Below are 57,671 nucleotides of genomic sequence, written 5' to 3'. Positions count from 1 at the left end.
GATCGGAAGACCGACGACCAGCGACACCGCGACGGCGATCAGACCGGTCCACAGCGAGACCCTGGCCCCGGCGAGCACGCGGGAGAAGATGTCGCGGCCGAAGTTGTCGGTGCCGAACAGATGCTCCCCCGACGGCGGTGACAGCAGCGGCCCGACGCCGGTCTGGTTGGGGTCGTAGGGCGACGCGAACAGCGCGACAAGGCCGCCGAGCGTCCAGAACAGGATGATCACGAGCCCGACCATCGCGGACGGGTTCCGCAGCAGGAGCGAGAGCGCGCCGGTGGCCGTACGGCGCGGGCGGATCCGAGTCTCAAGCATTGCGCACCTTCGGGTCGAAGATCGCCTGCGACAGGTCGACGATCAGGTTCACGACGAGGTAGATGATCGCGGCGATCAGGGTCATCGCCTGCACGGGGGCGTAGTCGTTGGCCTTGATCGACTCGGTCACGTAGCCGCCGACCCCTGGCCAGCTGAAGATCGTCTCGGTGATGACCGCCCCGCCGAGGAGCTGCCCGAGCTCGAGGCCGACGATCGTGACGATCGACGGGGCCGCGTTCTTCAGCGCGTGCCCGCCGATGACGCGGGCCGGGCCCATGCCCTTCGCCTCGGCCGTGCGGATGTAGTCCTGGCCCATCACCTCGAGCATCGCCGAGCGGGTCATCCGGGAGATGATCGCGATCCCGCCGACCGACAGGACCATGGCGGGCCAGATGAGGTGCGAGAACGAGCTGGCGAACGCGACGCCGTCGCCGGTGAGGAGGCTGTCCACGAGATACAGCCCTGTCACGTGCGTGGGCGGGTTGACGTCGTCGGCGATGCGTCCGATCGGGGCGGGCGCCCAGCCGAGCGTCCCGTAGAAGAAGGAGATGACGAGCAGGCCCAGCCAGAACAGCGGCATGGAGACACCGAGCAGCGAGACCACACGGGTGAGGTGATCGGCGAGGCGTCCGCGCTGCATCGCGCTGACGATGCCGAGGGGCACCCCGATCAGGACTCCGATGATGAGTGCCGCGAGCGCCAGCTCCACCGTCGCGGGGAACCGCGTGGCGAAGTCCTGGGCCACCGGATGCCCGGTGTGCCAGGCGTAGCCGAGGTTGCCCTGGAGCAGGCCGACGACGTAATCGCCGAACTGCTGCCAGATCGGCTGATCCAGGCCCATCTGCTCGCGGAGCTTGTCGACCACGCTCTGATCGGCGTTCTCGCCGGCCAGGGTCCGTGCCGGATCCCCGGGCAGCACCCGGGTGATCAGGAAGATGCAGACGACGACGCCGAGCAGCGTGGGAATCATCGCGAGCACACGGCGGACGACAGTCGACATGGCTCTCCTCACTTCGCTGTTTGGGGGGGATGTTCCGCGTCCGAGCGGCGCGTAGCGACAACTATCTGCGATGTGAGATGGTTGTGCAACTCGATCTCACTATTTGATCCGGCAGGTGCACGCGGGGGAACTCGTCAGGCAGAATGCCGAGGAAACCTCGCGCAGAACGGCTCAGAAGGAGCACTCCATGGACAAGGGATCGGGCTCCCGCCCCCCGCTGCAGACGGTGGATCGCGCACTGTCGGTGCTGCTGTCGTTCACCGGGCGGCGCGCCGAGTGGGGCGTGATGGAACTGGCCGAGGAGTTCGACCTCGACAAGTCCACCGCGCAGCGCCTGCTCGCGACGCTCGCCGCGCGCGGCTTCCTGTCGACCGACGCCTACACCCGCCGATACCGGCTGGGTCCTGCCCTGTGGCGGATCGCCTCCGCCTGGGAACGACAGGGCGGGATGGCCGCACTCGTCGAGCCGGTGCTCGCGGAGCTCGCGGAGGAGGCCTCGCGCACGGCCGTGTTCGCGATCGCGGATGGCGCCCATGTGCGCGCCGTGGCCGCGGTCGAGGGCGGCGGGGTGCCGATGCGCAACCATCCCCTGGTCGGCGAGCTGTACCCGGCGCACGCAGGGGCGACCTCCCGCGCCTACTTCGCGTTCCTCTCGGCAGGGCAGCGCCAGGCGCTGATGTACTCGCTGCCGCTCGCCCGCTTCAACGACCTCACGATCCACGACGCCACGCTCATCGAGCAGGCGATGTCGGAGGCGGCGACGGCCGGCTGGGCCTACTCGGACGGCGAGTACGACTTCGACACCCGCGCCGTCGCCGCGCCCGTGTTCGTCGCGGGGCGGCCGATCGGATCCGTCAGCATCGGCGAGCACAAGAGCGAGCGGCTCGGCGACATCCGCGCGCACAAGGACGCGGTGCTGCGCACGGCGAACGCGATCGCCCAGCTCCTGTCCCCCCGTGCCCCGGCCGCCGTGGCGAGCCCCGCCCCCGAAAGGACCCGATGAACCTGCTGCTGATGTCGAACTCCTCCAACGCCGGATCCGGCTACCTCGCCCATGCGTGGGACGCCGTCCGGGAGGCGCTCGGCGAGGCTGCCCGCCTCGTCTTCGTGCCGTACGCGCTGGCCGATCTCGACGCCTACACGGCGAAGGCCCGCGAGGCGTTCGCCGCTCAAGGGATCGCGGTCGCCGGTGCGCACGAGGAGGGCGACCCCGCGGCGACGATCCGCGGCGCCGAGGCGGTCTTCGTCGGCGGCGGCAACACCTTCCGCCTCCTGAAGCGGGTGCGCGACCTCGGCCTGAGCGAGCCGCTGCGCGCCCACGCGGCGGCAGGTCGGCCGTATCTCGGCGCGAGCGCGGGGACGAATCTCGCCGCCCTCACGATCCGCACCACGAACGACATGCCCATCGTCGAGCCCGGAGGCTTCGACGCGCTCGGCCTCGTGCCGTTCCAGATCAATGCGCACTATCTCGACGCCGACCCGAGCTCGACGCACGCCGGCGAGACCCGCGCCCAACGCCTCGCGGAGTTCCACGAGGAGAACGACACCCCGGTGCTCGCGCTGCGCGAGGGCGCCTGGCTGCGGGTGCTCGGCGAACGCCGGACGATCGGCGGCCAAGCCGTGACGCCCGGGCGGGGCCCCGCGCTGCTGTTCCGCCGGGGAGCCGCCCCGGTCGAGGTCGAGGGCGACGTCACGGCGCTCCTCGCGGGCTGAGCCGACGGCGGGCCTCCCCGTCGACGCCTGAGCGGGCTCAGCCCCCGGTCGACGTCCGCACGATCAGGGCGCCGTGCTCGGGCGGAGGCACGGCGAGCGCGAGGTCCGGTTCGAGCTGGGTCAGCAGGGCGGCCGCGGCCTGGCGCCCCAGCGCCTGCGGCTGCAGGTCGACCGCGGTGATCGCCGGTGCGACGCTCCGCAGGCTGTCCGCATCGGATCCGCACACCACGCGCACGTCCTCCGGCACCCGCACCCCGCGCTCGACGAGTCGGTCCACGAGCGCCCTGGCGTGATCGCTGGTCAGGCAGTACACCCCGTCGGGCGGCTCGGGGAGGGCGAGCAGCTCATCGGCGGCGACCGCCCCCTCCTCGTGCTCCGAGCGCTCCGGCACATGCCGCACGTGCTGGGCGGCGGGCGGCGTCCGCTCCCGATACCGCCGCACCGTCGCCTCGTTCCACTCGATCGCATCCGTGCCCACGACCAGCGCGATGCGCGTCGCCCCCGACGCCGCGAGGTGGTCGAGCACCCGATCCGTGATGAGCGCGGTGGCGATGTCGATGACGTGCGGGTCGTCGGGGTCCGCCGGATCCGCGCCGACCAGCGTGTACGGCATGCCTCCTGCGCGCAGCGCGGCGATGAGCGGGTCCCGATCGACCGGATCGGTCACGATGATGCCGTCGCACGCCCAGGCCGTGGTCGGGGCGTGCGGCACGGCCGGATCCGCGACGAGCATGAGCGCGTACCCCTGGCCGAGGGACGTGAGCGCCGCGGCGCCGGCGAAGCGGGGGAAGTAGTCCACGTCCTGGATGTGCTGCGGCTCCACGCCGACGGCGGGACGCAGCACCAGCCCGATCACTCCGAGCCGACTGCGGCGCAGCCCGCTCGCGACGACGTCGGGGTGGTACCCCAGCGCGGTCGCGGCCGCGCGCACGCGCGCCTGGGTCGCCGGGTTGACCACGCCGTTCCCGGAGAATGTGTGCGACACGGTGGTCACCGACACGCCCGCCCGGCGGGCCACATCGCGGATCGTGGATCGCTGTCTGCGCATGCCGCGATGATAATCGCGGAATCCGCTTGTCCAAATCGTTTTGGATCTTTAGCGTTGCGTGTCGAGCGCGAACAAGGATGTCGCGCACCCGACCTTTCGCCCTGGAGGATCCATGTCGCCGACGACACCCCCCGTGACCGATTCCACTCCCGCCCTGACCCACCCCGTGCCCACCGACAGCGCCGTGCGCGTGGAGACCCACGGCATCGACTACATCCCCGACGCCGAGCGCCACGGCCGCGCCCGCGACCTGTTCGCGGTGTGGGCGGCGCCCAATGTGAACTTCCTCGCCGTCGTCATCGGCGTCACCCTGATGCTGCTGGGACTCACCCTGTGGCAGGCGCTGATCGTGATCGTGATCGGCAACCTGTTCTCGATCATCACCGGCATCGTGGCCGCATCCGGCCCTGCCGCCGGCACGCCCAGCGAGGTGATCACGCGCGCCATGTACGGCATCACCGGGAACCGGTTCAACGTCGCGATCGCGGGCTGGCTGATCAGCGTCTGCTACCTCGCGATCAACTGGGCCGCGGCCACGACCGTCGCGGTCGGGCTGCTCGGCCGGCTCGGCGTCCCCTCGAACGGCTGGACGATCGCGATCAGCGCGATCGTGATCGCCGCCGCCACCATGGTGATCAGCGTCTACGGGCACGGCCTGATCATGCGCCTGTACCAGCCGCTCGCGATCCTGCTCGCGGTGATCTTCGCCGTGATGGCCGTGTTCGTCGTGGGTGGCGCGCGCTGGAGCTACACGCCGGCCGAACCGCTGCACGGCCTGGGACTCGTCGCGATGATGGCCGCGGGCGTCGCGCTGGTCGCGTCGGGGCCACTGTCCTACACGAACAGCGCCGACTTCGCGCGCTACCTCCCGGCGAGCACGCGCGTGCGCGACGTCGCCCTGTGGACCACGCTCGGCATGGTCATCCCCGGCGTGCTCGCCACGTTCGTCGGCGCCCTGGCCGCGAGCGCGGTGGACATGTCGGATCCGGAGGCCGGCCTGGAGAAGTTCCTGCCCGGCTGGTTCGCCCCGATCTTCCTCATCTCGGTGATCGTCGGCACGATCGCCAACAACGCCATGACCGCGTACAGCTCAGGCCTCGCCCTGCAGGCCATCGGGATCCGCCTTCCGCGCTCGCGCACCGTGCTGCTGGACGGCACGGTCGGCGTGCTGATGACCCTGTTCGCGCTCCTGGTGTGGAACTTCCTCGACAGCGTCTCGAGCGCCCTGCAGCTCGCGGTCACGATCCTCGCGCCGGTCATGGGCGTCTACCTCGCCGACATGCTGTGGCGGCGCAACCGCTACGACGGGTCCGCGCTCGCGGACGACAGCCGGGGCAGCCGGTTCTGGTTCACCGGGGGCGTGCACGTCGCCGGCGCGGTCGCGGTGCTCGCCGGCATCGGCGCGGCGTTGCTCTGCAGCGCGACGCTCGTCTACGTCGGCCCGGTCGCCGCGCCCCTCGGCGGGATCGACCTGTCGGTCCCCGTCGGACTGATCGTGCCGTTCGTCCTGTACCTCGCCCTGGTGCGGAGCTCCGCCCGCTCCCAGGCCTCGCTGTGACCCACGGATCCGGAAAGAAGGACCAGAACACATGACCTCCCACGACACGCACACCACCCATTACCGCGGCGGCGCGATCTTCACCTCCGACACGGATCCGTGGGCGCAGTCGCTCCTCGTCCGGGATGGACGCCTCGTCTTCGTCGGGGACACGGTCACCGCCGACGCCCTCGCGGCGGACACCGTGATCGAGCTCGACGGCGCGCTGGTGATCCCCGGCATCGTGGATGCCCACACGCACCTGGTCGGTCTCGGCGAATCGCTCGAACAGGTGGATCTGCACGACGCATCCGATCTCGCCGAGATCCAGAAGCGGGTCTCCGCCGCGGCCGCGGCCGATCCCGCCGCCCCGCGCATCCAGGGCCGCAGCTGGCTGTTCTCGAGCCTCGGCGGAAAGGCCCCGCACCGCGAGATGATCGATGCCGCGGTCGCCGACCGACCCGTGTACCTGCACGCGAACGACAACCACTCCGCATGGGTGAACTCCGCCGCCCTCGCAGAACTCGGCATCGACGACGAGACGCCGGATCCCCTCGGCGGCACGATCCAGCGCGACGCCGACGGGCACGCCACCGGCATGCTGCTCGAGAACGCGGTGTTCGCCTTCCTGCGCGAGCGGCTCGACGCCCTCACGAGCGACGACGACAGGGAGGCGCACTTCGAGGCCGCGCTGCGCACCTACCTCGACGCGGGTGTCACCGCCGCGGTCGACATGGCCCTCACCGAACCCGACCTGCGCGCGATACTCGCCGTGCAGGAGCGGCACGGCGGCTGGCTGCCGATGCACGTCGCCGCGCACTGGGCGGTGTACCGCACCGGGACCGCGGAGGGCGATGCGGCCGCCGTGGACCGGGCGATCGCGCTGCACCGCGCGCACACCGGACCCGGATTGCGGATCTCCGGCATCAAGCTCTTCGTCGACGGCGTGATCGACAGCTGCACGGCCGCGATGCACGCCCCCTTCGCCGACGGATCGCAGCCGGAGGCGCTCTGGGATCTGCCCTCGCTCACAGCCGTCGTCACCCGCGCCGATGCGGCGGGGCTGCAGATCGCCATGCACGCGATCGGCGACGCCGCCTCCGCGCTCGCCCTGGACGCGCTCGAGGCCGCGGTCGCCGCGAACGGCCCGCGCGCCGAGCGGCGCCACCGCATCGAGCACCTGGAGACCGTGGACCACGCGACCCCGCTGCGCCTGGCACGGCTCGGGGTCATCGCGTCGATGCAGCCCGTGCACTCCGATCCCGCGATCCAGGACAACTGGCGGGCGATGCTCGGCGACGACCGCGTCGAGCGCGGCTACCCCTGGGCCGAGTTCGCCGAGGCGGGCGCGACGCTCGCGCTCGGAACGGACGCCCCGACCGCGCCGTTCGACCCGCTGCCGAACCTGTTCATCGCCACGACCCGGCGCTCGGCGTTCGATCCTGCCCTGGCGGCGAACGTCCCCGGCAACGCGATGGCGATCGCCGACGCGGTGCGCCGCGCCACCCGCGACGCCGCCTTCGCATGCGGCTGGGAGGGCGAGCTCGGCGTGCTCCGCGCAGGGGCGGCGGCCGACTTCGTGGTCCTGGACGGGGATCCGTTCCGCGACGGACCGGAGGCGTTCCTCACCGCGCGGGTGCGCACGACGGTCGTCCGAGGGGTCGACCACGCCACGGCCTTCGCCTCCCTCCCCCAGGGTCGTTGAGTCTCCCCGGGGGTCGTGAGCGCCCTTCGTCTCGCTTCGCCCGCTCAGGGACCGCTCCGTGGATCGGTCCCTGAGCGAGGAGCGCAGCGACGAGACGAAGGGCGCTCGACCACCAGGGGCGGACCCGCCGATCACCGCTCGTAGAGCAGGATCACGCTCCCCGCACCGTCGACACGGCGGGTCTCGTGGTAGCCGAGCGACTGCAGCTGCCCGAGGCCCCAGGTGTCCTCGACGCCGTCGAACTTCAGCTCGACGACCCAGACGCGGTCGACGCCCTCGAAGCGCCCCATCCCGGACGCACGCGGGATCCCGTAGGTCTGGTCGTACCAGGTGTAGGACTTCTGGAACGGCGTCTTCAGCAGCAGGTCCGTGACGTTGCGGAACGCCGTCGGATCCGTCGCCTTGGCGAGCCGGGTGCGCTGGGACGGCCGGGCGCCGTCGTCGAACACGATGCCGTCCCCCGGGACGGCGTTCGCACTGATGAAGGCGGCGATGTCGTTCCAGTCCGACTGGTTCTTCGCGTACGGCCCGCGCTGCAGCGCCGCCACGGGCACCGCCGCGATCAGGACCGCGGCGACAGAGACAGCCGCGAGCGCCTTGCCCAGCCGCCGGCGCGGGAGCCGGGCGAGCCGGCGCACGCCGAGCGCCATCACGATCGCCACCGCAGGGGCCGAGAACGTGCCGTAGCGGGCGGTGTAGCCGGACACGAACGGGCTCGCGGCGATCAGGATCCCCATCGGCACGACCATCCAGCTCAGCGCGACGGTCTCCAGCCGCAGGCCCAGCCGGGTGCCGGAGCGGCGGACACGCGCCGCTTCCAGGGCGAAGAAGATCACGGCGACGAGGATCAGCGCCCAGGCGATGACGGCGAACCACCACTCCTGGAACCACATGTTGCGCAGCACGACCTCGGGCGTGATCGACTCGCGCACGGCGAGGAACGCGATCTGCCGACGCTGCATGTACCCGAACCAGGCCAGCGGAGAGGCGAGCACGAGCGCCACGGCGGTGCTCACCGCCGCCGCCCGCCAGCGCCTCCGCAGGGGCGGGCAGCACAGCACGATCACGACGATGGCCGGCACCATGAGGGCGACGTAGAGGAAGAGCCAGATCCCGACCGCGAGCACGGCCGTGTACGCGACCCAGCCGCCGAGAGCCCGGGAGTCACGGCGGGCGATCTCGATGAGGATCGCGCACAGCACCGCGGCGAGCGCCGCCGTCATCGCGTAGGAGCGGGCTTCCTCCCCTGCGAAGATCAGCCGCGGCAGGATCGCGGTGAAGACGCCGGCGAGCACCGCGAAGCGCAGTGATCCGAAGCGGCCGCACATCCACACGACCGCGGCGGCGCACACGCCCATCGCGAGGGCAGAGGGGAAGCGGATGGAGAAGGCGCTGGGCCCGAACACGTCGATCCACGCGTGCAGCCCGAAATAGTACAGCCCGTGCACCGCGTCGACGTAGCTCAGCATGTGCACGAGCGACGGCAGCGGCCGCGTCGCGGACATGAGGGTCGCAGCCTCATCGCCCCACAGCGAAGGGATCCAGGATCCGGCCGCGCTCGCGGCGACCGCGAACAGCCCGACGAGCGCCGCCCACAGCCCGAGCCGGCGAGGATCGGCGAGCCGCTCCGCCGCGTCAGGGGTCTCCTGGGCCGCCGCACGGTGCAGGGCCTGACTGGTCACGACGCCCGAGCGTAGCGTGTGCGTCTTGGCATCCCCTCCGAGGCCATCGCCGGGCGAGCCGCACCTCCCGGCGATGGCCGCGCCCGTCACCGGGCCGTCACCCACCGTTCTCCGAGTGTTCGCCCGGCATGCGCCTAATATCCTTGAAGCGTGTCTCTCTCCTCCTCCGCGCGGCGCCTCGGATCCTCCGCGCGGCGCCTCCGCTCCACCGCCCGACGCCTGAAGCGCGCCGTCGACGCGGAGCGCATCGCGTTCTGGCGCTCCCGACCCGTGCGGCCCGATCAGGTCCTCTACGAGTCCTTCGCCGGAAACGGCATGCTGTGCAACCCGGAGGCGATCTTCCGCCACCTGCTGACCGACCCCGCGTACGCCCGTCTGACGCACGTCTGGGCACTGGCCGACGACGACGCGATCGAGCGCTTCCGGGCCGAGTTCGCCGGCGACCGGCGGGTCTCGTTCGTGCGCCGCGGATCCGCCTCCTACCGCCAGGCGCTCGCGGTGAGCGGCTGGCTGATCAACAACGCGACGTTCCCGACCTGGTTCAGCAAGCGGGAGGGCCAGGTGTACCTGAACACCTGGCACGGCACGCCGCTCAAGCTCATGGGCTTCGACATGCCGTCGGGCGCCGTGCAGTCGGCCAACACGCTGCGCAACTTCCTGATGTCGGACTACCTCCTCGCGGCGAACCCGTTCATGGCAGAGACCATGTACGAGGGCGCCTACCGGCTCACCAACGTCTACCCCGGCACGCTCATCGAGGAGGGCTACCCCCGCATCGACCGGCAGCGCCTCGACGCCGCCGCCGAAGCGGCCGTGCGGGCGGAGCTGGAGGGCAGCGGCGTCGTGCTCGGCGACAAGCCGATCGTGCTGTTCGCACCCACCTGGCGCGGCACCTCGTTCGACGACCCTGAGGACAACATCGACGAGCTTGCCGCCCAGCTCGCGGCGCTGCAGGCCGGCGTCGGGGACGACCGCGTCGTCGTGCTGAAGACCCACCAGATCGTGCACGCGCACGCCTCGGCACGGCCGGAGCTCGCACGCACCCTCGCACCGAACTCGATCCCTTCGAACGTGCTGCTGGGAGCCTCGGCGGGCCTCGTCACCGACTACTCGTCGATCTTCTTCGACTACCTGGCGACGGGCCGTCCCATCGCGTTCTTCACTCCCGACGCCGACCTGTACTCGTCGGGCCGCGGAACCTACATGCCGCTCGACACGCTGCCGGGGCCGGTGGCGGACGACCCCGCAGAGACCGGCCGCGCCCTCGGGGCGCTCCTGGACGGCGCGGACCCGCATCCGCAGTACGCCTCCTGGGCCGAGCGTTTCGCCCCGTTCGAGGACGGCGGCGTGACGGCCCGCGTCATCGACATCGTCTTCGGCGGCGCCAGGGAGGGCTACCGCGCCCGCCCCACCGCGCACGACGGCCGCAAGCGCCTGCTCGTCTACCTCGGCGGCATGAAGCCGAACGGCATCACCACGAGCGCGCTCAACCTCCTCGGCGCGATCGATCACACCCGCTACGACGTCACCGCGCTGCTGCCGAGGAGGCGGCTCAGCACCGATCCGCTCACGCAGGCGCGGATCCCCGCCGAGGTGCGGCAGGTGTTCCGGGTCGGCGGAATGAACGGGTCGAAGGCCGTGCACCTGCGCCGGCGCATCGACGAATGGCGCGGCGCCCCGCGCACTCCGGGCGCGGAGCCCTGGCACGAGGAGCTGTGGACGGCGGAATGGATGCGCGTCTTCGGCGACGCCCGTTTCGACTGGGTCGCCGACTTCAGCGGTTACGGTCCCGTCTGGACCACGCTGCTGCTGCACGCCCCCGCCGTGAGCGAGGGCGGGCCGGATCCCGTGCGCGCGATCTGGATGCACAACGAGATGGCGTCCGACCGCGAGCGCACGGTGAACGGCAAGGCCAGCATGAAGCGCGGTCTCGGCGCCGTGTTCTCGATGTACTCCGAATACGACCAGCTGGTCTCCGTGTCGCACCAGCTCACCGAGCTGAACCGCATCGAGCTCGCCGAGTACGCGCCCGCGGACCGCTTCCGCACGGTGCGCAACTTCCCCGACGTGGAGCACGTCGTGCGCGGCGCCCGCCGGCCGCTGAGCGAGTTCTTCTCCGAGTCCGACGCCCAGTACGAGGCCGCCGACAGGGAGATCCCGCCCCGCCCGGCGTGGTACGAGGCGCTCCAGGCCGATGAGGGCGAACTGCGCTGGTTCGTCACGGTGGGCCGTCTCTCCCCCGAGAAGAACCACGCGCGCCTGATCCGGTCGTTCCTCGCCGTGCACCGCGCGCATCCCGAGGCGCGGCTGCTCATCGTCGGCGGAGGTCCGCTGCAGGACGAGCTGCAGCGGCAGATCGACGACGCGGGCCTGGACGACGCGGCGTTCCTCACCGGCCCGCAGCGGAACCCCTACGCGCTGCTCGCCGCCTCCGACTGCTTCGTGCTGTCCAGCCTCTACGAGGGGCAGCCGATGGTGCTCATCGAGGCGGCGATCTGCGGATTGCCGATCGTGTCCACCTCGTTCGGATCCGTCTACGGCGCGCTGCCCCAGGGCGCGATCCGCATCGTGAAGCAGGACGACGACGCGCTCGCGGCGGGGATGAGGGCGGTCCTCGACGGCGAGGTGCCTCCGGCCTCCCTCGACACGGATGCCTATCGCGCCGACGTGAAGGCCGAGTTCGAGGCGCTGCTGACCGACTGAGCGCGCGCTCGATAGGATCCCCGCATGACCGCCGACGCCCGACCGCCCGGTCCGCCGGTGCGCGGTCTGCCGCGCAGTCTCGTGATCGCGCGTGCGTGGGGAAGGCTCGACGGAGTCGGTCCTCTCACGAGTCCCACCGGCGTTCCGCTGGCCCGCACGACCAAGCTCCTGATCGACCCGCTGGTGATCCGGCCGTCCGCACGCCCGCATCTCGCGCATGCCGTGCTCTCGGACGAGTCCGCAGGCGAGCTGGAGGCGCTTCTCCTTGCCGCACGGTCGGATCTCGCGGCGACGGCCGCCTGGTTCACCGCTCTGAAGCGCGCACGCCGCCGTGCCGGGATCACCCGGGGCAACCCCCAGGATCTCTACTTCCAGCGGGCGTTCGAACTGGCCCGCCGCCATGGTTCCCCGGCGCACGACGCCGCAGTCATCGCCGCCGCCACGCTGGCCGAGGTGCACGACGACACCCGCCCCGGCATCGCCGACCTGCGCGCGCATCTGAGCGATCCCGCGGTCGCCGCACGAGTGGGGCAGGAGATCGCGGAAGCATGGGCGCGCAGGACGGTGCCGGAGGACGAGGTCGCGCACGATGCCCTGCGCCGGCTGCTGGACTCCTGCGCGAACGGTTCCGGGGCCGGGGATTTCGCCACCCTCGTCGCGTCCCGCAGCGGGTCCGCCGGCGCACCGCCGGCGGATCGTCCAGGGGCCGCCAGGGTGCTGGGACTGACAGCCAAGGAGCTCCCCCTGCCCCCGGAGCCGGGGACGAGCGCCACGAAGACCGCGATGCCACCGCCGTTCGACAGAACGCTGTTCGAACGGCTGTTCGCGTCGTTCGCGGCCGTCGCGGACAGCGGCGACGTCCTCGACGACGTCGTGCACGACGAGATCCGTCGTACCGCGGGCGCGTGGCAGCTCACCGAGGAGCGGAGCAGAGTCGTGCTGCTCGCCGCGGCCGAAGCGTCCGCCGTGCTCGCGGATCCCGCGTCGGAGACGGGATCCGCGCCCTCCCCCGCCGCACTCGTCGACCCGGGGCCGGCCGGGACGACCGACGCCGCCCGGCGCCTGCACGGACGATGGCGACGCGAGCCGTTCGTCCACCACGCACTGCGCCTCAAGGAGGACCCCGCCGCGGCGCGCGGTGTGCGCGAGGCCGTGCTGCGTCGTCTCTGGGTGCGGCTGCACGGACGCGAGCTGCGCGGCGGCGCGGTGCAGGCGGAGGATGTCTGGGCGCTGCTCGACGGCGCGCTGCGTTCCGTGATCCTGGACCGGCGCGGGATCGTGAAGACGTCGATCGGCCGCGACGCGCTCGAGGAGGCGGCATGATCCTGCACACGACCCGCACGTCGGAGGGTCTGCGGATCGGCCCGGTGCCGCCCGCGCACGCGCAGGCGGCGCTGCTCGAGACGGCGGGCGCGCTCCTGGTCTGGGACGCAGCCGATCCCGCCGGACCACCGACGGCGACCGTGTGGGATCCCGCCCTCGCCCTCGACGTCGCCTGGCAGGTCTACGGTCCCGACGCGGTTCCGGTGCTCCTGGAACGGACGGGATCCTTCGCGCCCGCTCCCGCTCCCGCGCTCGACCACGCTCGGCGCGCGGCGCTGGCGACCTGGGCGGCAGCGTGGTGGCCAGCCTCGTCGCTCGCGGGCATCCCGCCGCTCGATCCGCGGATCCTCGCCGTGGAGCGGGCGGATGCGCTCATCGCGGTGGAGCACGTGCTCGACGGCGATGAGCTGCTGCTCATGGCACTCGCCGACGGCCTGACCGCCGCGCGTGCGCTCCGGCTCGCGCCGGGGATCGACGCCGCCGTGCTTCCCGCGCTGGCCGCGCTCGAGGCCCGGGTCGAGGAGGCGGCCGCGGACCGCGGCATCACCGCGGGCAGCGCCGCGATGCCGGCACGCGAGGACTTCGCTCTCGCCGCCTCCGCGACCGCGCGCTCCGCCGCGGACGTGCTCGCGGAGGGCACGGAGCCGCTGGATCTCTCCGCGTTCGCGCCGGGCACGGTCGACGCCGCGGGATCGGCGCACTGGCAGGTGCGCTCCGCGGAATCCCACGTCGTGCTGGAGATCTCCGTCCCGCGTGCGCCGTCGACCTCCGCCGCGGATCCGGGCCCGCTCGACGCCGTGTTCGCGGGCGTCGCGCTGGCCCTCAGGCCCCAGCCCGGGCATTTCACGGGCAGCGTCGCCGCTCCCGCCACCATCCTGCTCACGCCTCCCGCCGCGCGCACGCTCGCTCTCGCCTCGCGCGGGTATCGCGGCCGCCGCGACGTGGACGCGGGAGCGCTCCTCGCCCTCGCCCGCGAGCGCCTCGGCCGCGCACGGGAGGCCGAGATCGGCGAGACGGGGATCCCGGATCAGGCCGTGCTCCTCGCCGAGCAGGAGGCCGCGAGGCGATGACGGGGACCGAGTCGACAGGCGGGAAAGGCGGATCCTTCGACGCCCGGGTCCTCGGCCTGCCCGGCTCCGGGAGCCTTCCGGCCCGATGGCAGCACGTCGAGCCGCTCTTCGCCGAGCTCGGCACCGCATACGGGTCCGGCGGTCCGATCGCGGCCGAGCCCGTCACCCGCCGCATCCTGGCGGCCACCGACGTGGCGGACGTCGACGCGGTGGGCCTCGACCTGCGCGGCCGAGCCCTGTCCAATCTCTCCGCGATCGCGGAAGCACGCGGGGACGCCCCTGCGGCGATCGACTTCGCCACGAGGGCGATCGCCGCCTGCACGGCCGCCGAGGCGGCGATCGGATCCGCCCGTCGCACCCCTGAGGTGCGTTTCGGGGCCGTGATCAATCGCGCGCAGACGCTCGCGCTGGTCGGCCGCTCGACGGAGGCGCTGCATGACCTCGAGGCGCTCGGCGCGGAGTTCGACCACGCGACGCCGCCGCTGCTGATCTTCGGACGTCACAACACGCTCGGCGGGATCCTGCTCGATCGGGAGCGCTTCGCCGACGCCGAGGTCGCCTTCCGGGCCGCCCTGAGCACGGCGCTGGCGCACGAACCGCGTCTCGCCTCGTACGCGTACTCCGGCCTCGCCGCGCTCGCCCACCGGACCGGGGACCCGCGTCTCGCCGCCGAGCAGCTGCAGATTGCGCGGCAGCTCCAGGCGACCGGTCCGATCGCCGCGGCGCGCACGGAGGAGAACCTCGCGCGGCTGCTGCTCGACCGCGGCGAGGTCGATGCCGCCGAAGAGCGCTTCCTCGCGGCGGAGGAGGGCTACCGGCACGGCGGCGACCCTCGTTCCGCCGCGGTGTCCCGGCTCGGGCGCGCCGCCGTGCTGCTCGCCCGGGGCAAGCTGGCCGCCGCACGCCGGCTCGTCGAACAGGTGCGTGCGGAGGTCCTCGCGCAGGGCGACGTGTGGGCGCAGTTCCAGGCGGAACTGCTGCTCGGCGACACCCTCGTCGCGCAATGGCGCTTCCCCGCCGCTGATGCCGCCTACCGGAGGGCACGCGCGGTCTGCGCATCGACCGGCGCCCTGCACGAGGCCGCACGGGTCGACGTGCGCCGGGCTGTCGCAGCGCTCACGGCCGCCGAGCGCTCGCTGTTCCCCGCGGAGAAGCAGCGCATGCGGCGCGCCGCACTCGATCTCGCGCTGCCCGCCGCTCTCGCGACGGACGCGCTGCGCGGGCGATTCGCGGCAGGACCGATGCGGGAGCGGTGGATCCGCACGGTCTCGACGGTCGCCTTCGAGGTCGCTCTGCAGAGCATCAGCGCGCTCGCCGAGACCCGCCTCGCCGTAGAGGTGATCGAGTTCCTCTGCTCCTCGCCTTCTCTCGACGCCTTCGCGCCCTCCTCATCGGCCTCGGAGCGCGCACCGGAGAACGACCGCGTCCGCTTCGCCGTCCTCGAAGCGCCGTACGCCCTGGCCGCATCCGGGGAGGCCGGTACCGTCTCCCCGAGCGCCGCGGGCGGAGGAGCACCGCCGCCGTTCGTGCGGGCGCTGCCCGGCGACGAGTCGTTCCGGGTCTGGATCGCCGAATCCGAACGTCGCTACGGGGTCGCCATCCGCTCCGCGGAGGCCGTCGATGCCTGGTGAACGCGGGGGCGCGGGAGATGTCGCCGAAGGCGCGCCGGACCACCCGCGCGTGCAGCTCAAGTACGCCGACGTCGGCGATCTCTACGTCACGTGGCGGTGGGAGCATGCGCCGGAGCGGCCGCGCGCCTACGCGATCCCCCGCGCCGCGGTGCAGCCCGCGCTCGACCGGCTGGACGAGTCGGTGCCCTCGCCCCGGCCCGGCGAGAGCGTCTCCGCCGCTCTCGACCGAGCTTTCCGCGGACCACTCGCCGATCCGGACCGCGAACGTGGACTGTCCGCGGAGCTGGCGGGGGCGCTGCTGCCCGCCCCGCTCGCCGCGGAGCTGAACGCGCTGCTCGAGCGCGGCCGGCGCCCGCATCTGCGCATCCAGGGCTCGCCCTCGCTCGGCCGGGTCCCCTGGGAAGCGCTGCTCGTCGACGAGAACCGGCGGATGGTGCACGAGGCCGAGGTGTCTCTGCTCGTGCCGGCCGGCGTGCGCAACGCTCCGTCGCGGCGCGTCTCCGCCTGGGATCCGCACGGTCCGGTCGTCGCGGTGCTGGATCCTCCCGTGCCGGGAGGGATGCTCGCCCCGGTGCTCGGGCCGGCGGGCACCGGGGCGGGACTCGACGCGCTGCAGGAGCGGCTCGGATCCCGGGCCCGCGGCGCCGAGCCCCTCCTCGGCGGCGCGATCGACCGGGTGCGCCTGCGTGCGCTGCTCGCCGATGCATCCCGCTTCCTCTACGTCGGGCACGTGTCGTCGTCCGACCACGGTCTGGACGTGCGCATGCATCTCTCGGACGGCCCGGCCCACACCGGCCGCGCCGCGCTGCTCGGCGCCCATCGCCCGCTCACCGCCGCCGACATCGCCTTCGGAGCGCCGGAGGACGACACCGACGGCGGCTGGCTGATTCCGGCCCGCGTCGCGCTGATGGCCTGCGACTCCGGCGGAGACGCCGGTTTCGCGGAGCCCACGGCGCTCGTCGCGGCGCTGGTCCGCGGTGGCGCGGAGCACGTCACCGCCGCACGGTGGACGCTGCCCACCGACGCGGGGTTCGCACGAGCCGCCGGTGAGCACGCCCCGGCCTTCAGCGCGGCCATCGACGCGGTGGACGCGGCCCAGGAGAGCGCGGATCCGGTCGCGGCGCTCAACGCCTGGCAGCGCGCCTGCGCCGAGACCTGGGCGCGCTCCGGCGCCGTCGAGCACTCGCCGCTGATGTGGGCGGCGATCTCCGCGACCTGGTCTCCGCCGCCGCGTCACGATCCCTGATCCCGGAAACCTGTGATCGGGAGCGCTCGTCCTCCGGCAACCTGGGTGCATCCACACGGACACACAGGAGGTACAGATCATGGGACTCTTCGATCGCGCGAAGAACGCATTCGCGGGCATGGACCCGCAGTCGATGGCGGCGCAGGCGCAGGCCGCGCAGCAACTGGCCGCACAGCAGCTCGCCCAGGCGGGATACTCCGACGGCGCCCTGCCCACCGCCGCGGAAGGCGCTGGTCTGCGGGAGCGGATGCAGGCCGATCACGATGTGCTGAACGCCTACGGCCAGGAGCTCAACCGGGTGATCGCGGTCGGGATGCCGGCGACCGGCATCATCACGGGTGCCGTCGACACGGGAGAGCGCACCGCGGGCAACGCCTGGTACCTGATCGACATCGAGGTGACGATCCCGGGCGGCGCGCCGTACACGGTCGCCAAGCGGGAGATGGTCGCCGCGCAGTTCATCGGCAACTACGCGATCGGATCCGCGCACGGCGTCGCCGTCGACCCGGCGGACCCGCAGAACATCGCCCTGACGAGCTGAGCGCAGCATGGGCGTGATCCGAGATCTGCTGCGTCTGATGCGCGCGACGCGCGAGCTGCCGCCGCATCCGACCGCGCGGGAGGCGATCCGCCAGTCCGCCGACATCGCAGAGCAGTGGGGCCGCGTCGCCGATGCTTTCGCGAACCAGACGACCGCGGCGGCCCCGACGGGGCCCGGCGGACCGTACGGCGCGGCGACGGCGGATCCGTTCGCGAATCTCGCGTTCCACCAGAGCGGCCTGCCCGCATCCGGCACGGTGATCGCGTGCACGCCCGAAGAGCCCTCCGCCGACGGCCTGACGGTGTACGCCGTGCTCCTCGAGGTGCGGGTCGAGGGCCGCGAACCCTATCGGGCGACCTACCGCACGGTGATCGCCGAGGCCGCTCGGCACAACTGGCGCCAGGGCGCGGTGCTGCCGTTCCGGGTCTCGCCCGACGATCCGCAGGCCCTTCTGCTCGGATGACGCCGGGCACGCCCGCCCCCTTCCCGAACCCCGCCCGCCTTTCCCGAACCGCTATGGTCCAGAGACCCGAGAACGAGGAGAACGACATGAACCGCTGGGTGCGACGAGGGATCCTCGTCCTCTTCTGGATGGCGATCGGCACCATCCTCGCCTCGGTCCTCGGGTTCACGCTCGGCAGCACCGAGACCGCGACGATCGCGTTCGTCATCGCCCTCATCGTCGCCACGACTGTCGTGCCGGCGGTGCTGGTCTTCGGCATCGTGTCGAAGGTCGGCGCGAGTTCGGGTTCGGGGGCGCGACGCGGCGCACGACTCGGCGCTCCCCCTGTGGTCGCGTCCACGGCGCTCCGCGAGATCGCCCGCATCGAGTCCCTGCGCGAGGCGGGCCTGACCGTGCGCAACTTCCACCACCTGTACGAGTTCACGGTCACGGTGTTCCCGCGAGCCGGTTCTCCGCGGCAGGAGGTGTTCTCGCAGTTCATCACGATGGGCGAGCTGCCGGGCTTCTTCACCGGACGCTATGTCGTCGTGGCGACGCCGGCCCCGGGGGCGCGCCCCGTGCTGGACCCGGCGCCCGACGCGCACTGGGCGGCCGAACTGCGCGCCGCGCCGTCGCGCTACGACGCGGTGGCCCCTGCGCCCGGCTCGGCGAGGACCGCTCCCCGTGCCGGAGTCGCGGAACCGTCGTCCGCCGAGCCCGGGTCGGGCGCGGGCCGTGTCGGACGGATCCTGGCGAACGCCGTGATCATCGTGGTCTGCGTCCTCAGCGGATTCGCGCTCGGCACGGTCTGGGCGTTCTCGACGCCCGCGCGCGCGGCCGCACTCATCGGGGAGATGCCGCAGCGCCTCGGCGGACAGGTCCAGGGGATCTGGGACTCCGCCGTCCTCGATCTCGATCTCACGGACCTGCGCCGTCAGCTGCACGGTCGCAGTCTGGAGTCCGTGGTGATGTTCGACACGTACTGGTCGATCGACGCGAGGAGCGCGACGGATCCGGAGGGCGAGGACAGCTATGCCTTCCGGAACGGATCGCTCAGCCTGTCCTGGACCAGTGAGCTCACCTCGACCCAGGGCGGATTCTCGATCGCCGAGGTGGACCCCGACGTCGTGCGCCGAGCAGTCGCGACGGTCCGCGCGGACGCTCCCGGCATCGTGATCTCGAACGTGATGATCCGTCGGCTGCAGGGTCCGCTCGTCATCGACGTCGACAGCGAAGGCGTGTACAAGACGACGACCCGGCGCTTCGACGCCGGGACCGGCGCGGAGATCCCGGTCGGCTGATCCCGGCGGTGCGAACTCCGCGCCGGACTGGCAGACTCGAAGTCCGCCGGGGCGCGCATCGTGGCGCACCCGGGATCGAACGAACGGGACTCACATGTCGTCGCAGCCCACGCCATCGCACCCCCTGGACTCGCTCACGGGCGAGGAGTTCTCCGCCACCGCCGCCGTGCTCACCCGCGAGCACGGCATCGACGCCGGCTGGCGCTACGCCTCGATCATCCTCAAGGAGCCGCCGAAGGCCGAGGTCAAGGCGTGGCGGGACGGGGATCCGGTCGTGCGCCGCTCGCTCGCGGTGCTCTGGCGCAAGCAGACCAACGAGGTCTACGAGGCGGTCGTGAACCTCACCGACGACGCCGTGGAGTCGTGGACGCCCGTGCCGGGCGTGACCCCGAACTTCACGATCGACGAGTACCACGACTGCGACCACGCGATGAAGGAGAACCCCGAGGTCCGCGCGGCGCTCGCGGGCCGCGGGATCGACGACCTCGACCTCGTGCTGTTCGACGTCTGGACGTACGGCGGGGCCGTGATCCCCGAGAAGTGGCGCGACCGCCGCCTCGGCTGGGTGGACCTGTGGATGCGCGCGACGCCCGACGGCAACCCTTACGCGCACCCGGTGAGCGGGCTGAAGATCATCGTCGACATGAACACTCTCGAGGTGCTCGAGATCGAGGATCACCACGACTTCGGCTTCCCCGAGGTGCACGGCGAGTACGTGCCGGAACTCGCCGGCATCACTCCGCGGGAGGATCTGAAGCCGCTGCAGATCGTGCAGCCGGAGGGCGTCTCGTTCACCGTCGAGGGATCCCGGATCCGCTGGCAGAACTGGGACTTCCGGCTCGGGTTCAACTACCGCGAGGGACCGGTCATCTACCAGGTCGGCTTCGACGACCAGGGCACCAGGCGCGAGGTCGCCTACCGGCTCTCGTTCGCCGAGATGATCGTGCCCTACCGGGACTCCAGCTTCGACCACTACCGGCGCACCGCGTTCGACATCGGCGAGTGGGGCCTGGGATACATGTGCACCTCGCTCGAGCTCGGCTGCGACTGCCTCGGCGAGATCACGTACCTCGACGCCGTGCTGCCGGACACCGCCGGTCAGCCCTGGACGATCACGAACGCGATCTGCCTGCACGAGGAGGACAACGCCGTGCTGTGGAAGCACGTCGACCCCGACTCCGGCACCGAGGTGCGCCGCCAGCGCCGGTTCGTGGTGTCGGTGCACGCCACGGTCGCCAACTACGAGTACCTCGTGTACTGGCGCTTCTACCAGGACGGCAACATCGAGTGCGAGGTGCGCGCCACCGGCATCATGGTGACGACGCCCATGGCGGAGGGCGAGCAGGGCAAGGCCACGGGGACCACGATCGACGAGCGCACGTATGCGCCCTTCCACCAGCACTTCCTCATCGCCCGGCTCGACCTCGACGTCGACGGGGACGGCAACACCGTCGTCGAGTCCGATTCGATGCCGGCGCCGATCTCGGAGGCCAACCCGTACGGCCTCGACCTGCACACGCAGGCCACCGTCATCCGCTCCGAGGCGGAGGCGGGGCGCCGCTACGACTGGGAGCGCCAGCGCGGCTGGAAGGTGCAGAACCCGAACCGCCTCAACGCGTGGGGCGCCCCCGTGGCGTACAAGCTCGTCCCCTCGGCGTCCTTCCCCTCGATGTTCGACGAGTCATCCCCGATCCTCAAGCGCAACCCCGTCATCGGGAAGACGCTCTGGGTGACGCGCCACCACGACGACCAGTTCTGGCCGGCGGGCGACTATCCGACCCAAGCCGTCGACGACCTCGGCAACGGCATGACGGCGTGGATCGCGGACGACGAGAATCTCGTCGACGAGGACGTCGTGCTCTGGTACAACTTCGGGATCCACCACATCACGCGTGCCGAGGACTGGCCGATCATGCCGGCCGACACCATCTCATTCTGGCTCAAGCCGTTCGGGTTCTTCGACCGCAACCCCTCGCTCGACGCCCCCCGCACGATCAAGAGCGCGGCCTGCGCGTGCGGCGGCGGCGAGTGCCAGTGCGACCACGGCGAGGGTCACGGGCACGGCGGTGCGCACGCCCACGACGAGGGGCACGAGCACGACCACCACGGCTGAGGAGCAGCAAAGACCCTCTCGGGGTCGTTGAGCGAGCACGGCTTCGCTCGATCCGGCGCCCTTGGTCGCGGGCGGGGTTACGATCGCGGTATGCGAGAGACCAGGGCGACACCCCGCTGAGCGTCTTGGACGGATGATCCGCGCCGCCCGGCCTCCACGAAGGAGGTCCGACATGAACACGCAGGGGCGCGGCACCACCACTCACGCCGACTGGGGCGCGGGGCATCCTCATCTGCTGATCACCCTCGAAGACACCCACCTGGTGCACGAGATCACCGAGGACGAGACGCGGATCGGATCCGGCGCGGACTGCCAGATCCGCCTCGAGGGCATCGACCCGGTGCATGCGATCATCCGCCACGACGGGCACGACGACTACGACCTCGAAATGGTCGGCCCCGGACAGACCAGCGCGAACATCGCGAAGGCGACCGAAGAGGAGGGGCGTCCCGTCGAGACCCTGCACACCGGCGCGCGTTTCACCGCGGGCGACTGGCGCTTCGTGTTCGTGCGCGACGAGTTCGCCGACCATGGCCGTCCCTACGGCGGGCGCCTCGGCGGCGAGGGCGCGCACCAGCGCCGGCAGCCGCCCCGCCCCGACTACGAGGGCGAGGGGCACACCGGCGCGATCCCGTTGCCGCCGGCACCGCCGCAGACCGCCCCTGACGCGTTCGGCGACTGAGTCGCGATACCCGAAGCGCCCTCCCACCGGGTGTTTCCCACGCGTCGGCCGGGAGACGAGACCCCCTGTCGCCGGAGGGCACTCTGCGGAATACTGGTGCCGTCAGAGGAGACGCCGTGTTCCAGGCCGATGTGAACGATGTCCCGCAACTCAGCTTCACCGGCGCGCTGCCGCAGGACGCGCGGATCGATCAGCTGGTCGCCGAGGCGCACGCGCGCTATGCCGGCCACGACGACGGCGTCGTAGCCGACTACATCCCGATCCTCGCCGAAGCGGATCCGGCCTGGTTCGGGCTCTCGGTGGTCGACGTCGACGGTGGCGCGCATGCCGTGGGCGATGTCGGCGTCGCCTTCTCGATCCAGTCGATCTCGAAGGCGTTCGTGTTCGCGCTGGCCGCGGACGAGATCGGGCACGACACGATCCGCGAGACCGTCGGCGTGAACAACACGGGGCTCGCGTTCAACTCCGTGGTGGCGGTCGAGCTCAACGACGGCAGCCCGATGAACCCGATGGTGAACGCCGGCGCGATCGCGACGACCGCGCTCGTCCCCGGCGCCCATGCCGACGAGCGCTGGCAGCGGATCCGCGACGGGCTCAGCCGCTTCGCCGGGCGACCGCTCGCCCTCGACGGCGAGGTGTATCGGTCGGAGTCGTTCACGAATCACCGCAACCATGCCCTCGCTCGTCTGCTGCAGAGCTACGACCGCCTCGCGATCGCGCCGGACGAGGCCGTCGACATCTACACGCGGCAGTGCTCGCTCGCCGTGACCGCCCAGGATCTCGCGACGATGGGCGCGACCCTCGCCGACGGCGGCGTGAACCCGCTCACCGGCGAGCGCGTCGTCTCCGCGCAGACCGCGCGTGACACGCTCGCCCTGCTCGCCTCGTGCGGCATGTACGAGCGCAGCGGCGAGTGGCTGTTCGAGATCGGCCTCCCGGCGAAGTCCGGCGTCTCCGGAGGCATCGTCGCGATCGCCCCCGGCAAGGGTGCCATCGGCGCCTTCTCCCCCCGCCTCGACGAGGCGGGCAACAGCGTGCGGGGACAGCGCGCGTGCGCCTTCCTCTCCCGCACCCTCGGCCTCAACCTCTTCGCCTCCGCACCTCGTGGCACCCACGCCCCCGGCGCCGGAACGGATCCGACCGCTGTGAAGGAGTCCTCATGACCGACGTCACCTCCCCCGTCACCCCGCCCGTCGAGGAGCGGCGCTCCTGGGCGCCCATGATCGGGCTCTTCCTCGCCCAGGTGCTGATGTCGTTCAACGTCGCGGCGTTGCCGATCTCGCTGGGCGGGATGGTCGAGGACTTCGGCGTGCCGCCGACCACGGCCAGTTCGACCATCGTCGTGTACGGGCTGGCCGTCGCCGCGCTGGTGATGACCGGCGCCAAGCTCGGCCAGAGGATCGGCTGGGTGCTCATCTTCCGCATCGTGGTGGCCGTGTTCGCGCTCAGCAGCGTCCTGATGATCACGGCGACCTCGATCGGCTGGGCGATCGGCGGCCAGGTGCTCGCGGGCGCGTCCGCCGCGATCATCGTGCCCTCGCTCGTCGCGCTCATCGCGGAGAACTACCGCGGCGCGCAGCAGGCGACGGCGGTCGGCTCGCTCGGCTCCGCCCGGGCGTTCTCCGGCATCAGCGCGTTCCTCATCGGCGGCACCCTGGGCACCCTGGTCGGCTGGCGTCCGATCTTCTTCATCACGCTGGCGCTCGCGATCGCGGTGTTCGCGCTCAGCTTCGGACTGCGCGGCGATCGCGGCAACCCCGCGATCCGGATCGACCTCGTGGCATCCGCGCTGATCGGCGCCGCGGTCGTGCTGCTCACCCTGGGCTTCAACAACCTCAACGCGTGGGGCATCCTGCTCGCCGAGCCCGGAGCGCCGTTCTCGGTGCTCGGTCTCTCCCCCGCGCCGCTGTTCGTGGTGGTCGGGGTGGTGTTCGGCCAGGCCTTCTTCCTGTGGACCCGACGACGCATGCGTCTCGGCAAGGTGCCGCTTGTGGATCTGAGCGTTCTCGGCAAGCGCTCGGAGCGCGCCGCGGTCTACGCGATGTTCATCATCGTGGCGATGGAGGCCGCGGTGAACTTCACCGTGCCGACCTACATCCAGGTGGTGCAGGGGCGGACGCCGTTCGACACCTCCCTCGCGATGATGCCGTTCAACCTCACCGTGTTCGTGACCGCGACTCTCATCGTGCGGTTCTACAAGCGCTTCGCCCCGCGGACCATCGCGCTGTTCTCGTTCATCCTGACCACCCTCGCCCTGATCTGGCTGTCCATCGTCGTCACCAACAACTGGGAGACGTTCCCGACGATCCTCGGCCTCGTGGTCTTCGGCATCGGCCAGGGATCGCTCGTCACGCTCGTGTTCAACGTGCTCGTCACCGCGGCGCCGAAGACGCTCGCCGGCGATGTCGGATCCATCCGCGGCACGACGCAGAACCTGGCGAGCGCCGTCGGCACGGCCGTGATGGGGGCGCTCCTGGTGACCCTGCTCAGCATGGGCTTCACCCAGGCGGTCGCCGCGCACAAGGATCTGCCGCCGGAGATCATGACGCAGGTCGACCTGGATCAGGTGAACTTCCTCAGCAACGACGCCCTGAAGGCGAAGTTCGAGGAGACCGACGCGACCCCCGCGCAGATCGACGCGGCCGTGGCGATCAACGAGGAGCAGCGCCTGCGCACGCTGAGACTCGGTTTCCTCGTGCTCGCCGGCATCAGCGCGATCGCGGCCCTCCCCGCCTCGCGCCTGCCGCGCTATCGCCCCGAGGAGATCCCCGCGCCGGAGAACCTGAAGAAGAAGCCCTGAACATGACCGCACAGCCGCAGGCCGCCGGCCGATGCCGTTCAGCGCCGTGAGCAGCCGACGAGCGTGACGAGCAGCGAACGCCGGGTCACGCGGTTCCGCGCATTCACTCCTGCGGCGGTGGAGCGTAGGAGAGCCGATCGAAGATGAGCACGCTGTCCCTGATCAGGCCGTCGCGAACGGTGAACAGCTCGGCGGCGGGCGTGGTCGACGTCGCCGCCGTCTGCGGGTAGTAGAAGAGGGCGACGCGATCGCCGTCCACGAAGGAGGCGATGTCCTCGATGCCGGTGAGCCGCGGGGCGAACCCGGCGATGAAGGCGCTGTACGCCTGCTTGCCCCGCAGGTCTCCCCCGGGTGCCCGGCAGACGATGTCGTCGGCGACGAGCGCCATGGCGCCGTCGACATCCCCGCTCGTCCAGGCGAGGTGGTAGCTGCGCACGATCGATTCTGCGGTCATGATGGACTCCTTATCGTGAGATCTCAGGACGTGAGAAGTGCGGAAGCTGCTCAGACGAACTGGACGCGCGGTGGGGGCTCGTCGATGTAGGCGCGACCGTCGGGGCTGATCCATTCGATGATGCCGCCAGGCTGTGGGATGGCGTGCCATCGCCAGCGATCGTCGAGGTCGGGGTGTTTCAGCGCATGATGTCCGCGGCACAGGCAGCACAGATTGCCGAGATCGGTGGGGCCGCCTTTGGCGTGGTCGTGGTTGTGGTCCATGTCGCAGGAACGGGCGGGCATCCGGCACCCCGGGAACCGGCAGCGCTGATCCCTGGCTCGCAGGAATCGTCGCATCCGCTCCGTGGGGGCGTAGGTGTCGGTGCGGGTGAGCATTCCGCGAGCGTCGAGGAAGAGCCGGTCCCACACGTCGGCGGTCGCCGCGAGGCGCCGGGCGAGGTCCACATCGACCGGACCATGCCCGTCGAGCTCGGCGGGCCGGTCGTCGGCTCCGGTCAGGGTCGGTGCGGCGATCGTGACCTGCACGGTGGCGCGGATGCTGTCGATTCCGCTCTCGGGCATCAGATCGGTATCGGAGGCGAGCAGCAGATCCGTCGCGATGTCGGCGCGAATCTCATCGAGTGACCGAGTATCGCGGGCTGGTTCCTGGAGGTCTTCCGCCATGGACGCGAACAGCTCCAACCGTCGCCGGTCGTCGTCGCCGAGTTCTTGCCCGGCCTGAGGAGCGTGCGGCCCGTGGAACGCACCGCCGGCCTCGGCGTCGCCGGTCAGCCGGATCCGCCGGGCGATCGCCGTCAGTCGATCATGAGCGGCGTGCGCGAGCGGGGAAGGCATCAGGATCTCCAACCAGGCCATCCCGTCGTCGACGTCGGTGACCCGCACCTGCCGATCGCCGCGGGCACGGCGATGCCTCTCGGTCGTGCTCTGCGGGGCGACCGCGGCGGCGGCAGACCTCGCGAAAGCCTCCGCACGCGGCGCCGTCTCCGCCGCCGCGCAGGGGACCACGAGCTCCTCGTACCGGTGGTGCGCGTCGACATCCGCGATATCGAGCGGCGCCGCGGCCTGCACGATCACGACAGCATGCCGCAGCGAGATCTCACCGGCGGCGAGCGCGGCCCGCGTCATCGGGAAGCGGTCGTTGAGGGACCATCCCGTCGCGAGCGCTCGAACCGCCGCCGCCCGGGAGATGTGCAGGCCCGCGGAGACCTCCGCGAACATCGACCGCTCAGCGCTCTCGAACCCGTCGGCGCCGGGTGAAAGCTCGTCGAGGAGCAGCTGCACCCGCGCTCCGAGCAGGGCCGACTTCTCCGCCTCGAGGGCGGCGATCCGTCGGTCGATCTCACGGCACCGATCCACGATCTCGTCACTGCGGACGAGGTGCGGATCGATGATGGCCATACCCTATTCTAGAACATATCTTCGAACAAGGGAAGAGGTCGTCGGACTTCTCTCAGGACTCGGACGGCACCAGAGGCAGCTGGGGACCGTGGTTCCAGGCCAGGATCGCGGGCTGCTCGCGGGTGAAGCCGAGCACCGAGACGGATCCGGCGTCCAGCGTGATCGCGGCCCCGAACCGCGGCGCCTGACGCAGGAAGACCGCGGTCAGGATCCGCAGGTAGTGACCGTGCGCGATGAGCGCGACGTCGCCGTCGACCATCGCCGGCAGCACTCTGGTGAGCACGCGGGACGCGCGCGCGGCGACCTCCTCGACGGTCTCCCCCGGGGTCTCGCCGCGGATCACGCCGTGCGTGAACGCGCTCCAGTTGTAGCCGAGCTCCGCGCGGATGTCCTTGGTCGTGCGCCCCTCGAACCCGCCGTAGTCCCACTCCACGAGCAGCGGATCGACATCGGCGTCCAGCCCCGCGAGCTCCGCCGTGCGGCGGGCGCGCTGCAGCGGAGAGGACAGCACGAGGCGGAAGTCGTATCCGGTCACGAGCGCCCCGGCCAGCCGGGCCAGCTCCTCGCCGCGCGGAGTGAGCGGGATGTCGGTGCGCCCCGTGTGCCGGCCGCTCCGCGACCATTCGGTCTCGCCGTGCCGCAGCAGCACGAGCTTGCCCTGCGGGTTGTCGGGGGCGGGATGGTCGGGCAGCGGGTCGAGAGTCTCCACCTCGCCACCGTACGCCCTGGAGCTCGTCGCCCATCGCAGATGCCGCCCCTTGACGCACCCATGACTCTTGTGTCATCCTCGGTCTGTCATCGCGAGGATGACACAAGAGTCATAGGTTGGATCAATGAAGCTCGAGCACCTCCTCCTCGGCCTGATCGGCGAGAAGCCGTCCACCGGCTACGAGATCAAGCGCTACCTCGACACGCACGGACGCTTCCTGCGCTCGAACACGACGATGAGCCAGGTGTACCGCTCGCTCGCCGGCATGGTCGAGCGCGGCTGGGTCCTCTTCACGGTCGACGACCGCCCAGGGGCCCAGGACGCGAAGATCTACCGGGTCACCCCCGAGGGCATGACCGTCCTGCTCGACTGGCTCACCGGCCCCTACAGCCCGCCGAGCCGGTTCCAGGATCCGGAGTTCGGCGCGCGCCTCAGCTTCGCGGGGTTCATGACCCGGGAACAGCTCATCGACCTCATCGAGACCGAGCTCACCGCGCGCGAGGACCAGGTCGTGCGCTTCCGCCTCCGCGACCGCACCCTGCAGGTCGATCCGGACGTCGAGTTCGACTACGAGCTCGCTGCGGCACTCAACGAGCGCGGCCACATCTACGGCATGGCCGCGATCGACGGCTACATGGACATGCTGCGCGAGCTGCGCCGCGATCTGCTCGACGGCGTGATCGGATCGGCTCCGGCGGCCTCGAACCCCGCCGCATCGACCAGGGCTGCTTCGGACAGACCCGGAGCCGCCGAGGCGTCCGAGAGCGGAGCGACCCGCTGATGCGCGCGATCATGGTCATGTTCGACAGCCTGAACCGGCATCTGCTGCCGCCGTACGGCTCGGACGAGATCCACGCCCCGAACTTCCGCCGTCTCGCCGAGCGGACCGTGACCTTCGACCGGTTCTACGCCGGATCCATGCCGTGCATGCCCGCCCGTCGTGAACTGCACACCGGACGGCACAACTTCCTGCACCGCTCCTGGGGCCCGCTCGAGCCCTGGGACGACTCGATGCCGGAGATGCTCGGCAAGGCGGGCGTGCACACGCACCTCGCGAGCGACCACCCGCACTACTGGGAGGACGGCGGCGCGACGTACCACACGCGGTACACGACCTGGGAGTTCTTCCGCGGTCAGGAGGGCGACGCGTGGAAGGCCGACGTCGCGGCGACGGGACCGCTGACCGGCTTCAAGGATCGCCTGCATCGGCAGGACGCCATCAACCGCGGATACCTCACGCGCGAGACCGAGCATCCGCAGACCCGCACGTTCGACGCCGGGCTGGAATTCCTCGCCACGAACGCGGACGCGGACAAGTGGTTCCTGCAGATCGAGTGCTTCGACCCGCACGAGCCGTTCTTCACGTACGAGGAGTACCGCCGGCTCTACCCGCATCGCTACGAGGGCCCCGAGTTCGACTGGCCGCCCTACGCGAAGGTCACCGAACCCGCGGACCAGGTCGAGCACGCCCGCTACGAGTACAAGGCGCTCGTCTCGATGTGCGACCGGTCCCTGGGACGGGTGCTGGACTTCATGGACGAGCACGACATGTGGGACGACACCCTGCTGCTGGTGAACACCGATCACGGGTTCCTCCTCGGTGAGCACGGCTGGTGGGCGAAGAGCGTGCAGCCCTGGTTCGAGGAGCTCGTGCACCTGCCCGCCTTCCTCTGGGATCCGCGCACGGGCCAGGCCGGCACCCGCAACGACGATCTGGTGCAGACCATCGACATCGCCCCGACCCTGCTCGATCTCTTCGACGTCGCGCCCACCGACGACATGCTCGGGATCGCGCTCCGCCCCGGCGGGTCCGAGGCCCGAGACGGAGCGGACGCGCCGGTCACCCCGGTCCACGAGGGCGCGCTGTTCGGCATCCACGGAGGGCACGTGAACGTCACCGACGGGCGCCATGTCTACATGCGCGCGTGCGCGACGCCGCAGAACGCGCCGCTCGAGGAGTACACCCTCATGCCGACGCACATGCGCGGACGGTTCGCGCCCGCGGAGTTCGCCGGCGCCGAGCTCGCCGAGCCGTTCCCGTTCATGAAGGGCGTGCGCCCGCTGCGACTGCGCGGCTCTGCGATGGTGAGCCCGTACCTGCACGGCACACTGCTGTTCGATCTGGAAGAGGATCCGCAGCAGCTGCACCCTCTCGACGATCCCGCGCTCGAGCTGCGGATGCTCCGCCTGCTCGCCCGGCTCCTGCACGAGAACGACGCCCCCGAGAGCCAGTACGTGCGGCTCGGGATCCCCGCGGACGCGGAGCCCGGCGAGGAGCACCTGCTCGTCGCCGCGCAGGCGGCGCTCGCGAGCGCCGCCGCGCAGCCGCTCCCCCCGCTCGGCGACTTCCCGGCCGGACGGTTCGGCCTCGGCACACCTCTGCCCGAGCTGCTGTCGCATCCGCTCGCGCTCGAGGTGCTGCGGGGCGCGGTGCCGCAGCTCGTGCACACCGAGACCCTCGGCATGCTCGGCAGCACGTCGCTCTACCAGCTCGCGGCGATGATCGCCCTGCCCCCGGCGCTGCTGCGCGGCGTCGCCGAGGACCTCGCCGCTCTCTGACCTCCATCCCGCTCCACCCCTCACCCACCCCGCTCGACGATCGACGATGATCCAGGAGACCCCCATGTCCGCACCCGAATCCGCCCCTCCCCTCGCGCCGCCGGCGGGCACGCCCACGTCGGTGATCCGTGCCGAGAAGGCGGCGCATGTGCCGCACCGGTGGCGCAACCTCTTCACCCTGACCGGCATGCTCGTGGTCGACGGCACGGAGGGCGGCCTGACCACGACGCTGTTCCCGACGATCGCGAAGGCCCTCGGCCTCGACAACGGCCATCTGGGCCTGCTCGCGGCCGCGGGGAAGATCATCTCGGTGCCGTTCGGGCCCGCCTGGGTCTGGATCTCGAGCAGGACGTCGCGTCGCACGGCGCTCGCGCTCAGCACGGCCCTGGCCGGGGTCTTCGGCATCGCCGCAGGCTTCTCGGGCGACTTCCTGGCCCTCCTGGTCTTCAACACCCTGATGGCCGCCGCGCTCATCGGCGCGCAGCCGATCGCCAACGCCGTGGTTTCGGATCTGTTCGACGACAAGAACCGCGCCCGCGCGGTCGGCATCTTCTACGGCGCCGCCGCCGGCATCGGAGCGGTCCTCAGCCCGCTCATCGCGCAGCTCTCGCACTTCGCCGACGGCTGGCGCTGGGGCATGTGGGCGCTCGGCGGCGTCTGCATCCTCGCCGGCGTCGCGATCCTCGCGCTCTTCAAGGATCCGGGCGTCGGCGCCGCGGAGAAGCAGCTGGCCGGCCTCGACGCCGCGAAGCGCGCGGAGGTGAAACCCACGTTCCGCAGCGTGATGTCGCTGTTCCGGATCCCCTCCTACGTGGTGATGATGGTCTCGCGCCTGCTCTCCGGGCATCTGCTGATCGGCGTGTTCGGCATCCAGTTCCTCGTCACGGTGCGCGGTTTCGACAACGCCACCGCCGCGATCGCGGCGCTCCCGTTCGGCATCGGATACTTCCTCGGCACGCTCGGCGGAGGATTCCTCGTCGGCGTCCTCGACCGTCGTGCCCCGCAGCGCGGTCGCGTCGCCTACATCCAGGCCGCGCAGGTGCTCTTCGCGGTCGTCGCGTTCTTCGGCACCCAGTTCGCCTATGCCGGCATCGGCGCCTATGCGCTGATCTGGGGGCTGATGGGCATCGCGCAGGGAATGAACCCCGGCGTGAACCGGCCGATCATCATGGCGATCACTCTGCCCGAGCTGCGCGGCCAGGCCTTCGCGATCATGATCACGATCTTCGAGGCGATCGGCTGGGCCCTGTTCTCGATCGGCGCCGGCTTCCTCGCCAACGCCCTCGGCCTGCAGACCGTGTTCCTCTGGGTGCTCGTGATCCTCATGCTCGTGAACGCGGCCGTGCTCGGGATCCTCTACCGCACCTACCCGCGCGACGTGAGGAGGGTCGCCGACGAGCTCGAGTCGCGTCGACTCGAACTCACCTCCTGACTCTGCATCGCCCCGCCCGCACGACGAAGCGGCCCGTCTCCTCGGAGGCGGGCCGCTTCGTCGCGGTCGTCAGCGCACGGAGCGGATGAACTGGTTGACGATCGCGCCGATGATCGCGACGATCGCGCCGCCGATGAAGAGCGCCGCGTAGTTGTCGCCGCCGCCGATCATCAGGAACAGCGGCGCCGTGACCGGGACGAGCGTCTGCGGCAGCACGTTCGCGAGGTGCAGCACGCCCATGTCCTTCGCGACATCGCCACGGGAGGGCAGCACCTCGGCGATGAGCGCCTGATCCACCGCGAGATAGGCGCCGAGCGCGAGGCCGGCGACGACGGCCGCGATCACGAACACCGCGAACGAGGGGGCCATCGCCGCGACGATGTGCGCCACCGCGACGATGATCGCCGAGAGCAGCACGAACATCTTGCGCCGCCCCAGCCGATCGGACAGCCGCCCGAGCAGGATGCTCGTGGGGATGGTCGTCGCGGCGCCGATGAGCGTGAGCAGGAGCACGGCCTGCCCGACGTTCGCCTGCGTGAACCCGAAGCGATCGAGCAGGAAGTAGAGCTGGTAGTTCGCGAGCGTCATGTTGCCGAACGTGACGAGCAGGCGGGAGACCCAGGCGAGGGCGAAGTCGGGAGCCTTGCGGGGGCTCGTCCAGAACGCCTTCAGGAACAGCAGCAGGTCGAACGGCGCGACGTCCTCGCGGCGGAGCCGGCGATCCTTGAGCACGAACAGGAACACGGTCACGAGCACGAGCAGAGCGACGCCGGGGATCAGGATCGCGGCGGTCAGATCGGGCAGGAATGCCTGCGCGAGGAAGGCGCCCGCGACACCGGCGATGACCTGGGTGATCCCGATCAGGCCGGACACCCGGCCGAGCTGGCGCCGCGGCACCTGATCGGGGATGACGGGGTTGAGCCCGGCGAGCAGGATGTTGAAGGTCAGCTGGGTGAGCGCCCACGTGCCGACCAGCATCGGGATGTTCGAGGCGAACGCGAGGCCGAGGAGACTTGCGGCTCCGGTCACCATCCCGCCCAGGATCCAGGGGCGGCGCATGCCGAACCGGCTCGACGTGCGATCGCTCAGCGCTCCGAAGATGTTCTGCGCGACGAGGGCCACGAAGGCGCCGACCCCCAGCACGAGGGAGAGGCTCGTCGCCTTGCCGGCCGGATCGATCTGATTCACCTTGAGCGCCAGGGTGATCCCCGTCGCGGGCAGCAGAGCGGTCCAGGTGCCGAGGAAGGCGAAGAACAGGGAGGTCTGGAAGCCTGCCGTGACGAGCCGTTCGGGCGCGGCAGGCGGCACGGACTCCTCCGCCGTCACGGAGGCCGTCGCGGCCATCGGATCGAGGGGTGCTGCATCGGTGCGGTGTTCGTCCACGGCGGTGTGGCCTTTCTCTGGCGGGTGATCCATATTTACCGAGTACTCAGTAGATAACGCAAGACCTCCGCCGAAATCGATACGATCAGGACATGACGGATCAGTCGACGCCGACCCGGCGCACCAGGGCAGCCCGGCTCAACCCCGAGGAGCGCCGCGCGCAGATCCTGGACGCCGCCGTCGCCGTGTTCGGGCGCCAGGGCTACCGGCAGGGATCCCTGAAGACCGTCGCCGATGAGATCGGGCTCACCATCCAGGGCCTGCTGCACTACTTCCCCACCAAGGAGGACTTGCTGCTGGCGGCGCTCGAGCGCCGCAATGAGGCGGATCAGGAGGCGCTGGACGCCGCATACGCGAGCGGCGGCACCCTGGAGTCCTGCCGCCACATCCTGCGTAGAAACCTGGAGCGCCCCGGATTCATGCGACTGTTCGTGACGCTCGCCGCGGAGGCGACGGATCCGGAGCACCCCGCCCACGACTACTTCCTGCGCCGGTACCGCGGAGCGGTCGTGCAGTTCAGGGACTACCTGCGCCGCGACGTCCGCGCCGGGCGGCTCACCCCCGATCTCGATGCGGACGACGCCGCATCGCAGATCATCGCGCTCATGGACGGGCTGCAGCTGCAATACCTGCTGCGGCCGGGCTTCGACCTCATCGCCGCCTTCGATGCGGCCGTCGCTCCCCTCGCCCGCGCCTGACCTGCGACGACACGACGCGGAGATCGCGCGGTTGGCCAATCTCACCCGCTCTGTTATAACTACTGAATACTCGGTAGTTAGAAAGAGGTCGACGTGGACTCGGATAAGCGCCCCAATGTGCTCTGGATCGTCTCGGAGGACTGCCCGCCGTGGTTCGGCTGCTACGGCGACCGCCTCGCCGTCACACCCGCGATCGACGCCCTCGCGGATCGCGGGGTCGTGTTCACGGCGGCGAGCTCGCCCGCACCGGTGTGCGCCCCCTCGCGGTTCGGCCTGCTCACCGGCATCGCTCCGGAGAGCCACTCCCCCGCCGATCGGATGAGGGCGGCGGCACCGGTGCCGGACTGGATGACCACCTATCCGGAGCTCTTCCGGGACGCCGGCTACTACTGCACCAACAACGCCAAGACCGACTACAACGCGGCCTTCGATCCCGATGAGATCTGGGCGGAGAGCTCGGCGACCGCGCACTGGCGCAATCGTCCAGACGGCGCACCGTTCGTCGCGGTGTTCAACTTCGATGCCTCGCACGAGTCCTCGGTGTTCGACGAGGAGTCGCCGTTCATGACGGCGCTCGCGCCGTTCCTCGCCCAGATGGACCGGAAGCCCTTCCCGCCCGCGGTCCCTCTCGACGCCGTCGAAGTCCCGCCCTATCTGCCCGACGACCCCGCCGTGCGCCGTGACTTCTCCGTCTACTACTCCGCCGTCGCCGCGTACGACGCGTTCGTCGCCGATCTCCTGGCCCAGCTCGCGGAGGACGGCCTCGCCGACGACACGATCATCCTGCTCACTTCCGACCACGGCGGGGTGATGCCGCGCAGCAAGCGGTTCCTCTACGAGGAGGGCGTGCACGTCCCCCTCGTCATCGCCACCCCCGAACGACTCGGCTCGCCACTGGGCGCCCCCGGCGCGCGTATCACCTCGCCGGTCTCGACGCTTGCGATCGCCCCCACCCTGCTGGACCTCGCCGGCCTCGACGTCCCCGCCCGCATGGGGGCGGAGCCGTTGACGCGCGCCCTGCCCACTCACGCCTACAGCGCGCGCAACCGCATGGACGAGCGCTATCAGCTGGCGCGCACGGTGCGCAGCGGGCGCTACCGCTACATCCGCAACTACACGCCGCACCGCCCGCATCTGCAGCATCAGGCGTTCGCGTGGAACGCCGCGGGCTACCGCGCGTGGGAGCGGGCTCATCTCGACGGCCGGCTCGACGCCGCCCAGGAGCGCTGGTGGCAGCCGGCCCCCGGGGCCGAGCTGTACGACCTCGAGAGCGATCCCCACGAGGTCGTCAACCTCGCCGGATCCACGGCGCACGCGGACATCGAGTCGGAGCTGCGCTCCGCTCTGCGCACGCACATCCTCGCCGTGCACGACAACGGCTTCCTCGCCGAGGACTCCCCCACGCAGGGCTGGGACGAGAGCCGCGCGCCGGGCGCCTATCCGCTCGAGCGCGTGCTCGCCCTCGCGGACCGCGGTGCCGATCGGGACGCCTCGGCCGTCGAGGACTTCCTCGCCGCCCTGGAGGATCAGGACCCGACGGTGCGCAGATGGGGCGCGATCGGCCTGCTCGCGCTCTCCCCGGATCACGTCGTCGCGCCCGCCGCCGAGGGCCTGCGACGCGCGATCGAGGATCCGGACGCCTCGGTCGCGACCCCCGCCGCCGAGGCGCTCGCCCGGATCACGGGCGACGACGCGGCCTATCGCACGCTCTCCGGGATCCTCCGCGACCACGACAGCGTGTGGTCACGGCTCGAGGCGGCGAACGCCCTGACCTTCCTCGAGCTCGACCGCGTCCGCCCCTACCGCGACGCCGTCGAGACCGCGGCGGGGTGCGGACACGAGTACCTGGGGAGCGCCGCCCGCTACCTGCTCTTCCAGCTCGACGGGACCTACACGCCGGATTCCGTGGTGTTCGACGTGAGGGCGATCCTCTCGGCACGCTGACCCCGCGGGAGCACCGGAGCGAGGGCGGATCAGCGCTGCATGCGCGAGCGCACGCGGCTGAGGATCCCCTGCAGCAGCGACGACGGATCCACGAGCTCCGGCTCGTAGAGCCAGGCGATGAGGATCCCGAGACAGGATCCGACGACCCAGTCCGCCTCGATCGCGGGATCGTTCACGCCCTCGTCCGCGAGCATGCCCTCGACCGACGTCCTGGCATCTGCGAGGCGCTCGCGGAAGAACACGTGCGCCGGATGCGACGGCACGGTCGCCTCGCAGATCAGGACCACCTCGGCCGCGGTGATCCACCGCGGCCGCGCGGTGAGTCCGAGCACCTCGGCGTGATCGGCGGGCTCCCCGAAGAGTCCGGAGAGCACGGCGTCGAGGAGGGCGCGCTTCGTCGGCGCCGTGTGGATGAGCGCCGCGCGGGTGATCCCCGCATCGTCGGCGACGGCCTGCATCGACGTCTCGTAGTAGCCGTGCGCGGCGTACTGGCGCGCGGCCGCGGCGATCACCTCGCCGTAGTCCGCGGCCTCCTGGGCGACCTCCGCGGCGACGGCGGGCTCCACGGCGGCACTGCCGGGGAGATCGCTCTCGTGCCGCGCGAGCTGACCCACCAGATCGATCTCGCCCGGGAAGTAGAGCCACAGGATCTGCAGCCCCTCCCACCCCGCCACGAGCAGCCGCAGCTCGCGCTCGCGCTGAGCTGCCGTCGATCCCAGACCGGTGTAGGAGTCGACGGCGAGAGCGATGCCGGCGCGACGGCGCTCCAGCATCAGCGCGTGACCGGGGTGCTCGGGACTCGTGCCCTCGCCGAGCAGCGCGGTGAAGAGCTCGATCCACCCGGGCACGGCCCGCCCCGCCCGCGCGATCGCCGAGGCCGAGACGGGCTCCGCGCCCTCTTCGCCGCGACGCTCCCAGCGCGCGGCGCTCTCGGCGTCCAGACGGGCGATCAGGGCGGTGAGGATCTCGCCGCGGGACGAGAAGTAGCGCAGCACGGCGGGGTGCGAGACTCCGGCTGCGCGCGCGATGTCCCGCAGCGAGGTCGCCCGGTAGCCCTGCGCGATGAACAGCTCGTGCGCCGCATCGAGGATCCGCTCGACCCGCTCGCGTCCCGTGCGGTAGCTGCCGCGCGCCTTCGTCTCGTTCTCCATGATCGATCGAGTCTTGCAGATCCGAATGCTTACCACTACGGTGGTGACACTGTCCGAGAGCGAGGATGCTCTCGGAATCAGGATCCCCCGAGTCCTTTCGCCCTGGAGACATCGATGTCCACCAACGCTGACGCCCCCTTCCCCACGATCGAGCGCGACCCCCATATGCCGTCGAGCCGGCTGCCCGTCGACCTGCGCCGCCTGTTCCGACTCGCGCCTTTCGCCGCGGCGGCCGCCCCGATCGCCTACGGCGTCGCCGGCTTCTTCATGGCGATCCAGGTGCAGGAGTTCGACGCCACCGCCAAGGTCCAGCACCTGGCCCTGATCAACTCCCTGTCCGCGATCGCAGCGATGCTCGCGCAGCCGGTCTTCGGCGTGCTGTCCGATCGCACCCGTTCGCGGTGGGGGTCCCGGCATCCCTGGATGCTGACCGGCGCGGCGATCGGCACCGTCGGCCTGCTCACCGCGGGCCTCGCGCCGAACATGGCGGCCCTCACCATCTGCATGCTCGTCGTGCAGTTCGGGTTCAACGCGTGGCAGGGCCCGTTCTCCGCCCTGCTGCCCGACCGGGTGCCGGAGCGCTTCCGCGGCCGCTACTCGACGTTCGTCGGACTCGGGGTGCTGCTCGGCGCGGTCCTCGGGCCGATCCTCGGCTCGTTCTTCGTGGACCGGATCCCGCTCGGATATGCCGCCGTCACCGGACTCGTCGTCCTGCTCATCCTCCTGTTCACGCTCCTGGTGCGCGGCCGCGACAACCGGGGAGAGCCGCGCCGCCCGTTCTCCGTCGGCGCGTTCCTGTCGGCGTTCTGGGTCAACCCGGTCCGCCACCCGGACTTCTTCTGGGGCTTCATGGGCCGGCTCCTGCTCTTCGGCGGGTACTACATGACCTCGACCTACTCGCTCTACATCGCGCAGGACTACATCGGCCTCACGCTGAAGGAGGCGACCTCCCTCGTCCCGCTGCTGAGCCTGATCGCCCTTCCCGGTCTGCTCATCGCGACCGCCGTCTCCGGTCCCCTCTCGGACCGCATCGGGCGCCGGAAGCCCATCGTCCTGGCCGCGGGCCTGCTCATCGCCCTCGGCGCCGCGATCCCGTTCCTCGTCCCGACCGTCACCGGCCTGATCCTGCAGTCCGTCGTCGTGACGATCGGTTTCGGCGCCTTCGTCGCCGTCGACCAGGCCCTCATGGCGACCGTGCTGCCCGACCCCGAGGCCTACGGCAAGGATCTGGGCGTGCTGAACCTCGCGGCGACCCTCCCCGGCACGATCGCCCCTGCCGCGGCCGGCTTCATCGTCATGTCGCTCGGCTACGGCCCGCTGTTCCTGGTGGTCAGCGCGATCGGCCTCGCCGGAGCTCTCGCCGTCCTCCCCATCCGCACCGTGCGCTGAAGCCGCCAGACCAGAGGACGCCGCCATGAACCACCCCCCTGACCTGCTCCTGCCCGCACCGCGCCTCGCCGAGAAGCGCGAGGGGATCCTCACCCTGCGCCACGGCGCCGCCGTGACGGTCGCCTCTCCTGAGATGCTTCCGGTCGCGGAGCTCCTCGTCGACCGTCTGCTCACAGAGACCGGTGTGCGGCTGAGCGCGCCGCACACAGGAGCGGCGGCACCCGGAGGGATCCACCTCCTCGTCGATCCCTCGGACGGCGCGCTCACCGCGATCGCACCGGCGCGCGGCGTGACGCCGAGCGGGTGCTCCCTCGACGCCGAACGGTTCTCGCTCCTGGTCGCCCCGGAGGGCGTACGTCTCGTCGGCAGTGCGGCGGCCGGCCTGCACCACGCGACGACTGTTCTCCGCGCGCTGGCGGAGCAGGCACCACGCTCCGAAGGCGCGCTCGCGCTCCCCGCCGTGCGGATCCTCGACGGCCCCGCGCTCGCCTGGCGAGGGCTCTCCTTCGACGTCGTCCGGCACGCGTTCTCGCGCGCGGAGGTGCTGCAGGTGATCGACCTGCTCGAGCGGTACCGGATGAACGTGCTGCACCTGCACCTGACCGACGAGCAGGGCTGGCGCCTCGAGATCCCGGCGCGGCCCGCGCTCACGCCGCCGGGATCCTCGTGCTTCACGGAGGAGGACTTCGCCACGATCGTCGCGCACGCGACCGCCCGGCACATCACCGTCGTCCCCGAGATCGACATGCCGGGTCACAGCGGGGCCGCGATCGCCGCCTACCCCGAGCTGTCGCCCACCGGCACCGCCCAGCCCGTGATCGCGGATCCGATGGAGGCGATCGCGCGGATGGCCTCCGAGGACTTCACCCCGCAGTTCCTCGACCCCCGCAAGGACGAGGTCTGGGACTTCGTGGACGAGGTGATCGGCGCCGTCGCCGCCCGCACGCCGGGCCCGTACCTGCACATCGGCGGCGACGAGGCGTTCGGGATGCCGCAGGATCTGCACGATGCGTTCGTCGTCCGCGCCAGGGAGATCGTCCGAGCGCACGGCAAGGAGCCCATCGGCTGGCAGGAGACGGCCCGCGCGGACGCCGAACCCGGCGAGCTGGTGCAGCTCTGGATCGGCGAGGATCCCCTGCCCGACGCCGATGAGAACCCCTTCTTCCGCATGCTTCCACCCCGGCTGATCGAGATGCTCGCGACCACGTTCGCGGCGGCGGCGAGCGACCCCCGGCGCATGATCGGGCAGAACGCGAGGGTCATCATGTCCCGCTCGGACGTCGCCTACCTCGACGCGCCATACGCCGAGCCCTCCACGGATCCGGAGGTCGAGGCCAGGCGATACCGGCTCGGCCTGCCGACCTATCCGGCGGTGACGATCGAGCATGCGGCGACCGCGCCGATCCCCGGATTCGACACCGACGACCAGCTCGACCTCGTCGGCTTCGAAGCGGCCATCTGGTGCGAGACGGTGCAGAGCTTCGACGACCTCACCTTCCTGCTCCTCCCGCGGCTGCCCTTGCTCGCCCAGCGCGCCTGGGACGCGGGCCCCGCCCGCACCTGGGAAGACCTCCGTCCTCGCCTCGCCGCACAGGAGCCGCTGTGGCGCCGAGACGGCCTCACCTTCTTCGCCGCCCCCTCCGCCGGCGGACGATGACGCCCCCGACCGCACCCACCCCGCAAAGGATGACCGCATGACCCCCGATCTGCCCGCACTCGTATCCCGGCTCTCCCTGGAGCAGAAGGTGACGCTCCTGACCGGGGCGTCGACGTGGACCTTCGCCGCCGAACCGGCCGTCGGCCTGTCGTCGATCATGGTCTCCGATGGACCCACCGGAGTCCGCGGGCCCGCGCTGGACGACCGGGATCCGTCCGCGAGCCTCCCCTCCGCCACGTCGATCGCGGCGAGCTGGGATCTCGACCGCGTGCGAAAGCTCGGGAAGCTCATCGCGGCCGAGGCGCGCGCGAAGGGCGTCGGCGTCGTGCTGGGCCCGACGATCAACCTGCACCGCTCGCCGCGCGGCGGCAGGCACTTCGAGGCGTACAGCGAGGACCCGTGGCTGACCGGCGAGATCGCCGCGGCCTACATCGAGTCGCTGCAGGCCGAGGGCGTCGCGGCCACGCCGAAGCACTACATCGCGAACGACAGCGAGACCGACCGGGAGAGCGTCGACGTGATCGTCGACGAGCGCACGCTGCGGGAGCTCTATCTCGCCCCGTTCGAGCGGGCCGTGCAGGCCGGCGCCTGGATGGTCATGTCCTCCTACAACAAGGTCAACGGAGCGTACGCCGCGTCGAACGACCTGCTGCGCACCCCGCTGAAGAGCGAGTGGGGCTTCGACGGCGTCGTGGTCTCGGACTGGAACGGCGTGAAGGACACCGTGCCGAGCGCCAACGCCGCCCAGGACCTGGTGATGCCCGGTCCGGACGGCCCCTGGGGCGCCGCGCTCGTGGCCGCCGTGCAGGCGGGCGAGGTGCCCGAGTCCGCGGTGGATGAGAAGGTCGAACGTCTGCTCCGCCTGGCGGCGAGGATCGGCGCCCTGGACGGGGCGCCCGCGGCGAAACACGTCCCGGCGTGGACCGCACCCGAGATCGCAGAGCTGCTGCGCGAAGCGGCCGCAGACGGCATGGTGCTCGTCCGCAACGACGGCGTGCTGCCGCTCGACGGCGCACCGAAGGTCGCGGTGATCGGTCAGCACGCGCAGCACGGTCGCGGTCAGGGAGGCGGATCCGCCATGGTGTTCCCCGCGGTCGAGCACTCCCCCTGGGACGGCATCGCCGCGGCCTTCCCCGGCGCGGTGTCGGCGCCGGGGCTCCCTCCGGTCTCCGAGCTGCGCCCGTTCCCCCGGGGCACGCTCACCGCACCCGACGGCGCCGCAGGGACCCGGGTGCACTACATCGACGAATCCGGTGCGGAGTTCGGTGCCGAGACGTTCCCGTCCGGCCGCTTCGGCTGGCTCTTCGCCCCGGAGCTGGCACGGTCGAAGCGGCTCGAGTTCCGCACGGTCTATACCGCGGAGCAGTCCGGTCCTCAGCGGATCGGCTTCGCGGGGCTGGGCCAGGTGACGCTCCGGGTCGACGGCGTGACCGTGGTCGACGAGGAGATCGCCCCGGCCAGTGCCGAACTGGTCTCCGGCGTCCTTCACCCTCCCGTCCGCTCCGCCGAGGTCGACCTCGAGGCCGGGCAGCAGGTGCGGATCGAGCTCGACCTCGTGCCGTTCCTCCCCGGCGGCTTCCCGTTCGCGATGATCCTCCTCGGCACGGAGAGCGTGTGCGGCGATCCGGAGGTCGAACTGCAGCGCGCGATCGACGCCGCCGGGGATGCAGACGTCGCCATCGTCGTGGTCGGCACCAGCGAGAGCCTCGAATCCGAGGGCTTCGACCGCCCGTCCCTCGCTCTCCCCGAGGGTCAGGACGATCTGGTGCGCCGGATCGTCGCCGTCAACGATCGCACCATCGTGGTCGTGAACTCCGGCGCGCCCGTACTCATGCCGTGGGCCGACGACGTGGCGGCGGTGCTGCTGAGCTGGTTCCCCGGGCAGGAGTTCGGCACGGCCCTCGCCGACGTGCTCAGCGGAGCTGTCGAGCCCGGCGGCCGGATGACCACGACGTGGGCACGTCACCAGGAGGACGTGCCCGTGTGGAACACGACGCCGCAGGACGGCAAGCTCGCCTACGACGAGGGCCTGAACATCGGCTACCGCGCCTGGGCGGCGCGCCAGGACGGTCCGGCACCGGTCGCTGCCTTCGGTGCGGGTCTCGGCTACACGCAGTGGCGCATCACCGACGAGAACGTGGTGCCGTCCGACGATGGCGGCGCACAGATCTCCGCGACCGTGACCAACGTCGGCGGCCGCAGCGGCAAGCAGGTCGTCCAGGCCTTCGTGTCCCGGGTGGACGAGTCGGCCGTCGAGCGCCCCGCGCTCTGGCTCGCCGGATTCGCCACGGTCCGCGCCGAGGCGGGGGCCGTGACCCCGATCGCCATCGAGATCCCGCGGCGCGCGTTCCAGCACTGGTCGGTCCAGGAGCACGCCTGGATCGCGGAGCTCGGGCGGTATGCCGTGCGGATCGGCGCCGGCATCGACGCCCTCGGCGACGAGCACATCATCACGATCGACTGACGAGACGAGGAGAAGGACAATGTCACGAGTACCCGAAGGATTCCTCTGGGGAGCCTCCACCGCCGCGCACCAGGTGGAGGGCAACAACACCTCGAGCGATATCTGGCGCTGGGAGGGCGGCGGCTTCCTGGCCGAATACTCCGGCGACGCCGACGACAGCTACCACCGCTACCCCGAGGACATGCGCCTCCTGGCGGATGCGGGCCTGAACGCCTACCGGTTCAGCATCGAGTGGGCGCGGATCGAGCCGGAGCGGGACCGCTGGTCCCTCGCCGAGCTCGCCCACTACCGCCGCATGATCGACACCGCGCGCGAACTGGGACTCGAACCGGTCGTCACCCTCCACCACTTCACCTCGCCGTACTGGTTCGCCGAAGCCGGCGGCTGGATGGGCGACGAGGCGCTGGAGCGGTGGCGCCGCTACGTCGAGAAGGTGTCGACGATCCTCGACGGCGTCGACTGGGTGTGCACGATCAACGAGCCCAACATGGTCGCCCTCATGCAGAAGTTCCTCGCCGGTGTGGAGCAGGGCGAGGGCTTCACTCTCGCGCACGACGGTCCGCTGAGCCCGGATCCCGCGCTCGGGGAGCGAATGGTCGACGCGCATCGGATCGCGACCGCCGTGCTGCGCGAGCGCACCACGGCGAAGGTCGGTTGGACCATCGCGCAGCAGGCGTTCACGCCTACACCGGGCAACGAGGAGGCGTTCCGCGACGTCACCTGGGCGTGGGAGGACCTCTATCTGGAGGCCTCGCGCGACGACGACTTCGTCGGCGTGCAGTCGTACACGACCCAGCCGGTGAACGAGCACGGCCCCGTGCCGCATCCGGCGCACCCGGACAACACCCTCACCGGATGGGCGTACCGTCCCGACGCGCTCGGCCTGGCCCTGCGGCACGCGCACGAGGTGACGGGTCTTCCCCTGCTCGTGACGGAGAACGGCATCGCGACCGGCGATGACGCCCGCCGCATCGCCTACACGACCGAGGCGCTCCGGCATCTCGCCGCGGCGATCGAGGACGGGATCGACGTCCGCGGCTACCTGCACTGGTCGGCGCTGGACAACTACGAGTGGGGGCACTGGGCGCCGACGTTCGGGCTGATCGCCGTCGATCGGGAGACCTTCGTCCGCACCCCCAAGCCGAGTCTCGCCTGGTTGGGCGAGGTCGCCCGCACGGGGGCGGCCGGTATCCCCGCCGGGACCGCGACGTTCGCACCGGATCCCGCCGCGGCCCCCGGATCCTCGGCGCTGTTCTCCCGGGACTCCCCCGTGGGAGACCTCCTGGACGACGAGCGCAGCAGGGCACTGCTCGAGGCTGCGGCACCCGGAATCGGCGCGCACCCGATGATCGGCATGGCGAGGGCCTTCCCGCTCGCCGCCGTCGCCGGCATGGCGAAGGATGTGCTCTCGGCGGAGGCGCTCGACGCCCTCGACGAGCGCCTCCGCGCGATCGTCTGATCCGCTCCGCCCGCAGACACCCCGTGCCGCCCTCTCACCGAGGGCGGCACGGGGTGTTTCGCCGTCAGCGCCCGGCCGCGGCCTTCACGCCCGGCTGAGCACGAACAGCAGGCAGAGCACGCCGACGAGCAGCGTCGCGCCGGTCAGCGCGGCGACCGGCCAGCCCGAGCGCAGCACGACCGGTTCGGTCGAGGTGAGCGCCCTGTGCTGGCGCCGGTAGCGCCGGTGCGAGCCGACCAGCACGATCAGTGCGAGAGCGAGGCCGGCGAACCCGAGCGCGAGCGCCGCCCCGCCGATCACGGACGGCAGGATCCGCATGATGACCACGGATCCTCCGGCGAGCGCGAGCGCGGTCCGCCGCCAGGCCAGAGCGGTGCGCTCGGGCTGCAGGCCGGGGTCGAAGACCCGCTCCGGTTCGCCGGTCACGCCAGCAGCACCCCGAGCAGCACCAGGATCCCGGTCGCCACGACCACGACGGCGAGCGGGATCGCGATCCACGGCGGGCCCAGCGGGGTCGACTCCCGCAGCGAGCGCTCGGTGCGCATCCAGCCCAGCCACGCCTGCACGGGGGTCAGCAGACCCGCCACGATGAGCAGGATCGACGCCGCGTGCCGGAATCCGGGGTGCATGCCCAGGCCCAGCGCCTCGAGCGCGACGCCGCCCGCGAGCAGCGCGAGGGAGGTGCGGATCCAGGCCAGGAACGTGCGCTCGTTCGCGAGCGTGAACCGGGCGTCCGGCTCCTCGCCGCGGTCGTAGACGCGCCGGGGGAAGCGGCTGGTGCTCATAAGTTCTCCGTTCGGAGCGAGACGGTGCGGAATCCGGCGTTGCCCATCGACGAGTCGGGCGTGTTCGAGCTGCGCGCGGAGTTCCGGTAGCGGTTGCAGTAGGAGATGTGGCACAGGTAGCTGCCGCCGCGCAGCACGCGCGCCATGCCCAGCGACGGGCCGCGCGGATCCGCCTCGGCCGAGCGCTCGTAGGCGCGCGGATCGTACCAGTCCGCGCACCACTCCCACACGTTGCCGACCGCCTGGAACAGTCCGTAGCCGTTGGCGGAGAAGGCGCGCACCGGAGCGGTCGTCAGCCAGCCGTCGTCGAGGGTGTTCTCACGCGGGAACGCGCCCTGCCAGATGTTCGTGCGCCACCCGCCGTCGTCCGGCTCCTCGTCCCCCCACGGGTACTTCGCCCCGTCGAGCCCGCCACGGGCGGCGTACTCCCACTCCGCTTCGGTGGGCAGCCGGCGGCCGGCCCATGCGCTGTAGGCCGCGGCATCGTTCCAGCTCACATGCACGACGGGGTGGTCTGCGAGTTCGTCCACATCCGAGCGGGATCCGCCGGGGTGCGCCCAGTCCGCGCCGCGCACGCCGTACCACCACGGGGTGCCGGCGGCCGGGCCCATGACGTCGGCGTCGGGCGCGCTCACGGCCAGGTGGAACACGGCGGAGAAGCCGAAGGTCTCCGCTTCTGTGCGGTAGCCGGTGGCCTCGACGAAGCGGGCGAAGTCGGCGTTCGTGACGGTGGTCGCGTCGATCTCGAAGCCCTCGAGCGCGACCCGATGCCGGGGCGTCTCGCCGTCGCCCCGGTTCTCATCGCCCGAGGAGTCGCCCATGACGAAGGAGCCGGCGGGGATCCGCACCTGCGCGATCGAATGCCGTCCGACGGCGTCACCCCCGCCTGCCTCACGCGCGCCGAGCAGCGGAAGCGCCGTGCGCCCGCCGGACAGCACGTCGCGCGGCGGCGCGCCGCACGCGCAGTCCGGCCCGCAGGAGGTCGTTTCACCCATGGGTTCCATCTTCCTCGCTGTCATGCCCGCGGACGAAACCGGCGCGGCTCGGCCTCAGGATCGCGGAAGGGCGCCGTCCCGCGGGGCTTCCGGGACGGCGACCCGACCGCGGATGAAGATCAGGAGGACGAGACCGGCAATGATCACCACGATGTTGCCCGACGCCGCGAAGCCCGTGAGCGGACCCGCGGCGGGGTAGGCCGACTGCAGGAAGATCGAAGGATCGGTGGTCGCATGCAGCAGGATCGGCCAGATCAGGGCGCCGGTGACCCGCAGGGCCAGATACATGCAGATGCCGAAGGCGAAGGTGTAGACGAGCTGCACCAGCGTGGGCAGGAGCGCCTGCCCGCTGAACATGTTGCCGGCATGCATCGCCGCGAACAGCGCCGCGGAGACGAGGGCGACGGTGAGCTCGCGATGCCCCGCCTTGCGCATGAGGTTCACCACCAGGCCTCGCGTGAGCACCTCCTCGGCGAACCCGATGAACAGGCCGGTGATGATCCAGGCGAGGACGATCCCCGCCCCGGCGGTCGCGTAGTCGATCGTCGCGAAGTGCAGCACGTTGAACAGCAGCGTGATCGCGACGGCGCTCCACATCCATCCGCGGCCCCGGATCGGCTGCCGGCCGAACAGTTCGCGCAGCCAGCCGAGCGACCACGCGAACACGATCAGCACCAGGCAGCCGAACGCGATCGGCGCGCCTGTCGTGACCAGGATCTTCGCCGCAGGATCCGTGAGACCGCCGACGAACGGCCCGAGGGTCCAGAGGGGCACGTACTGATAGATCAGGTAGTAGGCGACCACGGCGATCAACGCCTTCCACCACCCGCCGCGGTTCCAGAATCGCTGCCAGCCGTTGGTGCCGAGGGCCACCACGTCGTTCATCTCTCTCCTGTCCGATCCTTGATGGGTATCCGTACTGGGTCAGCGCATTGTGATCGGCACGTCGGATCCGCCCTCGTGCGTGAGCCGGGATCCCATCTGCACGAGCTGCGGCTCGGCTGCGAAGCCTCCCGCGAAGAGCGCCTGACCCTGCGCGAACCGCGGCGAGCGCTCGAGGATCTCGCGCGGGGCGAAGCCGAACACCTCGCCGAGCTCGGCGAGGTCGCGCTCGGAGCTCATCCTCATGAGCGCGAGGTTGTCGCACTGGGAGATGACGTTCGGGTGCACCTTCGAGGGGCGCTGCGTCGACAGCAGCAGCCAGAGCCCGTACTTGCGCCCCTCCGCCGCGATCTGCACGATGCGCTCGGTGAGCATCCGCTGCAGCGGCGTCGACCCCTCTGGTCCGCAGAGGTTGTGCGCCTCGTCGATCACGATGAGCCGGCCGACGCGCTCGTGGCGCCGCGCCCAGAGTTCGTCGAGCACGGCGAGCGCTGCGGTCTGCATCTGCGCCGGGGTCGCGAAATGGCCGAGATCGACCACCGTGGCGTCGGCGCGGTCCCCCACGATGTCGGTGACGTCCCTGCGGTCCCATGCCCACATGTCCCATTCCGGGAGGCCGAGGTTCTCGATCCGCGTCGCGATGCGGGCGTAGCCGGGATCCCCGGTCGAGCGCAGCCACTCGACGACGGGCTGGTCCTCGTCGATGAGGTATTGCGTGTCGATCCGCAGCATGAGGTTGTAATCCTCGGCGTCGCGGATCGGATCCAGCTGGAGCATCGCCGCACGTGAGCGGACGTCCATGTCGACGAAGCGCACGAGCAGCCGCTGCGCGTGGCCCGGAGCGGAGTGCAGCACGCGCACGTCGCGATCCCGCAGGAGGTCCGCCTCCGCAGCGGGCGCGTCGTCGCGCACCGTCCCGAGCGAGACGAAGTCCGAGTTCGGATCGAACACGACCAGCGGCAGCCGGGTGTGCAGCAGCAGCTGCTCGAGCAGCACGCCGAGCGCGTAAGTCTTCCCCGACCCGCTCTGCCCGCACCAGAAGGTGTGGCGGTTGAGCCGCGACGCCTGCAGGAAGGCGGGAACGTCGGAGTCCAGGAGCGTGCCGATGGGCAGTTCAGCGGGCATGCTCGACATCCTAGGGAAGCCGTCGTGCGGCCGCGGCCCCGCCTGTCCCTCAGGTTCAGCCCGGAGCGCCGGAGTCGGGTGCGTAGAGCGCTCGGGCGAGGCCGTCCATGATGTCGGGGAGAAGGGTGCCCGCCGCGAAGATCCGGGTGTCCTCCGCATCGATGATCCGTCGGTGCTCGCCCGCGGTGGTCAGCGCGATGCTGGGCTGCGCGGCGAGCAGACCGTCGATGCCGCCCGCGCTCTCCAGTCCCTTCGTCATGACGAGGATCACATCGGGGTCGATCTTCACGAGGGCTTCGGGTGTCAGCGGCCGTTCGCCGACCCACCCGGCTTCGGATGCCGCGTCGACGGCGCCGACCGACGAGATGAGGCTGTCCGCTCCGCTGCCCTTGCCGAACAGGTAGTACACGCCGGCCGCGCCGCGCACGTAGAGGAAGACCACGCGCGGCCTTCTGGACGGGTCGGCGGGCAGCAGCCGCGCGATCTCCGCGGTCTTGCTCTCCATCGCCGCGCGCAGCGCGGTGTTCACCGTCTCGGCGGCCGGGGCGATGCCGAGCGCCGCCGCCACCTGGTCGATCGCGCGGTAGGTGCTCTCGGCGTCGGTCGCTCGATCGATCGTGACGACGGGGATCCCGGCGTCGCCGAGCTGGAGCACGACGTCGGTCGGGCCGATCGAGCCGTCGGTGAGGATCAGCGTGGGCTTCAGCGCGAGAACGGCCTCGGCATCGATCGTGTGGCCCTTCTTGGTGACCACCGGAAGCGTCGCCGTCTCCGGCAGATTCGTGGAGACGTCGCGTCCGACCAGGTGGTCGCCGAGCCCCAGTGCGTGCACGAGTTCGGCGACGGTACCGCTGAGCGAGAGCGCCACGATGCGGGAGGTGTCGCGCACGGTCACCTCCCGCCCTCCGCCATCGGCGGAACGCACCGTGACGGGCAGCTGCGGCGCAGGGGCGACGATCGGCGGCAGTGCCGGTCCGCCGATCACGACCGTGGACGGGCCTTCGACCGCGCGCGGATCCTCGACCGGGGTCAGCGAGGTGAGGGCCGGCAGAGCGGGCCTGGTCGATGCCGGGGCCGCGACCTGCGCGGCTCCGGCATCGCAGGCGGCCAGGGCGAGCACGAGGAGGGCTGATCCGATCACCGCGGCGATCCTCGTGACTCTTCGTCCCACGCGTCCACCCTCCGGCATCAAGTTAAGTAAGCCTATCCTAAGATGATTCCATGTCCTCCTCTCCTCCGGCGCCTCCGGCGGCGGCCTCCCCGCCGCGCCCGTCGAAGCCGCGCACCCGGAGCGCACGAGTTCTCGTCCCCGGCGGTCTCGGCCTCGCGCTCGTCGTCGCGGTGGTCGTGTCCGCAGGGATCGGCCAGCTCCCCGTGCCTCCGGACCAGGTGCTCGGTGCGCTGCTGCGCCCGCTCGGCGCGACCGCGTTGCGGCAGCCGGACGAGATCGCGACGGCGACGCTGTGGTCGATCCGGTTCCCGCGCGTCGCGATGGCGATGCTGGTCGGTGCGGCGCTGGCCGTCGCAGGCCTGCTGATGCAGGCGGTCTTCGGCAACCCTCTTGCCGAGCCGGGAGTCGTCGGCGTGTCCTCCGGGGCCGCGGTCGGCGCAGGGGTCTGCATCGTCTTCGGGCTGAACGCACTGGGCCCGTGGACCGTGCCGGTCTTCGCCTTCGTCGCCGGTCTCGGCGTCAGCCTCGCCGTCTACGCGCTCAGCCGAGCCGGCGGGCGCACCGAGGTGGTCACGCTGATCCTGACCGGCATCGCCGTCAACGCCGTCGCCGGCGCGGCGATCGCGCTGCTCACCTTCCTCGGCGACACCCAGTCGCGGGAGCAGATCGTGTTCTGGCAGCTCGGCAGCCTCGCGGGCAGCCGATGGCCGCAGGCGGCCGTGATCCTGCCGCTCCTTCTCGTCGGCATCCTGATCGCACTGCTCATCGCGCACCGGCTCGATCTGCTCTCGCTCGGGGAGCGCACCGCCGGGCATCTCGGCGTGCACGTGGAGCGTCTTCGCCTCGGAACGATCGTGCTCGTCGCACTGCTGGTGGGCGCGGCGGTCGCCTTCGCCGGGATCATCGCATTCGTGGGCCTGGTCGTGCCGCACCTCATGCGGATGCTCCTCGGGCCCTCGCACCGTGCGCTGATCGCGGCGAGCGCTCTGGGCGGTGCGCTTCTGCTCACTCTTGCGGACCTCGGAGCGCGCACGATCGTGCCGATGGCCGATCTGCCCCTGGGCATCCTGACTTCGCTGATCGGCGGCCCGTTCTTCTTCTGGCTGCTGCGCCGCACCCGGCGATCCGCGGGAGGCTGGGCATGAGCGCGACGACGGTCTGCGAACTGCGCGCGGTGCAGGTCGTGCGCGGCGGGAGGGCGCTGCTCGACGGCGTGGATCTCGCCCTGCACGCCGGCGAGGTGCTGGCCGTGCTCGGACCCAACGGGGCCGGCAAATCGACCCTGCTGGGCGTGCTCGCCGGGGACGTGCGCCCCGACGCCGGTGATGTGCTCGTCGACGATCGACCGCTGACGGCCTGGAGCCTGGGCGATCTGTCTCGGCGACGCGGAGTGCTGCTGCAGGAGAACGGCACGGCGTTCCCGTTCGCGGTGCATGAGGTGGTGCGGATGGGACGAGCTCCGTGGCGTCGCACCCCGAGATCCGCGGAGGACGATGAAGCCGTCGCCGAGGCGATCTCCGCCGCAGACATCGCCCATCTCGCCGAACGCGCCGTGCCGACCCTGTCGGGCGGGGAGAGGGCGCGCACGGCGTTCGCGCGGGTGGTCGCCGGGCGCACGGGCATGCTGCTGCTGGACGAGCCGACGGCCGCCCTCGACCTCGGGCACCAGGAGGCGCTGCTGTCGCTCGCGCGAGCGCACGCGCAGGCCGGGGACGCCGTGCTGATCATCCTGCATGACCTGAATCTGGCCGCCGCCTTCGCGGACCGGATCCTGCTGCTGCAGGAGGGGCGGGTCGCCGCCTGCGGGACGCCCGCCGAGGTGCTGACCGAGGCGACGGTGTCCGCCGTCTATCGCACGCCGGTCGAGGTGATCCCGCACCCGGTCACCGGCCACGGCATCATCTTGCCGCGACGCCCGGCCTGAGGGGCACCGCGGCAGGAGACTGCGGTTGAGTCGGGTCCTCAGCGACGCCGGCGGATCGCGACCGCGGTGGCGACGGCTCCTCCGGCGACGACGACCGCGCCGAGCGCGATCGGGATCCACGGCACGGTGGCCGGCTCGGCTGCGGCCGCGTCCGCGTGCAGCCCCGCGTGCGACGGCGTCGGGGTCGACGCCGGAGTCGGCTCCGGGGCTGCGCAGGAGAGCTGGACGGTTGCGGTGACCGGATCCAGCTCCTCCCCCTCGGCGTAGAAGCCACCGAAGGCGGGCGCCCCCACGGCGCTGAGCGTCATCGGCGTCGCGGTGAGAGTCAGCGTTCCCGCGGTCGCGTCGATCGCGGGAGCAGCAGCCAGCATCCCGATCTCGGCCTGCTTCTGATCCACGGCGGGGGCGCCGGAGGTGTCGGTGCCGCGCACGTCGAGCAGCAGCACCGCTCGCCCGTCGCCGCCGATCTGCAACGTCGGCGACGAGATGGTGAGATCGAGGATCCCTCCGTGCCCCGTGAAATGCACGGAGCCGGGGAAGGTCACGTGTCCCGATCCGCCGGCGGGGTCGATCTCACCGGTCGCCCCGGTGAAGGCGAACGAGGGCGTGGCGTAGGTCGCGCCGGCGCTCGTCTCCCAGCTCCCCTTGGCGATGCTGCCCGAGATGTAGGAGCGGAAGGACTCCTTGACGCCCCAGGTGAGCACGCCGCCCTGGACCGTGCAGGCGGGCGACGACGAGGCCGTGGTCGGCTCCGGCGTCGCGGCGGTCGCCGCGGGCGCGGCGATGAATGCGCCGCCGAGAAGAACGGCGGCGAGGGCGGACAGGCGTGTGATGTTCATGAAGCCTCCATGCATGAGGATGCCCGCCCGTCATCCGTCGGGCGGGCATCCGTCATCGGTTCGATCAGGCCGCGCGACGGCGGCGGATGGCGACCAGGGTCAGACCGGCGAGGAGCATCAGGACGCTCATCGCGATCGGGAAGGCCGGCGAGTCGCCGCCGGTCATCGCGAGCGATCCGCTCGCCGCATCCGTCGTCTCGTCGCAGGGCGTCTGCGCGCCGAGCTCGACACGGAACGAGACCGGGTCGAGCGCCGTGCCGGCGCCGTAGAACCCGGCGAACGCCGTCGCACCCGCGCTGGTGAGGGTGGCACGAGCGCCCTGCACCGACACGCTCGATCCGGAGATCGCGGCGGACCCGAACGACAGGTCGGCGAAGTGCACGGTGCCGCTCGTCGCCGGCTTGCCGGTGGTGTCGGTCGAGGTCACCTGCGCGTAGAGCGCCGCGGATCCCGACCCGTTGAGCACGATCGTCGGCGAGGCGAGCCGGAAGTCCAGCAGGCCGTTGTGCCCTGTCGCGGTGATCGCGCCGGAGAAGACGATCCGTCCTCGCACGCCCGAGTCCGTGTTCAGCGCGCCGCTGCTCGCGGAGAAGGATCCTCCGGAGAAGGCGCCCTTCGCGATGGGACCCTCGACGTACGAGCGGAAGCTCTGCTTGAGGCCCCAGTCGAGGCTGCCGCCGTCGACCACCCGTGCGATGCACGCGGGGATCGTCGGGCCGGTCTCCGCGGGAGTCGAGGGCGTGACCACCGGGGGCTTCGGACTCGGCGCCTCGCCGACGGTGAAGGCCCGGGTCACGAACGCGACCTCCGGTGCGGGCTGGACATCGCGGAACACCTGCAGCTCGTGCGCGCCGGCCGGGAAGTCGGCCGGGACCGTCCACGTCGTGCGCGCGACGCCGGAGGCGTCCGCGACGGCACGGCCGGCATCGATCGGGTCGGAGTGCACCTCGAAGCGCACCGCGTCGCCTTGCTTCAGGTCCGAGACCCGGAACGTGACGGTGTCGCCGGGGCGCGCCTGCACACCGACGGGGAGGATGATCTCGACCGTGGGCCGAGGCTCGGGCTGCACCGGACGATCGCCGCGGAAGTCGAGCGTCACGCCGATCTCCTGGGCGGCGTTCTTCTGTCCGCCCGCCGCGTAGGTGTAGACGCCGTAGGTGCCGGCCGCGCCGTCGGCGGGCTTGAGCGTCGTCCGCCAGGTGAAGGATCCGTCGGATGCGAGCTCCACCCACTGCGCGCGCACCGTCTCGCGGTACTGCGCCGGGATCGCATCGAGCGTCGCGGCGGTCAGCGCCCACCCCTGGGTGGCGACCTTGCGCATGGTGGACGCCGCTCCCTGCGAGGGGCGCCAGTCGGCGCCGAAGCTGCCGAACACGACGTAGTCGCCCTGCGGAAGGGTCGCGGGCACGGGCACGCCGCGCCCGCCGACGTTGGCCGCCGGATCGAAGCCGGTGCCCTTCACCACGATCTCGTCACCGGTGTAGAGCGGCGTCCCACCGGCAGGCGTGACGCCGTCGGCGAGGAAGACCTGGACGGCCGGGGTGAATGTGACTGGCTCGGGCTCGGTCGTGCGCCCCTTCACCGTCACTGTGACGACGTTCGACGCGGAGGACTGGAACGCTGCCCGGTCGTCCGGGGCGAAGCTCGCGCTGACGGCGTGCCCGCCCGCCGTCAGGCCGGAGGCGGTGATCGACGCGGATCCGCTCGCGACCGCCGCGGTTCCGATGATGCCGTCGCCGTCGCGGAAGGTCACCGTCCCCGCGGCAACCGGCGACACGGCGGCGGTCAGCAGGGTGCTGCCGCCCTCGTCGAACGTATCGGGCGCGGCGGTGAGCACGGTGGCGGTCGGCGCGGCCGGTGCACTCACGGTCGCGGTCAGGGTGAGCGGATCCAGCGCCGTTCCGGCCGCGTAGAAGCCGCCGAAGGCCGCGGCGCCGTCCGCGGTGAGCGTGACCGGCGCGTTCGCCCAGGTGTAGGTCGCCCCGGAGACCTGCGGGGATCCCAGGGCGACGGTGGCGAACTCGACGGCGTTGCGGGTGAACAGCTCGCCGGGCTCGGTGGTGCTCTTGAACTCGCGTCCCGTCACGTCGAGCAGCAGCGTGGCCCCGCCGCCGGACACGACGATCTGCGGGTGCGTGAAGGTCAGATCCAGCGCGTTCACGCCGTTCATCGCGTGCCCGGTGAAGTGCACGCCGTCCCCCGCGCCGAACTCGACGGAGGCGTCCGCCAGGTCGGCGGAGGCGCTGCCGCTGCCGCCCGACCAGTGGAAACCGGCACCGGTGGACCCGACGGTCTGCACCTGGCCGTGGGCGATCGGGCTCTTCACGTAGCCGACGAACGAGGACTTCACCCCCCAGTCCAGAGTGGCTTCGGACACGGTGCTGTCGGTGGGCGCCGCAACGGCGGCCACGGGGGCCAGCAGCGCACCGACGGCAAGGGCCGCAGAGGTGACGAGGGTGAGCAAGGCTCTCGGCCTTCGCACGGGACTGATGGTGTTCACGACGGACTGTTCTCCTCACAGGAGGTCGATCTCAGAGTGGACGGATGGAGGTTCAGCAGATTCTCAACCTCTACTTAGGTTAGCCTCACCTAATCACGCCGCGCAAACCACGAAGCCCCCGACCGCAGGGCCGGGGGCTTCGGAGAGTCGTGCGAGTCGGATCCTCGTCAAGCGGACAGCTGCGCCGCTCCGAGATCGAGGAACACGTCCGTGTTGAATCGGTACGCCGCCCGCACTTCGTCGAACATCCGCCCCTGCTCGTCGGCGTCGAGGCGCTCCCCCAGCTCGTCCAGCACGCGCCGGTACGAGTCCTTGAACACGGCAGGATCCCCCACCGCGGCGAAGTCGTAGAACGCGATCCCGTCGCCGTCGAGACCGAACCGTCCGGCCACGCGACGCGCGATCGCCTGACCGCCGGACAGGTCTCCGAGATAGCGGGTGTAGTGATGGGCGACGACACCCGCAAGCCAGCCTTCGCCCGCAAGCTCACGGATCCGCCCGGCGTAGGCCGCCGTCGCCGGAACCGGCCTGATCCCGGCGCGCCAATCCGAGCCGAGCAGGTGGGCGAGATCGCGCTCGAGCGCGGCCACGCGTCCGAGCCCCTCCGGGTGCAGCGCCGCAAGGAGCGGATCGGCGGCGAGCAGGCGTGCGGCGTCGTCGAGCGCCTCGTAGAGGAACCAGTGCTGAGCGGCGAGCTCCGCGTACTCGCGCAGGCCGCTCCGGCCGCGCATGATGTCGCTCATGAACGTGGCACCCTCACTGTCCCCATGATCGCTCCACGTCGCCTCGCGGAGCCGGCGGGCGAAACCGTCCGGAGCACCCTCCGTGCCGCCGTGCCCGTGCGGCGCCGGTGCATGCTCTTCGCGCGCAGGTACGCCGAGTCGCTCACAGGCCGCGCGATGGAGCATCACCGTGGCACGGCGGATCTGCGATCGCTCGGCGAGCGGAGCACCCGGCCACGGCACGACGAGCTCGTGCTCGCCGTCGGCATCCGCGACCCGCCAGCGCCCCGCATCGGCGTCGAGCCCGATCATCGACGCCGATACGGCGGCGGGGTGCCCGAAGGCGCGCGCGATCAGAACGTTGTCGTCGGCGTGGTCGCCGTTCATGTGGGCGGTCACCGCGGTGACGACGGCATCATCGAAAGACATGGTGATCTCCTTGGTTAGGTAAGGCTAACCAATTCAATCACGAGACGAGAGCCGAGCACAGCGCCGCGTCGCGGGCCGCCATCAGCTCGCCTCGCCTCGACGCCGGCGGAGGTGCAGACAACACGACGAAGGCCCCGAGCGACTGCTCGGGGCCTTCTGTTCCGGTGGACCCAGGGGGATTCGAACCCCCGACCTCTTCATTGCGAACGAAGCGCGCTACCAACTGCGCCATGGGCCCGTGAACCAGATCAGCCTAGCACGGGCATGCGGGCGCACTCGGCATCGGCGGCCGTCACGGCGCCCGCCGGGCGTGTCGGATCCGCTCAGCCCGCGGCGCGCTGGGCGAGCAGCTGGCGCACGTGCGCCTCGATCTCGGCGTCGTCGACGTAGCCCATGCGCGCATACGGCGAGTCCTGCGCGACGGCCGGAGCGGGCAGCTCCGCGGGCGCCGGCGGAGCGAGCTCATCGGCCTTGCGCTGCAGCTCCGCGGCGCGGGCCGCCTCGCGGGCGAGGGTCTGGGCGTCGATCGTGGCGCGGGCCGCGTGCGCGCGGGAACCGGCGACCGAGACGAGGGGTTCCGGCAGCGTGCGCGGCGTCCAGGTGCGTGGCCCTTGATCGTGCAGCTCCGCCTCCCTGGCCGGCATGTCCTTCGCCTCGGGCTGCGCCACCAGGCGCGCCGCACGCCGAGCGGTGCGACGGGCGACCGCCGCCATCCGCTGCAGCATGAGCAGGGCGAGCAGCGCGACCGCGCCGCCGGCCCAGAGCAGGAAGGAAGATCCGGCGGCCATCAGCTGCCAGACGCCGACGCCCACCGCACCCAGCGCGAGGACGAAGAGCACCGTTGCGGTGAGCCGGGTCCGGCGACGGGCGCGCGCGCGACGGAAAGCAGGATCGGCGTGCGTGGCGGCGAGCTGCTCGCGCAGCCGCTGCAGATCCGCCTGCTCGCGGTCCGTCTGCAGTCGCCTGGCCAGCTTCTGCTGCGCGAGCGCGGTGCGGGCGTTCAGCTCGAGCTCCACCTCGCGGGGCGCCTCGCTGGTCTCCGCGAGCACGCGCAGGGCGCGGTTCAGGCGCAGCGCATTGCGCTCGGCGGCGTCGTACTGGTGCTGCCCCCGCCACGAAGGCAGGAAATAGAGCAGCCACAGCAGCGCCGCGACCAGGACGATCACGCCCCCGCTCAGCACCGGCCCGTTCATGCCCTCCACGGTATGCGACAGGCCGCTCGCGACCGTGCCGACACGCGCACGCCGACCCCACGCAGGCCGGATGCAGGCTCCCGCCACCCCCTGCATCGGCCCCGATGTCCCCACCGGCGAGTAGGGTCGGGCTCGTGGCCTCGTTCACCCCTCTGCAGCGGCTCGTCATCTCGGTCGCCGTGCTCGCATCGTTCGTCACGTTCCTCGACGGCACCGTGGTCACGGTCGCTCTGCCCGCGATCAGCCGCGAGTTGGGCGGTGGCATCACCACGCAGCAGTGGGCGGTCGACGCCTATCTCATCACCCTCAGCGCCCTGATCCTGCTCGCCGGATCCGTCTCCGACGCCTACGGACGGGTGCTGGTGATGCGGATCGGGCTCATCGCGTTCGGGATCGCATCGGTCGCCGTCGCGGTCGCCCCCACTCCCCTGGTGCTGATCGTCGCGCGCGCCGCACAGGGGGCTGCGGGTGCGCTGCTCGTGCCGAGCTCGCTCGCGCTCATCACCGCCGTCATGCGCGGCGAGGTGCAGTCCAGGGCGATCGGGGTGTGGACGGCCTTCACCACGGCCGCGCAGCTGGTCGGACCGCTGCTCGGCGGGCTGTTCGTGGATCTGCTCTCCTGGCGCTTCGTGTTCCTGATCAACGTGCTTCCCATCGGCGTCACCCTCGTGCTCCTCGGCCGACTCCGCCTGCCAGAGCACGAGCGCACCACGCAGGTGGACTGGCTCAGCGGAGCGCTCTGCGCCATCGGCCTCGGCGGCGTCGTCTACGCGCTCATCGAGCAGCCGCACCAGGGCTGGGGCTCCCCCGTGATCCTCATCACCGCGATCGGCGGCGCCGCGCTGCTGATCTTCTTCCTACTGCGCCAGCGCCGCCCGCACCCGCTCATGCCGCTGTCGCTGTTCCGCGTGCGCAACTTCGCGTGGGGCAACCTGTCGACGCTCTTCGTCTACGCCGCACTGTCGCTGAACGGCTTCGTGATCGGCGTGTACCTGCAGCAGGGCGCCGGGCTCAAGGCCACGGAGGCGGGCCTCGCGAGCCTGCCGATCACGATCCTGATGATCCTGCTCAGCTCGCGCGTCGGCCGGCTGGCGGGCAAGCTGGGGCCCCGGCTGTTCATGGCGGCCGGCCCCCTGGTCATGGCGGCGGGTGCGCTCCTGCTGCTCCTCGTCTCGGAGCACTTCGACTACTGGTGGCAGGTGCTGCCGGCGATGATCGTCCTCGGCATCGGCCTCTCGCTGACCGTCGCCCCTCTCACGTCGGCGATCCTCGGATCCATCGAGGAGAGCCGGTCCGGCATCGCCTCCGCCGTCAACAACGCCGTCTCCCGTGTGGCCGGGTTGCTCGTGGTCGCGATGCTCTCCACGATCGTCGGCGGAACCCTGAACCTCGCCGGCTTCCACAGCGCGACCTGGGTCACCGCCGCCCTGTTCACGATCGGCGGGATCGTGTCGTGGATCGGGATCCGCCGCCCCGTCCCCGAGGCCGTGCCCGAGCCCGCCGAGGGCTGAGCGCCCGCCCGGCACGCCGAGCCCACTTACGCCGACTGTCG

The 57,671-nt window shown here is 71.4% G+C and carries 47 protein-coding genes and 1 tRNA gene (1 of these 48 running past the window's edge); 28 read left to right on the top strand and 20 right to left on the bottom strand.

Features of this window, described 5'->3' with window-relative positions; all coding sequences use genetic code 11:
• On the bottom strand, nucleotides 1-318 hold the 5' end (the start) of the coding sequence (locus RS86_RS17580; RefSeq protein ID WP_045273530.1) for an ABC transporter permease. It extends 558 nt beyond the left edge of the window; 318 of the gene's 876 nt are visible here — the first part of the coding sequence; the start codon lies at nucleotides 316-318; its stop codon lies beyond the left edge, outside the window.
• Complete coding sequence (locus tag RS86_RS17575) at nucleotides 311-1,318, bottom strand: ABC transporter permease (protein ID WP_045273529.1); 1,008 nt, start codon at nucleotides 1,316-1,318, stop codon at nucleotides 311-313. Before RS86_RS17575 ends, RS86_RS17580 begins: the two co-directional genes overlap by 8 nt.
• 187 nt (nucleotides 1,319-1,505) lie before the next feature.
• On the opposite strand from RS86_RS17575, the gene RS86_RS17570 reads away from it, so the two are divergent.
• Nucleotides 1,506-2,321 carry an IclR family transcriptional regulator gene (locus RS86_RS17570; protein ID WP_045273528.1) on the top strand — a complete coding sequence of 272 codons (816 nt, stop codon included), beginning with the start codon at nucleotides 1,506-1,508 and terminating at the stop codon, nucleotides 2,319-2,321.
• The gene (gene pepE / locus RS86_RS17565; RefSeq protein ID WP_045273527.1) at nucleotides 2,318-3,031 is read left to right on the top strand and encodes a dipeptidase PepE; all 714 of its coding nucleotides are present in this window, start codon (nucleotides 2,318-2,320) and stop codon (nucleotides 3,029-3,031) included. Before RS86_RS17570 ends, pepE begins: the two co-directional genes overlap by 4 nt.
• 37 nt (nucleotides 3,032-3,068) lie before the next feature.
• Here pepE and RS86_RS17560 read toward each other — a convergent pair whose 3' ends face one another.
• Nucleotides 3,069-4,079: a LacI family DNA-binding transcriptional regulator gene (locus RS86_RS17560; RefSeq protein WP_052680357.1), complete on the bottom strand. Its 1,011-nt coding sequence runs from the start codon at nucleotides 4,077-4,079 to the stop codon at nucleotides 3,069-3,071.
• 133 nt (nucleotides 4,080-4,212) lie between these two features.
• Between RS86_RS17560 and RS86_RS17555 the strand changes: the two genes are divergently transcribed.
• Together RS86_RS17555 and RS86_RS17550 are read left to right on the top strand one after the other, a co-directional pair.
• The gene (locus RS86_RS17555; protein WP_200892832.1) at nucleotides 4,213-5,637 is read left to right on the top strand and encodes a purine-cytosine permease family protein; all 1,425 of its coding nucleotides are present in this window, start codon (nucleotides 4,213-4,215) and stop codon (nucleotides 5,635-5,637) included.
• A 31-nt stretch (nucleotides 5,638-5,668) separates the two neighbouring features.
• The gene (locus RS86_RS17550) at nucleotides 5,669-7,321 is read left to right on the top strand and encodes an amidohydrolase (RefSeq protein WP_045273525.1); all 1,653 of its coding nucleotides are present in this window, start codon (nucleotides 5,669-5,671) and stop codon (nucleotides 7,319-7,321) included.
• Between the two features lie 131 nt (nucleotides 7,322-7,452).
• Here RS86_RS17550 and RS86_RS17545 read toward each other — a convergent pair whose 3' ends face one another.
• Nucleotides 7,453-9,003 (bottom strand): glycosyltransferase family 39 protein, encoded by a 1,551-nt coding sequence (locus RS86_RS17545; RefSeq protein ID WP_152642222.1) that lies wholly within the window; start codon nucleotides 9,001-9,003, stop codon nucleotides 7,453-7,455.
• Nucleotides 9,004-9,153: 150 nt separating this feature from the next.
• Between RS86_RS17545 and RS86_RS17540 the strand changes: the two genes are divergently transcribed.
• The 12 genes from RS86_RS17540 to RS86_RS17485 all read left to right on the top strand — a co-directional run bounded on the left by RS86_RS17540 (nucleotide 9,154) and on the right by RS86_RS17485 (nucleotide 24,855).
• Nucleotides 9,154-11,706, top strand: coding sequence for a glycosyltransferase (locus tag RS86_RS17540; protein ID WP_082076869.1), 2,553 nt, complete (start codon nucleotides 9,154-9,156; stop codon nucleotides 11,704-11,706).
• A gap of 24 nt (nucleotides 11,707-11,730) precedes the next feature.
• Complete coding sequence (locus tag RS86_RS17535) at nucleotides 11,731-13,029, top strand: hypothetical protein (RefSeq protein WP_045273524.1); 1,299 nt, start codon at nucleotides 11,731-11,733, stop codon at nucleotides 13,027-13,029.
• The gene (locus RS86_RS17530) at nucleotides 13,026-14,099 is read left to right on the top strand and encodes a hypothetical protein (protein WP_045273523.1); all 1,074 of its coding nucleotides are present in this window, start codon (nucleotides 13,026-13,028) and stop codon (nucleotides 14,097-14,099) included. The genes RS86_RS17535 and RS86_RS17530 overlap by 4 nt, the downstream gene beginning before the upstream one ends.
• Nucleotides 14,096-15,730: a tetratricopeptide repeat protein gene (locus tag RS86_RS17525; RefSeq protein WP_045273522.1), complete on the top strand. Its 1,635-nt coding sequence runs from the start codon at nucleotides 14,096-14,098 to the stop codon at nucleotides 15,728-15,730. Before RS86_RS17530 ends, RS86_RS17525 begins: the two co-directional genes overlap by 4 nt.
• Nucleotides 15,720-16,976, top strand: a complete 1,257-nt coding sequence (locus tag RS86_RS17520; protein WP_045273521.1) for a CHAT domain-containing protein — start codon at nucleotides 15,720-15,722, stop codon at nucleotides 16,974-16,976. The genes RS86_RS17525 and RS86_RS17520 overlap by 11 nt, the downstream gene beginning before the upstream one ends.
• A 79-nt stretch (nucleotides 16,977-17,055) precedes the next feature.
• Entirely contained in the window at nucleotides 17,056-17,517 is a 462-nt protein-coding gene (locus tag RS86_RS17515) for a hypothetical protein (protein ID WP_045273520.1), read from the top strand.
• Nucleotides 17,518-17,524: 7 nt separating this feature from the next.
• The gene (locus tag RS86_RS17510) at nucleotides 17,525-17,980 is read left to right on the top strand and encodes a hypothetical protein (protein WP_045273519.1); all 456 of its coding nucleotides are present in this window, start codon (nucleotides 17,525-17,527) and stop codon (nucleotides 17,978-17,980) included.
• An 86-nt stretch (nucleotides 17,981-18,066) separates the two neighbouring features.
• Entirely contained in the window at nucleotides 18,067-19,260 is a 1,194-nt protein-coding gene (locus tag RS86_RS17505; RefSeq protein ID WP_152642221.1) for a hypothetical protein, read from the top strand.
• A gap of 94 nt (nucleotides 19,261-19,354) precedes the next feature.
• Nucleotides 19,355-21,373, top strand: a complete 2,019-nt coding sequence (locus tag RS86_RS17500) for a primary-amine oxidase (RefSeq protein ID WP_082076868.1) — start codon at nucleotides 19,355-19,357, stop codon at nucleotides 21,371-21,373.
• A gap of 172 nt (nucleotides 21,374-21,545) precedes the next feature.
• The gene (locus RS86_RS17495) at nucleotides 21,546-22,055 is read left to right on the top strand and encodes an FHA domain-containing protein (protein ID WP_200892831.1); all 510 of its coding nucleotides are present in this window, start codon (nucleotides 21,546-21,548) and stop codon (nucleotides 22,053-22,055) included.
• 116 nt (nucleotides 22,056-22,171) lie between these two features.
• Entirely contained in the window at nucleotides 22,172-23,218 is a 1,047-nt protein-coding gene (gene glsA, locus RS86_RS17490) for a glutaminase A (RefSeq protein ID WP_045273517.1), read from the top strand.
• A complete protein-coding gene (locus RS86_RS17485) occupies nucleotides 23,215-24,855 on the top strand; it encodes an MFS transporter (RefSeq protein WP_045273516.1) in 1,641 nt (546 codons plus the stop codon). The genes glsA and RS86_RS17485 overlap by 4 nt, the downstream gene beginning before the upstream one ends.
• Before the next feature lie 103 nt (nucleotides 24,856-24,958).
• On the opposite strand, the gene RS86_RS17480 is transcribed toward RS86_RS17485, so the two are convergent.
• Genes RS86_RS17480 through RS86_RS17470 form a run of 3 tightly spaced genes read right to left on the bottom strand, consistent with a single transcriptional unit; the run spans nucleotide 24,959 to nucleotide 27,418 of the window.
• A complete protein-coding gene (locus RS86_RS17480) occupies nucleotides 24,959-25,309 on the bottom strand; it encodes a nuclear transport factor 2 family protein (RefSeq protein ID WP_045273515.1) in 351 nt (116 codons plus the stop codon).
• 50 nt (nucleotides 25,310-25,359) lie between these two features.
• Nucleotides 25,360-26,709 (bottom strand): HNH endonuclease signature motif containing protein, encoded by a 1,350-nt coding sequence (locus RS86_RS17475; protein WP_045273514.1) that lies wholly within the window; start codon nucleotides 26,707-26,709, stop codon nucleotides 25,360-25,362.
• Nucleotides 26,710-26,761: 52 nt separating this feature from the next.
• Nucleotides 26,762-27,418, bottom strand: a complete 657-nt coding sequence (locus RS86_RS17470) for a histidine phosphatase family protein (RefSeq protein ID WP_052680355.1) — start codon at nucleotides 27,416-27,418, stop codon at nucleotides 26,762-26,764.
• A 124-nt stretch (nucleotides 27,419-27,542) separates the two neighbouring features.
• On the opposite strand from RS86_RS17470, the gene RS86_RS17465 reads away from it, so the two are divergent.
• The 3 genes from RS86_RS17465 (at nucleotide 27,543) to RS86_RS20015 (ending at nucleotide 31,409) form a co-directional block, all read left to right on the top strand.
• Nucleotides 27,543-28,199, top strand: a complete 657-nt coding sequence (locus tag RS86_RS17465; RefSeq protein ID WP_082076867.1) for a PadR family transcriptional regulator — start codon at nucleotides 27,543-27,545, stop codon at nucleotides 28,197-28,199.
• A gap of 11 nt (nucleotides 28,200-28,210) precedes the next feature.
• Complete coding sequence (locus RS86_RS17460) at nucleotides 28,211-29,977, top strand: sulfatase (protein WP_235281820.1); 1,767 nt, start codon at nucleotides 28,211-28,213, stop codon at nucleotides 29,975-29,977.
• Nucleotides 29,978-30,041: 64 nt separating this feature from the next.
• Complete coding sequence (locus RS86_RS20015; RefSeq protein ID WP_052680367.1) at nucleotides 30,042-31,409, top strand: MFS transporter; 1,368 nt, start codon at nucleotides 30,042-30,044, stop codon at nucleotides 31,407-31,409.
• Nucleotides 31,410-31,478: 69 nt separating this feature from the next.
• On the opposite strand, the gene RS86_RS17450 is transcribed toward RS86_RS20015, so the two are convergent.
• Nucleotides 31,479-32,792, bottom strand: coding sequence for an MFS transporter (locus tag RS86_RS17450; protein WP_052680354.1), 1,314 nt, complete (start codon nucleotides 32,790-32,792; stop codon nucleotides 31,479-31,481).
• A 92-nt stretch (nucleotides 32,793-32,884) separates the two neighbouring features.
• Here RS86_RS17450 and RS86_RS17445 point away from each other — a divergent pair, with 92 nt between their 5' ends.
• Both RS86_RS17445 and RS86_RS17440 read left to right on the top strand, forming a co-directional pair.
• Nucleotides 32,885-33,490: a TetR/AcrR family transcriptional regulator gene (locus RS86_RS17445; protein WP_045273512.1), complete on the top strand. Its 606-nt coding sequence runs from the start codon at nucleotides 32,885-32,887 to the stop codon at nucleotides 33,488-33,490.
• 93 nt (nucleotides 33,491-33,583) lie between these two features.
• Entirely contained in the window at nucleotides 33,584-35,434 is a 1,851-nt protein-coding gene (locus RS86_RS17440) for a sulfatase-like hydrolase/transferase (protein WP_045273511.1), read from the top strand.
• 29 nt (nucleotides 35,435-35,463) lie between these two features.
• On the opposite strand, the gene RS86_RS17435 is transcribed toward RS86_RS17440, so the two are convergent.
• On the bottom strand, nucleotides 35,464-36,585 hold the full coding sequence (locus tag RS86_RS17435) for a TetR/AcrR family transcriptional regulator (protein WP_045273510.1): 1,122 nt from the start codon (nucleotides 36,583-36,585) through the stop codon (nucleotides 35,464-35,466).
• Between the two features lie 114 nt (nucleotides 36,586-36,699).
• On the opposite strand from RS86_RS17435, the gene RS86_RS17430 reads away from it, so the two are divergent.
• The 4 genes from RS86_RS17430 to RS86_RS17415 are packed head-to-tail and all read left to right on the top strand — an operon-like array spanning nucleotide 36,700 to nucleotide 43,554.
• Complete coding sequence (locus RS86_RS17430; RefSeq protein ID WP_052680352.1) at nucleotides 36,700-37,974, top strand: MFS transporter; 1,275 nt, start codon at nucleotides 36,700-36,702, stop codon at nucleotides 37,972-37,974.
• 25 nt (nucleotides 37,975-37,999) lie between these two features.
• Nucleotides 38,000-39,631 (top strand): family 20 glycosylhydrolase, encoded by a 1,632-nt coding sequence (locus RS86_RS17425; RefSeq protein WP_045273509.1) that lies wholly within the window; start codon nucleotides 38,000-38,002, stop codon nucleotides 39,629-39,631.
• Nucleotides 39,632-39,668: 37 nt separating this feature from the next.
• Entirely contained in the window at nucleotides 39,669-42,095 is a 2,427-nt protein-coding gene (locus RS86_RS17420) for a beta-glucosidase (protein ID WP_045273508.1), read from the top strand.
• A gap of 19 nt (nucleotides 42,096-42,114) precedes the next feature.
• Entirely contained in the window at nucleotides 42,115-43,554 is a 1,440-nt protein-coding gene (locus tag RS86_RS17415; RefSeq protein WP_152642220.1) for a glycoside hydrolase family 1 protein, read from the top strand.
• A gap of 84 nt (nucleotides 43,555-43,638) precedes the next feature.
• Here the strand turns inward: RS86_RS17415 and RS86_RS17410 are convergent, their stop codons facing one another.
• From RS86_RS17410 to RS86_RS17385, 6 genes are read right to left on the bottom strand one after another with little or no spacing between them, the layout of a single operon-like run.
• A complete protein-coding gene (locus RS86_RS17410) occupies nucleotides 43,639-43,980 on the bottom strand; it encodes a YidH family protein (protein WP_045273507.1) in 342 nt (113 codons plus the stop codon).
• Nucleotides 43,977-44,339 carry a YidH family protein gene (locus RS86_RS17405; protein WP_045273506.1) on the bottom strand — a complete coding sequence of 121 codons (363 nt, stop codon included), beginning with the start codon at nucleotides 44,337-44,339 and terminating at the stop codon, nucleotides 43,977-43,979. The genes RS86_RS17410 and RS86_RS17405 overlap by 4 nt, the downstream gene beginning before the upstream one ends.
• Nucleotides 44,336-45,334 carry a formylglycine-generating enzyme family protein gene (locus tag RS86_RS17400; RefSeq protein WP_200892830.1) on the bottom strand — a complete coding sequence of 333 codons (999 nt, stop codon included), beginning with the start codon at nucleotides 45,332-45,334 and terminating at the stop codon, nucleotides 44,336-44,338. Before RS86_RS17400 ends, RS86_RS17405 begins: the two co-directional genes overlap by 4 nt.
• 54 nt (nucleotides 45,335-45,388) lie before the next feature.
• Complete coding sequence (locus RS86_RS17395; RefSeq protein WP_045273505.1) at nucleotides 45,389-46,219, bottom strand: CPBP family intramembrane glutamic endopeptidase; 831 nt, start codon at nucleotides 46,217-46,219, stop codon at nucleotides 45,389-45,391.
• 39 nt (nucleotides 46,220-46,258) lie between these two features.
• Nucleotides 46,259-47,341 carry an ATP-binding protein gene (locus tag RS86_RS17390; RefSeq protein ID WP_045273504.1) on the bottom strand — a complete coding sequence of 361 codons (1,083 nt, stop codon included), beginning with the start codon at nucleotides 47,339-47,341 and terminating at the stop codon, nucleotides 46,259-46,261.
• 55 nt (nucleotides 47,342-47,396) lie between these two features.
• The gene (locus RS86_RS17385) at nucleotides 47,397-48,482 is read right to left on the bottom strand and encodes a heme/hemin ABC transporter substrate-binding protein (protein ID WP_235281819.1); all 1,086 of its coding nucleotides are present in this window, start codon (nucleotides 48,480-48,482) and stop codon (nucleotides 47,397-47,399) included.
• An 80-nt stretch (nucleotides 48,483-48,562) separates the two neighbouring features.
• Between RS86_RS17385 and RS86_RS17380 the strand changes: the two genes are divergently transcribed.
• Both RS86_RS17380 and RS86_RS17375 read left to right on the top strand, forming a co-directional pair.
• Complete coding sequence (locus RS86_RS17380; RefSeq protein WP_045273502.1) at nucleotides 48,563-49,657, top strand: FecCD family ABC transporter permease; 1,095 nt, start codon at nucleotides 48,563-48,565, stop codon at nucleotides 49,655-49,657.
• A complete protein-coding gene (locus RS86_RS17375) occupies nucleotides 49,654-50,436 on the top strand; it encodes a heme ABC transporter ATP-binding protein (RefSeq protein ID WP_045273501.1) in 783 nt (260 codons plus the stop codon). Before RS86_RS17380 ends, RS86_RS17375 begins: the two co-directional genes overlap by 4 nt.
• 38 nt (nucleotides 50,437-50,474) lie before the next feature.
• On the opposite strand, the gene RS86_RS17370 is transcribed toward RS86_RS17375, so the two are convergent.
• From RS86_RS17370 to RS86_RS17350, 5 genes are all read right to left on the bottom strand, one after another.
• A complete protein-coding gene (locus RS86_RS17370) occupies nucleotides 50,475-51,275 on the bottom strand; it encodes an HtaA domain-containing protein (RefSeq protein ID WP_052680351.1) in 801 nt (266 codons plus the stop codon).
• 64 nt (nucleotides 51,276-51,339) lie between these two features.
• Nucleotides 51,340-53,775, bottom strand: coding sequence for an HtaA domain-containing protein (locus RS86_RS20010; protein WP_082076863.1), 2,436 nt, complete (start codon nucleotides 53,773-53,775; stop codon nucleotides 51,340-51,342).
• 167 nt (nucleotides 53,776-53,942) lie between these two features.
• Nucleotides 53,943-54,926 (bottom strand): biliverdin-producing heme oxygenase, encoded by a 984-nt coding sequence (locus RS86_RS17360; protein WP_045273500.1) that lies wholly within the window; start codon nucleotides 54,924-54,926, stop codon nucleotides 53,943-53,945.
• 165 nt (nucleotides 54,927-55,091) lie between these two features.
• A tRNA-Ala gene (locus tag RS86_RS17355) sits at nucleotides 55,092-55,164 on the bottom strand.
• 85 nt (nucleotides 55,165-55,249) lie between these two features.
• Entirely contained in the window at nucleotides 55,250-56,119 is an 870-nt protein-coding gene (locus tag RS86_RS17350; protein WP_045273499.1) for a hypothetical protein, read from the bottom strand.
• Nucleotides 56,120-56,253: 134 nt separating this feature from the next.
• Here RS86_RS17350 and RS86_RS17345 point away from each other — a divergent pair, with 134 nt between their 5' ends.
• Nucleotides 56,254-57,630, top strand: a complete 1,377-nt coding sequence (locus RS86_RS17345) for an MFS transporter (RefSeq protein ID WP_152642219.1) — start codon at nucleotides 56,254-56,256, stop codon at nucleotides 57,628-57,630.
• Nucleotides 57,631-57,671: the final 41 nt, after the last annotated feature.

Source organism: Microbacterium azadirachtae (assembly GCF_000956505.1).
Taxonomy (GTDB): domain Bacteria; phylum Actinomycetota; class Actinomycetes; order Actinomycetales; family Microbacteriaceae; genus Microbacterium; species Microbacterium azadirachtae_A.
Note: the sequence above shows the minus strand (reverse complement) of the source record. Positions and strands in the feature narration are given on the sequence as shown.

Excerpts from the sequence above, each read along its gene's own strand:
- RS86_RS17575 (WP_045273529.1), bottom strand. The coding sequence starts at position 1,318 with ATGTCGACTGTCGTCCGCCGTGTGCTCGCGATGATTCCCACGCTGCTC.
- RS86_RS17570 (WP_045273528.1), top strand. The coding sequence starts at position 1,506 with ATGGACAAGGGATCGGGCTCCCGCCCCCCGCTGCAGACGGTGGATCGC.
- pepE (WP_045273527.1), top strand. The coding sequence starts at position 2,318 with ATGAACCTGCTGCTGATGTCGAACTCCTCCAACGCCGGATCCGGCTAC.
- RS86_RS17560 (WP_052680357.1), bottom strand. The coding sequence starts at position 4,079 with ATGCGCAGACAGCGATCCACGATCCGCGATGTGGCCCGCCGGGCGGGC.
- RS86_RS17550 (WP_045273525.1), top strand. The coding sequence starts at position 5,669 with ATGACCTCCCACGACACGCACACCACCCATTACCGCGGCGGCGCGATC.
- RS86_RS17535 (WP_045273524.1), top strand. The coding sequence starts at position 11,731 with ATGACCGCCGACGCCCGACCGCCCGGTCCGCCGGTGCGCGGTCTGCCG.
- RS86_RS17530 (WP_045273523.1), top strand. The coding sequence starts at position 13,026 with ATGATCCTGCACACGACCCGCACGTCGGAGGGTCTGCGGATCGGCCCG.
- RS86_RS17525 (WP_045273522.1), top strand. The coding sequence starts at position 14,096 with ATGACGGGGACCGAGTCGACAGGCGGGAAAGGCGGATCCTTCGACGCC.
- RS86_RS17520 (WP_045273521.1), top strand. The coding sequence starts at position 15,720 with ATGCCTGGTGAACGCGGGGGCGCGGGAGATGTCGCCGAAGGCGCGCCG.
- RS86_RS17515 (WP_045273520.1), top strand. The coding sequence starts at position 17,056 with ATGGGACTCTTCGATCGCGCGAAGAACGCATTCGCGGGCATGGACCCG.
- RS86_RS17510 (WP_045273519.1), top strand. The coding sequence starts at position 17,525 with ATGGGCGTGATCCGAGATCTGCTGCGTCTGATGCGCGCGACGCGCGAG.
- RS86_RS17505 (WP_152642221.1), top strand. The coding sequence starts at position 18,067 with ATGAACCGCTGGGTGCGACGAGGGATCCTCGTCCTCTTCTGGATGGCG.
- RS86_RS17500 (WP_082076868.1), top strand. The coding sequence starts at position 19,355 with ATGTCGTCGCAGCCCACGCCATCGCACCCCCTGGACTCGCTCACGGGC.
- RS86_RS17495 (WP_200892831.1), top strand. The coding sequence starts at position 21,546 with ATGAACACGCAGGGGCGCGGCACCACCACTCACGCCGACTGGGGCGCG.
- RS86_RS17485 (WP_045273516.1), top strand. The coding sequence starts at position 23,215 with ATGACCGACGTCACCTCCCCCGTCACCCCGCCCGTCGAGGAGCGGCGC.
- RS86_RS17480 (WP_045273515.1), bottom strand. The coding sequence starts at position 25,309 with ATGACCGCAGAATCGATCGTGCGCAGCTACCACCTCGCCTGGACGAGC.
- RS86_RS17475 (WP_045273514.1), bottom strand. The coding sequence starts at position 26,709 with ATGGCCATCATCGATCCGCACCTCGTCCGCAGTGACGAGATCGTGGAT.
- RS86_RS17465 (WP_082076867.1), top strand. The coding sequence starts at position 27,543 with ATGAAGCTCGAGCACCTCCTCCTCGGCCTGATCGGCGAGAAGCCGTCC.
- RS86_RS17460 (WP_235281820.1), top strand. The coding sequence starts at position 28,211 with ATGGTCATGTTCGACAGCCTGAACCGGCATCTGCTGCCGCCGTACGGC.
- RS86_RS20015 (WP_052680367.1), top strand. The coding sequence starts at position 30,042 with ATGTCCGCACCCGAATCCGCCCCTCCCCTCGCGCCGCCGGCGGGCACG.
- RS86_RS17445 (WP_045273512.1), top strand. The coding sequence starts at position 32,885 with ATGACGGATCAGTCGACGCCGACCCGGCGCACCAGGGCAGCCCGGCTC.
- RS86_RS17435 (WP_045273510.1), bottom strand. The coding sequence starts at position 36,585 with ATGGAGAACGAGACGAAGGCGCGCGGCAGCTACCGCACGGGACGCGAG.
- RS86_RS17430 (WP_052680352.1), top strand. The coding sequence starts at position 36,700 with ATGTCCACCAACGCTGACGCCCCCTTCCCCACGATCGAGCGCGACCCC.
- RS86_RS17425 (WP_045273509.1), top strand. The coding sequence starts at position 38,000 with ATGAACCACCCCCCTGACCTGCTCCTGCCCGCACCGCGCCTCGCCGAG.
- RS86_RS17420 (WP_045273508.1), top strand. The coding sequence starts at position 39,669 with ATGACCCCCGATCTGCCCGCACTCGTATCCCGGCTCTCCCTGGAGCAG.
- RS86_RS17415 (WP_152642220.1), top strand. The coding sequence starts at position 42,115 with ATGTCACGAGTACCCGAAGGATTCCTCTGGGGAGCCTCCACCGCCGCG.
- RS86_RS17405 (WP_045273506.1), bottom strand. The coding sequence starts at position 44,339 with ATGAGCACCAGCCGCTTCCCCCGGCGCGTCTACGACCGCGGCGAGGAG.
- RS86_RS17400 (WP_200892830.1), bottom strand. The coding sequence starts at position 45,334 with ATGGGTGAAACGACCTCCTGCGGGCCGGACTGCGCGTGCGGCGCGCCG.
- RS86_RS17395 (WP_045273505.1), bottom strand. The coding sequence starts at position 46,219 with ATGAACGACGTGGTGGCCCTCGGCACCAACGGCTGGCAGCGATTCTGG.
- RS86_RS17390 (WP_045273504.1), bottom strand. The coding sequence starts at position 47,341 with ATGCCCGCTGAACTGCCCATCGGCACGCTCCTGGACTCCGACGTTCCC.
- RS86_RS17380 (WP_045273502.1), top strand. The coding sequence starts at position 48,563 with ATGTCCTCCTCTCCTCCGGCGCCTCCGGCGGCGGCCTCCCCGCCGCGC.
- RS86_RS17375 (WP_045273501.1), top strand. The coding sequence starts at position 49,654 with ATGAGCGCGACGACGGTCTGCGAACTGCGCGCGGTGCAGGTCGTGCGC.
- RS86_RS17370 (WP_052680351.1), bottom strand. The coding sequence starts at position 51,275 with ATGAACATCACACGCCTGTCCGCCCTCGCCGCCGTTCTTCTCGGCGGC.
- RS86_RS17360 (WP_045273500.1), bottom strand. The coding sequence starts at position 54,926 with ATGTCTTTCGATGATGCCGTCGTCACCGCGGTGACCGCCCACATGAAC.
- RS86_RS17350 (WP_045273499.1), bottom strand. The coding sequence starts at position 56,119 with ATGAACGGGCCGGTGCTGAGCGGGGGCGTGATCGTCCTGGTCGCGGCG.